Below are 56,638 nucleotides of genomic sequence, written 5' to 3'. Positions count from 1 at the left end.
CTTCTGGCGGCGGCCAGCGACGGCCCGGGCTAGATTCAAGCCATGTTCCCCTGCGAGCGCGTCGACCTGAGCTTCGTCGACGATGCGGCCCTTGCCGCCCGGCAACGTTAGGAGCGTGTGATGACCTTCAACGAGGGTATGCAAATCGACACCAGCACCGCGTCCTCGTCCGGTGGCGGCGGGATGGGGATGGCCATCGGGGGCGGCGGCATCGGGCTGCTCATCCTCATCGGCGCGTTGTTGCTGGGCGTCGACCCGGGCCGCGTGATGAACCAGCAGATGGACACCGGTGGCTATTCGGCGCCCGGCTTCGATCTGAGCCAATGCAAGACCGGGGCCGACGCCAACAAGTACGTGCAGTGCCGCGTGATCGCCACCGGCAATTCCGTGGATGCCGTGTGGCATCAGCTCATGCCGAGCTACACCCGCCCGAACGTGCGCCTGTTCACCGGTTCGGTCGACACCGGCTGTGGGCCCGCCACCACCGCGGTGGGGCCGTTCTACTGCCCGGTGGACCAGACGGCGTACTTCGACACCGACTTCTTCAAGGAGCTGGTGGATCGATTCGGTTCCAGCGGTGGGCCTTTCGCGCAGGAGTACGTGGTCGCGCACGAATACGGCCATCACGTGCAGCAGCTGCAGGGCATCCTGGGCCGCTCCCAGCAGGGCGCGCAGGGCGCCGGCGGCAACGGCGTGCGCACGGAGCTACAGGCCGACTGTTACGCCGGCATCTGGGCGCACTACGCGTCGACGGTCAAGCAGGAGAGCACCGGCGTGCCCTACCTGCAGCCGCTGAGCGACCAGGACATCGCCGACGCGCTGTCGGCCGCGGCGTCGGTGGGCGATGACCGGATTCAGAAGGAGTCGACGGGGCGCGTCAACCCCGAGTCATGGACGCACGGTTCGTCGGCGGAACGGCAGAAGTGGTTCACCATCGGGTACCAGACCGGTGACCCGAACAAGTGCGACACCTTCTCGGCCACCAACCTGGGCTGAGTCACCAGGGCCGCGTCGAGCAGGTGACCCCCGTGGTGGCGCTCTGGGTGACCACCACCTCGCCGTCGATGGCGATCTGGCACTGAATCTGCGGGACGTTCGACGAGTCGCAGTCGGGCCAGTGACACCCGCCGCTGGCGTTGACGAACGCCCACTGGTTCGGGTTCGCCAGCGTCGCGTTGTAAACCAGCGGCTGCCCGGCGGCGAACGCCGTCGGAACGGTGGTCATGAACTGCGCCGAGTTGGCGTCGAAGGCCGACTGGCTGGGCGGATCGCTGCTCATGTACCGGACGTTGCCGGTGAGATTGCCCGTTGCGGTGATCGTGTAGGTCACCTGATGGCCGGCGGGATCCGCGTGTGAGGTCGCGGGCGTGACGGCCACCGCTGCGGCCGCCGCGAACATTGCCAGCGCGACCCCGCTGAGCACTTTTCGCACGATCGTCATGTCGAAAACGCTACCGGATTTGTTACATGCGGTTCGGCCGAAACCTTGCTCAGGTATGAAGCAAGGGTGAGCGACAATTCCGGGATCAGCCGCCGCCGGCTGCTGAGCACGAGCGCGGTCTCGGCCGCCCTGGGGGCCGGCATCGGCGGCGGGGCGACGCTGGTGTGGTCCGAACGCGCGCACCCCCCGGGCCCCTCGGTGTGGTATCGGCCGGACCACAACGGCGCACCGCCGGTGACGGGTCTGCATCTCCAGTTCGGCAAGAACGCCGCCGCCGAGGTGGTGGTCTCCTGGCACACCACCGAGGCCGTCCGCAATCCGCGCGTCATGCTGGGCACCCCGACGTCCGGGTTCGGGCGCATCGTCGCCGCCGAGACCCGCACCTTCCGAGACGCCAAGTCAGGAGTCGAGGTTCGCGTCAACCACGCGCGCCTGACGGGGCTGATGCCCGACACCGACTACGTGTACGCCGCGGTGCACGACGGCGCCGAGCCGGAAAGCGGGACGGTACGGACCGCCCCGTCCGGACGAAAGCCGCTGCGCTTCACCAGCTTCGGCGACCAGTCCACCCCGACGCTGGCCCGGCTGCCCGACGGCAGGTACGCCACCGACAACATCGGGTCGCCCGCGGCCGCCGACACCACGCTGGCGGTCGAGCGCCTCGGTCCGCTGTTCAACCTCGTCAACGGCGACCTGTGCTACGCCAACCTCGCGCAGGACCGCATCCGCACCTGGTCGAACTGGTTCGAGAACAACACGCGCTCGGCGCGGTACCGGCCCTGGATGCCTGCCGCGGGCAACCACGAGAACGAATTGGGTAACGGGCCAATCGGTTACGGCGCCTATCAGACCTATTTCGCGTTGCCGGATTCGGGGTCGAGCCCGGAGACCCGCGGGCTGTGGTACTCGTTCACCGCCGGTTCGGTGCGGGTGATCAGCCTCAACAACGACGACATCGCCTTCCAGGACGGCGGCAACTTCTACGTGCACGGGTACTCGGGCGGAGAGCAAAAACGCTGGCTTGCAAGCGAACTTGCCGCCGCCCGGCAGGACCCGGAGATCGATTGGATCGTCGTCTGCATGCATCAGACGGCGATCTCCACCGCCGACAAGACCAACGGCGCCGACCTGGGCATCCGTGAGGAATGGCTGCCGTTGTTCGACCGGTACCAGGTCGATCTGGTGGTGTGCGGCCACGAGCACCACTACGAACGGTCGCACCCGCTGCGCGGAACGCTGGGCACCGACACCCTAACGCCGGTCCCCGTCGACACCCGCAACGACGTCATCGATTCGACCCGCGGCACGGTGCACCTCGTGATCGGCGGCGGTGGCACGTCGGCGCCGAGCAACGGGTTCTTCTTTCCCGAGCCACGGTGCCGCGTGCTGACCGGCGTCGGGGCGTTCGACCCCGGGCTTGGCCGCAAGGCGCCGATCTACGTGCTGGAGGACGCGCCGTGGTCGGCGTTTCGCGACCGCGACAACCCTTACGGCTTCGCGGCTTTCGACGTCGACCCGGGCCGGCCCGGCGGCGACACGTCGATCAAGGCCACGCATTACGCGCTGAGCGGCCCGTTCGGCGAGGTCACCGCCGTGGACCAGTTCACGCTCACCAAGCCGCGCGGCGACCGGCCGACCTAGTCAAAAGAGCGTCGCCTGCTGCGGTTCCGGTCTGGCCGTGGTCTGTGGGACCGGGCGGGGATCGCCGCCCAGCCGATGCTTGGCGACGAGCGGCGCGGCCCGTTCGCGCAGCATGTCGCGGTAGCTCGGCGGCAGGTAGGCCCCGCGCCGGTACAGCTCGCGATACCGGCCGACCAGTTCGGGGTGTGAGCGGGCCAGCCAGGCCATGAACCAGCCGCGGGTCGAACCGCGCAGGTGCAGGCCGAAAACCGTCACCCCCGTGGCGCCGGCCGCGGCGATCTGGCCGAGCAGCCGATCGAGGTGGTCGGTGGAGTCGGTGAGGTGCGGCAGCACCGGGGCGACCATCACGTGACAGTCCAGGCCGGCGTCGCGGATCGCGGTGATGAGGCCCAGGCGCGCCTGCGGTGTCGGCGTGCCCGGCTCGACGTCGCGGTGCAGTTCGGGATCGCCCACCGCCAACGACACGGCGACCGACACCGGAACCTGTTGGGCCGCTTGGGTTATCAGCGGGAGGTCGCGACGCAGCAGCGTGCCCTTGGTGAGGATCGACAGCGGCGTGCCGGATCCGGCGAGGGCGCCGATGATGCCCGGCATCAGCGCGTAGCGGCCCTCGGCGCGCTGGTAGGGATCGGTGTTGGTCCCGAGCGCGACGGTCTCCCGCTGCCACGACGGCCGGCGCAGCTCGCGGCGCAGCACCTCGGCGACGTTGGTCTTGACCACCACTTGGGTGTCGAAGTCGGTGCCGCAGTCGAAGTCGAGGTATTCGTGGGTGGGACGCGCGAAGCAGTAGCGGCAGGCGTGCGAGCAGCCGCGGTAGCCGTTAACGGTGTACCGGAACGGCAGGGCCGCCGCGTCGGGCACCTTGTTCAGCGCCGACCTGCACAGCACCTCGTGAAATGTGATCCCCTCGAATTGCGGCGCGCGCACGCTGCGCACGAGGCCGATCCGCTGCAGCCCCGGCAGCGCCCCGTCATCGACGGGGTTCCCGTTGACCGCGACGGCCTGGGTCGCCCAGCGCATATCCTCTATTCGAACAATCGTTCGACAGGAAGTCAAGCCACGCTAAAACGGCGGCGGAGCCGGGAACAGCGGCACCCTGCCCGGGGCGGTGACGTAGGTGTGCCCGACCACGCTGCCGTCAGGGTAGGTGGCGCCACCTCGATTCCTCGACCTCTCGGCGCCATAGAGTAGGAACCGCGCCACTGGGTTAGGCCTTCAACTACCATCAAAATTTGCGCCAATCGCTTGCATATAACGATTGGTGGGCGACGCACACGGAAGGAATCACTGTGACGACATCTGAGCACCGCCAGGCGCAACAGCACCATCACACCCACGGCCCCGGTTGCGGGCATGCATCTGTGTTACATGCGGACCATGTGGACTATGTGCACGACGGTCGCTTGCACCGGGAGCATCGCACATCCGACGGGGTGCATTACGACGAATGCACTACCTGCCAATGCCCCCATTGTTCCGACTCGTGTGCAATCTGTGATTGCGCCGACTGCACGTGTCCGACCTGTAACCACAAGGCGTGTCAGTGCGCCCACTGCGCCGATGCCTGTAACAACTGCGCATGCGCCGATTGCACCTGTCCGACCTGTAGGCACGCCGCCTGAGCCAGTGCGACGACGCATCACTTGGCCATGTGTTCGCCATTGACATGACCACGTTGATGTCCTCGCCCGCCAGGTCGCGGCCAATCACCGCCACCCCTACAGGTGCGGCTTTTCACCCGTCACAATCTCATAAGGGTTTCCGTGCCCTGCGATGGCTTGCAGGACGCTAAGCCGGTGACCGTTCCGCGCTGGTCGAGAAGTCCTGCGCTGAAAGGACTAAATGTGTGCGACGATCGCCGCGATAGCCGTCCAGATAATCAGAACCCAAATCGCAACAGCGATGGCCGCGGAGATCACCGACATCGAGTCCAATCGCACCTTCATGAATCCTCCTCAGTACCGTCGTGGCTATCGTCGCAGCAGGACAACAACCCAACAGCCGCAGCTTAGACCGGCAATGTAGGGGTGTCTTCCAAGAATGCCAGTGCCGTCAGGCAGCCGTTCATCGCGCCGCCCCCAGAGCGTTGGGCCAATGATGGCACCGACTGGCTAAGAACCGCTTGGTCGCCTTGATGGATGCGCGGCTGCGGGTAGGCGTTCTCGGCGGGCTCAGCCGTGCGTGCTGCAGAATATAGTCATCCAAAACGACATCACCACCACCGTTCTCATAGGGATCGCGCTATTACTGGTCGCCGGCGCAATATTCGGTGACCGTAAGCGGGCAGTGGCGCTGGTCGCCGCCGGGCTCCTGATGGCCTTCACGGCACTCGCGATCGGGGTGCATACCCATGGATGGGTAACCACGTTCGACGCACCCACCGCGTCCTTCATCGGAAACGCCACCCACCGATCCCGCCGGCTCGACGAAGCTTCGTTGATGACCGCGCGTCTCGGTAGCCCCGCAATGATCGCGGCGGCCGGCCTGATCGGCGGAGCGCTACTGTCTTGGCGTGCTCGCTCAGTGAGGCTGGGAATCATAGTGATTGGCACGGTCGGCGCGGCTGTGCTCGCCGAGTCCGTGATCAAGGCGGTCGTTGACCGCCCACTGACTCGAGCGGAGGTCCTGGCAGCACCGCTACTGAGTACCGCCCACCATCCTTTTCCGTCCGGGCACGTGGCGGGCACCGGCGCGCTGCTCGGAATCATCGCCGTGCGCATCGGGGTCGGACGGAGCCATCCTGTGCGGGCCCTGATCACAGCGTTGGCGGTTGCCGGTGTGTTGATCGTTGCGTTCAGCCGGTTGTATCTAGGCCTCCACTGGCTCACTGACGTCGTTGGGGGCGCGATCCTGGCGGTGCTGTTCGTAATTCTGGGGGACGTCGCCGTGAGAACGTTAGCGAACGGTTTCCCTGACGGAGTACCTCAAGGAAAGGGATCCGGTCATGACCACGCCGACACGGCGGAAGTTATTGGCCCATCCTGAAGCGGGCACAGGCATTTCAGGTTGCTGACAAGTCCTTAAGCTACCCCCTCAACCGCCCGACCCTGGGGTCAATGGCGAGCGGTGGGTTTGCTACCGGCTTCATGGTCGAGGTGTCGCCGGCCAATACCCGGCGGTAACGCACCCGTCAACACGCCCTACGTGGGCGCAACGCTGCTTAAGAAGCCGGCGATTTGGCGGTTCGGATTCGCGGTTTAAGAACAACACTGATGCGCACTTCGCGGCAAGAGGCGACTGAGGTAGCGCACTGCTGGGGCATCGGCGCGTCAAAGATGATCGGGAACGGAAACGAGGACAGCGCCTGGACATCGTGGGGATTCGCGTATATGCCGAAGGTGTAGACGCCGGCCCCCAATCGGCATGCTCAGCGGGCCCGGAGTCGGACAGGACGCTCCAGCATGAAAGTCGTCGCGCCGGGTGGCCGGCCGAGAGCGGCGGTGGCCAGCCGCCTCGATACCCTCGGCGGGACGGATCACCGAGTTGCGTTGCTCGACAGCGAATCCGCGGCGCTGGCCGGGGCTGGGGCCGGTCAGACTGCGGCGCAATCGGGTCAGCCGATGACGCTGTTCGAGCTGCAGGCCTGGCTGGGGCACCGCAGTCCGAACACCACCCAGCACTACGCCAAAAACACCCCGAAAACGCTGTCCAAGGCCGACTCCGAAGCCCGATACTTCGCGCGCAACATCCGCGCCATCGAGGTCCTCATCGACCGCTACACCGTCAGCTCCGGCGCAGCCGCCGCGGAGAACCCTGGCAGCACCACGACCTCGGCCACGGCTGGTGCACCTACAGCTTCTTCGAACAATGCCCGCACCGAATGACCCTCAGTGGACAGTCCTCGGCAGCCGTTCGAGGGCCGCATTGCGGCGCAAGGCCATGCGTCCCCAACGCGACCACGTGATCTGTGCGATCCCTACGAGGACTAGGCAAATGCCGGCGACAACTGCCAGCACGGTGATGGAACGGAAGGGCCAGACAACGACGACGACGCCGGCGATCGCGGTCGTGAGGCCAAGAATGATGTACCGGCCGCGGCCGGGCAGCTCGGGATGGCTGATCGCCAAGACGGTGTGCGCATACCCTTGGAACAACAGGCCAACCCCGATGCAGAACGCCAACACCAGCACCGCGGAGCCCTGGCCTAAGCGACGAAAGGCCAACATTGCCAGGATCAACGACAACACGCCGCTGAAAATCATCAGGGTGCGGTTGGCGTCGTGCAGCCCAACGGTGAAGGCGAACACCAGCTGCTCTGTGCCGCTGAAAACTAAGATGACGCCGAACAAGATGGAGGCGACGACGATTGAGGGCTTTGGCCAGGCCAGCACCGCAGCGCCCACGGACAGGGACAATAAGCCTGACGCAAGCAACGACTTCCACGGGTGGCCCACCAGAGTTGGCGCGCTTGTCATCTTGCCCACACAGCTGACCGGCGCCTGTCTTTGGCTCGCTTTGCCCGGACGGCCAGATGTCCCATATTTGGCGGCAATGACCTGATGTGAGGTTCCTTTCGCTGACCGCGTCGTCGCGACGTTAGAAGAAGCGTGCGCGTGCTGGCCAAGACGTAGTAGGGACGAAGGTCACCTGATTCTCATCCGAGGGCAGGGCGACATAAGGCGGGTGCTGCCGGTCGGCGCCACAAATGTGACTATTCGGGGGTCTTGAATGGCCCTTTGTCCCTATTGCGTTTGGGCGGGTGGGGTGAGCATTAAGGCTTACCTATAGAGGAAGGGGTAACTGCTATGACGTCTCCTGAGGTTCCTGAAGTTCCGGTGCTCATTCGTGATCCGTGGGCGCCGGTGTTGTTGGTTGGGGCGTTGACGGTCACGTTGGGTGCCGTTGTGCTCGGGTGGCCGAGTCGCTCGATTGTGTTCGCTGCGGTGATGCTCGGTGTGTATCTGGTGGCATCGGGCATTGCGGCGGTGCTGTTTGCGTTCAGCTTGCACGTGGCCGCTGGTGACCGGGCGCTATTGTTCATCGTCGGGGCGTTGTCGTTGGTGCTGGGGATTTTTTCGTTCCGTCACTTCGGCGGAGGCTATGCGGTGTGGTTGTTAGCCGTGTGGATCGGCGTGGGTTTCGTCTTTCAGGGGGTGGCGGCCACGACGATTGGGGTCAGCCATAAGGAGTTACCGGGACGGGGCTGGACCATTGTGTGCGGTGTGCTGAGCCTGATCGCCGGGGTGGTCGTGTTGGGGTGGCCGTTCGACTCGATCGCGGTGTTGGCGATTGTCGCCGGGGTGTGGCTGGTCATCATCGGCCTGACCGAGATCGTGATGGCCTTCGCGGCGCGCAGCGATCTCAACAGGGCGGGAAAGGTGGTGACGGGGATGGCCCACGGGGCGCGTCAGCGAGCGGCCTGACCAGGTGGTAGCCGCGGCAGACCGGCTCTCTGGTGGTGGCTGGATGGCCGGTTGCCATGCGCATGTGAGGTGCGGCGCCAACCAGGACTCGATGCGCAGTGAGACAATCGGTCTCGCAAGCCGTCATAGGTGTCGAACCGTTGTCACTCGCCACGCCGGGTCGGCGCGACACGCCTCGCGGCAGATCACCGGGCTGTGTTAAGGGCCTTTCAGCCCTATGGCACGGTACCCAGCTAAACCACGATGCATCTGTGACCGCAATCTGTCGTGGTCATAGTGGCTGATTGGTCCCCCTCGGGACGGCACAGCGGCGTGGCATGAGTGCTCGCAGAAAGCTAGGCAATGTCGGTAGCACCGGAGCCGACCAATACGTCGGTTGTCGATAGGCTGACCGCCCCGCAGGTAGCCGCGGCTTCGGTGGACGACGTCATGGTGTGGTTGGACAGTTCGGCTGCCGGGCTGTCGTCCGTGGAGGCATCGGCTCGACTGGAGCGCTTTGGCCCCAATGCCGTCCGCACTCATCGCGTCAGTGCGCTGGAGGTGTTGGGTCGTCAATTCCGCAATAACGCGGTGCTGATCTTGTTGGCAGGCACCGCGGCTGTTTCGTACTTTCTCGGCGACAGGTTGCAGGCGGTGATCATCGCCGTCATTCTCGCGATGAGCGTCGGGCTGGGCTTTCTCAACGAGTACCGCGCCGAAAAGGCCGCCGCGGCACTGCATTCGCAGCTGCGCCACAGCGCGGTGGTGCGCCGCGATGGCGAGTTTGTCACGGTCGATGTCGTCAACCTCGTCCCCGGCGATGTGATTCGGTTGTCGCTGGGGGAGGCGGTGCCCGCGGATGCAAGGCTGATCGACGTTAATGGCCTGGAATGCAACGAAAGCATACTGACGGGGGAAACGACCGACTCCGAGAAGTCACCGCAACCGGTTAGCGTCGGCACTGGGCTGGCAGACCTGTCCGATGTGGCGTTCATGGGCACGATCGTCAGCGCCGGCGAGGGCACCGGCGTGGTGTATGCGACCGGCGGGCATGCCGAATTCGGACGTATCGCGGCCGGGCTTGGGGAGCGCCAGCCGGAAACGGATTTTCAGGTCGGGTTGCGTAAGTTCTCGTATCTGCTGCTGAAAGTGGCGATCGCGCTGACGACCCTGATCTTGATCATCAATCTGCTGCTGCGAAAGCCGTTGATCGATTCGGTGCTGTTTTCATTGGCGATCGCGGTGGGAATCACGCCCCAGCTGCTGCCGGCGGTGGTCAGTACCAGCTTGGCGACCGGCTCGCGGCGGCTGGCCAGGGTCAAGGTCCTGGTCAAGCGTTTGGTGTGCATCGAGGATCTCGGCGACATCGACATTCTCATCACGGACAAGACCGGCACCCTCACCGAAGGCCGGATCCGCTTGATCGACACGGTGAACCCTGCGGGTGCGCACAGCGAATCGGTGCTGCGTCTTGGCCTGCTGGCCACCGATGTCCCCCTGGAGTCGGGAGGAGCCAGCGCCAACCCGCTTGATGCCGAGCTCTGGGAGGCGCACGGGGCACGTGAACTGGTCGGCCATGACGTAAACCGCGTTGCCAGCGTGCCATTCGACCATGTCCGCCGGGCCACGTCGGCGTTGGTCGACGACAACGGGAAACGTTTGCTTGTGGTCAAGGGCGCGCCCGAACAGGTGCTGGCCAAATGCGCCACCGTGCCCGGTGCGGCGCAGGGCACCTTGGCGTCGCTGTTCGGCGCCGGCCGTCGTGTGGTGGCGGTAGCCGTCAAGCCGGCGGCCGAGCTCACCACGATCACCGCGGACGATGAGTGCGATCTGATGCTCGCCGGCTTCCTGGTCTTTGCGGACGAACCAAAAGCTGCCGCACGACAGTCGCTGGCACAGTTGGCCGCCCTGGGCATCGAGCTGAAGATCGCCACCGGCGATAATGCGGTTGTCGCCGAGAAAGTATGTGCCGATTTGGGTTTGGCATCCCGGGGTACCATCACGGGCGCACAGCTCGAAACGCTGGCCGGCGAGCAGCTGGCTGACGCCGCCCAAAACCACACCATTTTCGCCCGCATATCACCCGAGCAGAAGGCCCGGCTGGTCACCTCCGCGCGGCGCACCGGGCGATCGGTCGGCTTTCTCGGTGACGGTATCAACGACGCGCTGGCATTGCATGCCGCCGATGTCGGGATCTCGGTGGACAGCGCCACCGATGTGGCCAAGGACGCCGCCGATGTGGTGCTGCTCGAGAAGGACCTCGGTGTGCTGGCGACCGGCGTCGCCGAGGGTCGGCGGATTTTCGCTAACACCATCAAATACGTACTGATGGGCACGTCGAGCAACTTCGGCAACATGTTCAGCGCGGCCGCTGCCTCGGCGCTATTGCCGTTTCTGCCCATGCTGCCCAGTCAGATCCTGCTCAACAACCTGCTGTACGACAGCTCGCAGTTGGCGATCCCCACCGACCGCGTCGACGAGGAGCAGCTGCACGCGCCTTCACACTGGAACATTTCGTTCATCCGGCGGTTCATGCTCACGTTTGGACCCATCAGTTCCCTGTTCGACTTCCTGACGTTCGGGTTCATGCTTGGCGTGCTACACGCGGGCGCGGTGGAGTTCCGTACCGGGTGGTTCGTGGAATCGCTTGCCACCCAAACATTGATCATCTTCGCGATCCGCACCCGCAGGATTCCATTTTTCCGCAGCCGACCGGGCCGACTCCTGACGTGCACCAGTCTCACGGTGGTGGTTGTCGGTGTCCTGCTAACCATTTCCCCGCTCGCTCAGCCACTGGGCTTCACCACACTGCCGTGGCAGTTCTTCGCCGCGCTGGGCGCGTTCGTCATCGCCTACCTGATACTGGTGGAGGTGACCAAGACGATCTTCTACGCCGACCCGATACATCTGGCTGATCCCGCCCATCGCACCCGCGGCCGTGCACACCTCATCCATCGGCGTGCTTCGCGGTTCAGTCACGCCGGCCGTATCACCGACCGCGCGGTGCGACCACCGGCCACCGGCCCTCGGGCGCCGGCAAGGTGAGACGCGACGTCGGTTCCGCATTCAACAGGAACGTTTGGCGACGCAGATCACCCTCAAAAGGACAGCAAGAGAACTACGTTCGGGATCCAACAAACGGTCCAGCGCCCCAAGGCTGGATCCGCAAGCGCCTCAGCGGCTTCTTCCGCCCGCCGCCCTCATCGTTCCCGCAGCTCCTGTAACCGCGACCGCGACCAGCGACAAGACGACGCCCGACCGTGGGCGGGCACCTGGGCACGGGTGCCGTTCCCGTCCCGGACAAAGGGAGTTCGACCATTTCGTCGGTGACCAATGCCTCCTGGCGGCAGTGGCTTGGGCGGCTACCGTCATCGACATAAAGCTGGGCATATGGATCGAGAGGAACACGAAATGTCGAATGCCAACAAGCATCCAGGCGTGGTCGTGGGCATCGAACGGTCGGACAGTGCCGGCGCCACTGTGCGTTGGGCGGCGCGTGAGGCGATACTGCGCGATGTTGCGCTCACCATCGTGCCCATCGAGCCCTTGCCGGCATTCGGCTCCGCTGCACGGGTTCTCGCCACCGCTCCTAACGTGGACGAACTGCTCCAGTGGCGCGAGGATGAAGCGCGGAGAATATTTTCCGATGCGATGAAGTCGATCGAAGACGACGCCGACGGCGGAAACGTACCCGAGACCGAGATCAACACCGACCTGTTGTATTCGGCGCACGTGCCGACACTTGTTGACATGTCGGTGGAGGCCCAGATTATGGTGGTCGGTTGTCGCGGTCAGGCCGCGCAGGACGACCGCGGCCCGCATAGGTCGGTAAGCACAAATTTGGTGCACCTCGCCCACTGTCCAGTCGCGGTGATCCACGAGAACGATTCGGGATCATTGCCGTCCGTGCAATTACCGGTGCTCGTCGGCATCGACGGCTCAGCGGGGTCTCAATTGGCGACGCAGATCGCTTTCCAAGAGGCCTCCTGGCGACGTGTGGAATTGGTGGCACTGCACGCCTGTAGTGATGGCGACGCATCAACGATGCCCACTGTGGAATGGTCCGCGCTTCAATCCACGGCGCGCGAAACCCTCGAAGCGGGGCTGGCCGGCTGGCACGAGTGCTATCCCGACGTCAAGGTTCGGCGCATTGTCGTGGACAACGAACCGGCCCATCACCTTCTCAACCAGTCGCAGTCGGCCCAGCTCGTTGTCGTTGGCAGCCGCGGCCGGGGCGGACACCCGGGCATGCTGCTCGGTTCGGTCGCCGCGGGCGTGGTAAAGGAGGTCGGCATACCGGTGATTGTGGCCCGCTATGACTAAAGCCGTCGAGGGAACGACACCAGGTCAACCGCGCGACCGTAGCTCTTGAGCGCCAACATATTAACTGAGCGATCGACGACTTCTGGAATCCAGGAGGCAGGTATGGCCCAGAACTCGGCCAATGGACATTCACGTCGGCAGGTAGCGGCAGGCATCGGGAACTTCGCCGCCGCCACCGTGTTGTGGGTCGCTGCTGTGATGACCGTTTTTCAGGGCATCTCCGCGCTGACCCATGACGAGGTCGTGTTGGTCTGGCCGGATTATCTGTACGAGTTCAACACCACCGCGTGGGGGTGGATCCATATTGTTGTGGGAGTGCTGCTCGCCGCCGTGGCGTTGGGGCTATTCTGGACCGCTACCTGGGCACGAATTGCTGCGATTGTGATCGCTGCGCTATCGATCCTGAGCATGTTCATGTGGCTGCCGCATTCGCCCATCTGGTCCGTCGTGGTAATCGCATTCGACCTCCTCGCCATCTGGGCAGTGGCAAACTGGACGCTTCCGCCGGACCGCCCGTCCCGGAACCAGGCTGACGGCGCGGCGGGCAGCGCTGCGGAGCAGCCCCCGCCATAGCGGAACCGCCCTAGCGGTGGCGATCCGGCCAACCACTGCGCCACCTTAGGCTCTGGCCGACGTTTCGCTCAGTAGTCAGTGCCCAGCCCTAGCCTTCGGCACCGCGGCGTGCCGCTGGACAGACGGATCGCGCACAATCCTTCGTAGTCGGCTCGCGTTGGTCGCGAACCAGATGGATTCCCTCACCATGCAATCTCTTTGCACTGACAGCAGCACAGCATTTCGCTAATGGGTCGACGCGCCGAGAGCGCTGATGGCTGCGCGAATGTCATGTCATCGGATTCTTCCTGGTATGGCCGTACCGAGCTTCATCTGGTACGTCAGTTGCGGGTTGACACAGTTGGCGACCAACTGCGTTACATCACGGGACCTTCGGCCCTAGGGCCGGTTGCGGCGGAAGCGGACCCTTTTCAACGTCGGCGACGAACCTATGAGGAGGCTTGCATGATCCCTCTCTCCGATGACGTTCCGGCCCGCCGTTTCCCGGTGGTCAATGTCATGCTGATCGTGGCCAATTTCGCGGTCTTCTTGTTCTATGAGTTGCCGAACGGGGATGCGGCGGTCAACCAGGCGTCGTTTCATCCCTGCGATGTCAACAACACCTGCCACCTGGGCCTGCCGTGGGGTGTCAGCTGGATCACCGCCATGTTCATGCATGCCGGCTGGGAGCACATTTTGGGCAACATGCTGTTCTTGGCGATCTTCGGCAAGAACGTCGAGGACGCATTCGGGCGGATCGGTTATCTGCTCTTCTACTTCGCCGGCGGATTCGCCGCGACGATGATGCAGACGGCGATGACTCTGTCCTTCGGCAGCGCGTCGGATGCCCAGATACCCAACCTTGGCGCCAGCGGCGCGATCGCCGCCGTGCTGGGCGCCTATTTCGTGCTCTATCCGACCTCTAATATCCGGACGCTGGTGCTGTGGTTCCCGGTCAACATCCCGGCGTGGATCTACCTCGGCGGCTGGTTCCTCTACCAGTTCTTCGAAGGCAACAACGCGTTAGTCCATCCGACGAGCACCGGTGGCAGTGGCGTCGCGTTCTTCGCGCATGTCGGCGGATTCGTCTTCGGTGTGATCGTCGCGGGGGTTCTCACCAGCACTGGACGGGTCACCTCCAAGCGCGCGCGATGGGCGGCAACGTAGGCGTAGCCTTCGTGATGGCGGGGATCGTCGTGTTCGGCATCCGGGTGCGATGGCGCGTTGGGAGGCATGGCAGGTACATCACGACGCCGCGTCGGCGAGGCGGTCGACCTGCTCGAGGCCGGCGACGCACGGGTGAAAGATGAGCCCGTCGAAACCGAGGTCACGGTAGGCGCGCGCGGTGGCCGCCGCGTCCTGCGGCGAGGTCAACATGTCGGCGACGTTGAGAGCCGCGTACTCCGGTTTGAATCCGTAGTAGTCCTGCAGGTGCGCACGGCCGAGCCGGACGGTCTCCTCGCCGCCGAAGGCAAAGTTCACGCTGGCGTGGAGCCGAGGTTGACCTGGGCGGCCCGCCTCCCGCCATGCGTCGCGTACCCGGTCGGCGAACGACGACTGGTTGGCGTAGTCCCGCAGCGCGCCGGCCGACCAGCCATCGCCCGTGGTCGCGACGCGACGGATAGTCGACGGCGACCTCCCGCCGAACAGGACGGGGATGCGCACCGGGGCCGGGCACAGCCCCGTGTCGCCTGCGACCGCCTCGGGGCGCCACGCGGCGCGCAGCAATCCCACCGTCTGATCCAGGACCCGCCCCCGCCGCCCGAAGTCCACCCCGACGGCCGCGTAGTCATCGGGCCGGCTGCCCACCCCCAGGCCCAGGGTCAGCCGGTCACCGGCGAAGTCCGCCACCGTGGCGAGCTGCTTGGCGAGTAGGGCGGCCGGGCAAAGTGGGGCCAGCAAAACGTTTGTGAACAAACCGGGCTTCCGCGAACAACCTCGGTCACCGACATCAACATCGACCTGGTGCTGCACACGTTCGGGCAACCCCCGAGCGCGCCATGGACGGGCTACGGCCACAAGCTCGACGCCGAACAGGCCGAACAAATCCTGGCCGGCGTCGAGCGTCCGCCGACCGGCCACTCGTCCCGGCCGACCGCGGAGGACCGTCCCATGCTCGATGCGCTGGCCGACGACGGCCGCGCACCGCACTCGCGACTGGCCGGATGCACCGGCTGGTCAGTCGCACGGGTGCGCAGGCGGCTGGCGACGCTGGAAGCGTCCGGGGCGTTGCTCTATGACGTCGATCTGCTTCCCGAGCGACTCGGTCACCACCTCAGCGCCATGCTGTGGCTCACGGTGGCACCCCAGCACCTGCACCGCGTCGGTGAACTGATCGCCGCGCATGACCAAATCGCGTTCGCGGCCGCCGTCAGCGGAAGCAAGAACCTCATGGCGGTGGCCATCTGCCGTGACGTCCACGACCTGTATGAGTACCTCACCGACGGCCTCGGTGCGATCGAAGGGGTCCTCACCCACGAGGTCAGCATCCGCACCCAGCGCCTCAAGCAACACGGATCCGTGATCGCGCACGGGCGGCTGATGAACCCGAAGCCGACGCGCGCTTCGCGCGGGTCGGTGGCGGGTTACCGCCCGAGCCGCGAAAGCACCTCGGCGACAACCGAGTCCGCCGGCACGGACACCTGATCGCCCGTCCCCAGGTCCTTCACGCCGACGGTCCCGGACTCGAGGTCCCGCTCGCCCGCCACCAATGCGATCCGGGCGCCGGAGCGGTCGGCGGCCCGCATCGCGCCCTTGAGCCCGCGGTCCCCATAGGCCATGTCGACGCGGACGCCGGCGGCGCGCAGCCGCGCCGCCAGCACCGCCAGCTCGAGCTTGGCCGGCTCGCTCAGCGGCACCGCGAACACGTCGCAGCGCGCGGTCTCCCCCACGGCCTTGCCTTCCGCGCGCAGCGCCAGCAGGGTCCGGTCCACTCCGAGCCCAAATCCGATGCCCGACAAGTCTTGTCCGCCGAGCTGGCGCATCAGGCCGTCGTAGCGGCCGCCGCCGCCGATCCCGGACTGCGCGCCCAGGCCGTCGTGCACGAATTCGAACGTGGTCTTCGTGTAGTAATCCAGCCCGCGCACCATCCGCGGGTTGATGACGTAGGGGACCCCGAGCGCGTCCAGGTGCGCCAGCACCGTGTCGAAGTGCTGCTTGGCGGCATCCGACAGGTGATCGAGCAGGACCGGCGCGTCGGCCGTCATCGCCCGCACCGCGGGCCGCTTGTCGTCGAGGACCCGAAGCGGATTGATCTCGGCGCGCCGTCGCGTCTCGTCATCCAGGTCGAGCCCAAAAAGGAAGTCTTGCAACAGTTCCCGATACTGCGGGCGGCAGCTCTCGTCCCCCAGCGAGGTGATCTCCAGCCGGAAGCCGTCCAGGCCCAGCGAGCGGAAGCCGGCGTCGGCGACGGCGATCACCTCGGCGTCCAGCGCGGGATCGTCGACGCCGATCGCCTCCACCCCGACCTGCTGCAGCTGGCGATAGCGGCCGGCCTGCGGGCGCTCATAGCGGAAAAACGGTCCCGCATAACAGAGTTTCACCGGGAGCGCGCCGCGGTCGAGGCCGTGTTCGATCACCGCGCGCACCACCCCGGCCGTCCCCTCCGGCCGCAGCGTCACCGAGCGGTCACCGCGGTCGGCGAACGTGTACATCTCCTTGGCGACGACGTCGGTGGATTCGCCTACGCCGCGCGCGAATAGGGCGGTGTCCTCGAAGATCGGCAGCTCGACGTCGCCGTAGCCGGCCCGGCGGGCCGCGGCGATCAGGCGAGAGCGCACCGCGACGAACTGCGCCGAATCGGGCGGGAGGTAGTCGGGAACCCCCTTGGGTGCCGAAAACGAGGAAAACTCCGTCACCGGCTCAGGCCCTCGAGGAACGGGTTGAAACGCCGCTCCGCGCCGATGGTGGTGGCCGGGCCGTGCCCCGGCAGCACGACGGTGTCGTCGTCGAGCACCAGCAGCTTGTCGAGGATCGACGTGAGCAGGTCGCGGCCGCTGCCGCCGAACAGGTCGGTGCGGCCCACCGAGCGCTCGAACAGCGTGTCACCGGTGAACACCGCGTCACTTCCGTCTTTGCTCGCCCCCGAGACGCGGAAGACCACCGACCCGCGGGTGTGCCCCGGCGTGTGATCGACGTTGACGGTCACGCTGCCCAGGTCGAGCTTGTCGCCGTCGCGGTCCAGCTCCACCACCTGCTTGGGCTCGCGAAAGAAGGCGCCCGCCGCCACCTGCGCCAGCCGTGGTCCGAGGCCGAAGATCGGGTCGGTCAGCATGAATCGGTCCTCGGGGTGGATGTAGGTGGGGCAGCCGAAGGTGTCGGACACCTTCTGGGCCGACCACATGTGGTCGATGTGCCCGTGGGTGAGCAGCACCGCGGCCGGGGTCAGCCGGTTCTCGTCGAGGATTCGCCGCAGCGCGCCCATCGCACGCTGACCGGGATCGACGATGACGGCGTCGGTTCCGGGGCGTTCGGCCAGCACATAGCAGTTGCACGCCAGCATGCCGGCGGGGAATCCGGTGATCAACACGGTTCCCAGTTTCCCACGGGGGCCGGTTGGCGCCCGTCACGGCGCCCACATTAGCCTGGGCTGGCTACCCGGGCCCTATTGACCGACATGGAGGCATACCGGCCGTGCCGACCAACGAACAGCGACGCGCCAACGCCAAGCGCAAACTCGAACGGCAGCTGGAACGCCGGGCGAAGCAGGCCAAGCGCCGCCGCGCCATGGTGATCGCCGGCGGCTCGATCGTGGCGGTGGCCGTGATCGCGGCAGTGGTGATCGCCATCGTCAACACCAAACACGAGCACAAGAGCAACACCGCGGCGACGAGCACCCCCGCCGCCAGCAGCGCCCCGGCGACGACGGCCGCCGGGCCGACGCCGCCCGTTCCGCCGCTGCCCGCGTTCACGCCGTCGGCCAACCCGGGCGCAAACTGCCAATACCCGGCGTCGTCGGACCCGGCCGCCAAAAAGGTCAAGCCGCCGCGCACCGGCAAGGTCCCGACGGACCCGGCCCAGGTGAGCGCGAGCATGACGACCAGCCAGGGCAACGTCGGCCTGATGCTGGCCAACAACGAATCACCTTGCACCGTCAACAGTTTCGCGAGCCTGATCGGCCAGAAGTACTTTGACAACACCAAATGCCACCGGCTGACCACCTCGGAGACGCTGGGCGTCTTGCAATGTGGCGACCCCAAGGGCGACGGCACCGGCGGCCCCGGCTATCAATTCGCCAACGAGTACCCGACCGATCAATACCCGCCCAACGACCCCAAGCTGCAGCAGCCGGTGCTCTACCCGCGCGGCACCCTGGCGATGGCCAATGCCGGGCCCGGCACCAACGGCAGCCAGTTCTTCATGGTCTACAAGGACTCTCAGCTGCCGCCGCAATACACCGTCTTCGGCACCATCCAGGCCGACGGGCTGGCCACCCTGGACAAGATCGCCAAAGCCGGGGTCGCCGGCGGCGGCGAAGACGGGCCGCCGGCCAGCGAGGTCACCATCAAGTCGCTGCTGCTCGACTAAACCCGGAGCAGCGCTGTACCCGCGCGGGACCATCGCCGCGGCCACCTCCGGACCCAACACCAACGAGAGCCAGTTCTTCATGGCGTACCGGGACGCCGAGATGCTTTCGCCGCGCTTGCGATCGCCGCTCAAGCTGATGGCGGCGACCCGCCGCGCCCGACTTTCGCCGCGCTTGCGATCGCCGCTAAGCAGCGGAGGTCACCCGGTAGACGTCGTAGACGCCTTCGACGTTGCGCACGACGTTGAGCAGATGCCCGAGGTGCTTGGGGTCGCCCATCTCGAAGGTGAACCGGCTGATCGCGACCCGGTCACCCGAGGTGGTGACCGACGCGGACAGGATGTTGACCTTCTCGTCGGCCAGCGCGCGCGTCACGTCGGACAGCAGCCGGTGCCGGTCGAGCGCCTCGACCTGGATGGCGACCAGGAACACCGACGACGCCGACGGCGCCCACAGGACCTCGATGATGCGCTCGGACTGCTGTTGCAGCGACGCGGCGTTGGTGCAGTCGGTGCGGTGCACGCTGACCCCGCCACCGCGGGTGACGAAGCCCATGATCTGGTCGCCGGGCACCGGCGTGCAGCACTTGGCCAGCTTGGTCAGCACGCCCGGGGCGCCCGGGACCGAGACCCCGACCTCGTCGCTGCTGCGCGGGCGCCGCAGCATGGTGGTCGGCGTGGAGCGCTCGGCGAGTTCCTCCTCGGCCTGGTCGATGCCGCCGAGCTCGGCGAGCAGCCGCTGCACGGCGTGCTTCGCCGACACGTGCCCCTCACCGATCGCGGTGTAGAGCGCCGACACATCGGCGTAATGCAGCTCGCGGGCGACGGCGGCCATGGACTCGCCATTCACCAAGCGCTGCAACGGAAGTCCGCCGCGGCGCACCTCGCGGGCCATCGCGTCCTTGCCGGCCTCCAGCGCCTCTTCCCGCCGCTCCTTGGCGAACCACTGCCGGATCTTGGCCTTGGCGCGCGGCGACACCACGAACTGCTGCCAGTCCCGCGACGGCCCGGCGTTGGGTGCCTTGGACGTGAAAACCTCGACGACTTCGCCGTTTTCGAGCTTGCGTTCCAGCGCCACCAGCCGGCCGTTCACCCTGGCGCCGATGCAGCGGTGGCCGACCTCGGTGTGCACCGCGTAGGCGAAGTCGATCGGCGTCGAGCCCGTCGGCAGGGTGATGACGTCGCCCTTGGGCGTGAAGACGAAGATCTCCTGGACGGCGAGGTCATAACGCAGCGACTCCAGGAACTCGCCCGGGTCGGCCGCCTCCCGTTGCCAGTCGAGCAGCTGACGCATCCAGGCCATGTCGTCGATTTCGGCGGCGGCGTGCGGATGCGGAAGTCCGTTGCGGCCCTTGGCTTCCTTGTAGCGCCAGTGCGCGGCGATGCCGTATTCGGCGGTGCGGTGCATGTCGCGGGTGCGGATCTGCACCTCCAGGGGCTTGCCCTCCGGCCCGACGACGGTGGTGTGCAACGACTGGTAGACGCCGTATCTGGGCTGGGCGATGTAATCCTTGAACCGCCCCGCCATCGGCTGCCACAGCGAGTGCACCACGCCGACAGCGGCGTAACAGTCCCGGATCTCGTCGCACAGTATGCGGATGCCGACCAGGTCGTGGATGTCGTCGAAGTCGCGGCCCTTGACGATCATCTTCTGATAGATCGACCAGTAGTGCTTGGGGCGGCCCTCCACCGTCGCCTTGATCTTCGACCCGTTCAGCGTGTTGATGATCTCGGTGCGGACCTTGGCCAGGTAGGTGTCCCGCGACGGCGCGCGGCCGGCGACCAGCCGCACGATCTCCTCGTACTTCTTGGGGTGCAGGATCGCGAACGACAGGTCCTCCAGCTCCCACTTGACGCTGGCCATGCCCAGCCGATGCGCAAGCGGCGCAATCACTTCCAGCGTCTCGCGGGCCTTGCGCGCCTGCTTCTCCGGCGGCAGGAAGCGCATGGTGCGCATGTTGTGCAGCCGGTCAGCGACCTTGATCACCAGCACCCGGGGATCGCGGGCCATGGCGGTGATCATCTTGCGGATGGTCTCGCCCTCGGCGGCGCTGCCCAGCACCACCCGGTCCAGCTTGGTCACGCCGTCGACGAGGTGGCCGACCTCCTCGCCGAATTCCTCGCTCAAAGCCTCGAGGGTGTAACCGGTGTCCTCGACGGTGTCGTGCAGCAGCGCGGCCACCAAAGTGGTGGTGTCCATGCCCAATTCGGCCAGGATGTTGGCGACCGCCAGGGGGTGGGTGATGTAGGGGTCACCGGAGTGGCGCAACTGGGTGGCGTGCCGCTCGTCGGCGACCTCGAAGGCGCGCTGCAGCATCGACAGGTTGGCCTTGGGGTAGATCTCGCGGTGCACCGCCACCAACGGCTCGAGCACCGGGTTCAGCGTGCTGCGCTGGGCGGTCATCCGGCGGGCCAGCCGCGCCCGGACCCGGCGCGAGGCGCTGGTCTTCTCGACCGGCGGCTCCGGGAGCTCCAGCAGGGGTTCCGTGACTTCGGCCGGCGCGTCGAGGGCTTGCGCCGCGCTCTTCTCGTCAGCCACGTTGGTCACCTCCGACCTCGAGGATATCGCTTATGTCCGATTGCCCCGCTTCTCTTCGGCCCGTTCCGGGCCGCATCGTCGCGTCGCTTGGAACCCGGCACTAGGTTCTGCTCAGGCTGTATACCGGCAACGGCGCGACCGCCTCGCGACCGCCCAGCGCGGTGAGTTCCATCACCACCGCGGCCGCGGTCACGTGGGCCCCGGCGCGTTCCAGCAACCGCGCGGCGGCGCGGAGGGTGCCGCCGGTGGCGAGCACATCGTCGATGATCACAACGTTTCGGCCGCGCAGATCGATCCCGTCGGCGGGGATCTCCAGGGTGGCGGTGCCGTATTCCAGGGCGTACTGCTCGGCGTGCACCGGCGGTGGCAGCTTGCCGGACTTGCGAATGGCCAGCACACCGGTGCCCAGCCGGCCGGCGACGGCCGCGGCGACCAGAAAACCGCGGGAGTCGATGCCGGCCACCAGGTCCGTGCCGGACGCGACGCCGACCAACGCGTCGACGACCGCCGTCATGCCGTTGCGATCGGCGAACAACGGGGTCAGGTCCTTGAATTGGACGCCGGGCTGCGGAAAGTCGGCCACGTGCCGCGTCAGCGACGTGATCAGCTCGGCCACCGGCGCAGTCCCGCCGTCGCCGGTCACTCGACCAGGGCCCATCGGTCCATGTTCCAGCCCGCGCCCCAGCGGGTGGGGTTCCGGCTCACGGCGTACATCTTTTTCGACGTGAGCAGCGTGCGCTGCTGGCGGTACAGGGGCAGGGTCGGCATGTCGGCCCACAGTATCGGAGCCGCCTGCGCCAGCAGCCTGGCCCGCTCGGCGGGGTCGGCCGACACCGCGAGCGCGCTGATCGCGCCGTCGACCTGGGGATTCGAGTAGCCGGACAGGTTGTTGCCGTTGCCGCTGTGCAGGTCGTAGGCGTCCATCGCCGACGAACCGGTCGACCCGCTGCCGGTGGCCCCGCCGGTGCTGGCCACCAGCACGTCGATCTTGCCGTCCCGCAGCGCCTGGGGCCCCGACGTGTCCAGGTTGACGGTGACGACGGTGATGCCGGCCGCCGCGCACGATTTGGTGATCACCCCCACGGTCACCGCCAGCCGCGCGTTGGGTCCCTGGTAACCGATGCGCGCCGTCAGGGGCGCGCCCCCCAGCGCATCGCGGGCGGCGGCCGGGTCCGCCTTGCCGAACGGGCCGGCCTCGGCGGCACCCTCCCCGGCGGCGACGGCGTCCTCGGTGGCCGGCTGCAGGCGCGAATTGGCGATCGGCGCCCCGGCGTCATGCGCGATCGAGTCGCGCGGCGTGCACAGCGCGAACGCGCGCCGGGCCTTCGGCTGCGACAACGGTCCCTGCGGCGCGAAGATCAGCTGCTCGATGCCGTCCGACGGCGATTCGGCGCGCTCGTAATTGTCGGGGGTGGCCAGCGTCCCGGACGAGCCGGTCGCGACGTCGACCACGTCGACGCTCCGGTTGTTGACCCGGTCCTGGATGTCGGGCCCCTGCGGCCACACGGTGATCCGCTTGGTGATCGGCTTGGCGCCCCACCAGCGATCGTTGGCGACGAGCACCACGGCGCCGCCGCTGAGCATCGATTCGATCTTGTACGGCCCCGACGAGGGGAAGCGCTTCAGATCCAGGCCGGGCTTGAGATCCCAGGTGGTGTTCCACAGCTTCGCGATCTGCTGCACCACCTGCGTGTTGTTGCTCAGCAGCGCGGCGGTCACGTCCACGTTCAGCTGATCGGCGATGACGTGCGACGGCATCAGCGAGGTCGCGGCGAACAGCTGGTTGTAGTCGACGAGCCCGCGATCCGGGACGAAGGACACCCGGGCCTTTTTCTGGCCCGGAATGCACTCGATGTTGGCGATGTCGACGTAGCCGGCTTGGCTGGCGGCGTCGAAACCGGGAAACCGGCCGGATTGCGCCGCCCAGGCCAGGACCAGGTCGTCGCAGGTCACCGGCTTGCCGTCGCTGTAGACGGCGTTGTCGGCGATCTGGTAGTCGAGGACCAGCGGCGAACCGCCGACAACCGAGACGGTCCCGAAGTCGTGGTCGGCGACGACCTGCCCGTCCGGCCCGTGATAGCCGAAGCCGGCGAGCGTGCGGGCGAACGCCTGCGCCCCCGCCGATGCCGCGCCGACGACGGTGTTCGTGTTGTAGGTGTCCAGCGGGCCGTCGACCACGTAGTCGATCTTCGAAGCGGCGCTACCCGAGCACGCCGTCAGCGTGCAGGCCGCCACGAGCGTCGCGACCAACCCGACGGATGCGGACCCCCGTAGCCCACGCCAGCCGGCCCGCACCATCTGGCCTACCGCCGGCCGGCGTTTCGCTTGCCGGTCGGACGCCGGGTGCCGGTGGGACGTACCGGGCGTGCGCCCGGCGCCGGCTTGTTGGCCGCGGGCTTGCTGGGCGCCGGCACCGCTTCGGCGCCCTGCTCGGGGGGCTCTTCGGTGGTGTCCTCGGAGATCTCGGCGGCCGACACGTCCGACTCCCCGTGGGAGGGCTTGCGCCGCTTGTGCACCCGGCGGGTGTGGGTTCGCACCAGATCGGTGCGTTCGCGCAGGGTGACCAGCAGGGGGGTGGCGAAGAAGATCGAGGAGTAGGTGCCGACCATGATGCCCACCAGCTGCACCAGCGCCAGGTCCTTCAGCGTGCCGACGCCCAGCAGCCAGACCGCCACGACCATCAGCGCCAGCACCGGCAGCACGCCGATCAGGCTGGTGTTGATCGAGCGCATGAACGTCTGGTTGATCGCCAGGTTGGCGTGCTCGGCGAAGGTGCGCCGGTTGGTGTGCTGGAAGTCGCGCGTGTTCTCCTCGACCTTGTCGAACACGATGACGGTGTCGTAGAGCGAGAAACCCAGGATCGTCAGCAGCCCGATGACCGTGGCCGGGCTGACCTCGAAGCCCACCAGCGAGTAGACGCCGGCGGTGACGGTCAGGTCGAAACACATCGTGGTCAGCGCGGAGATCGCCATGTAGCGCTCGTAGCGCAGGGTGATGTACAGGCTGACCAGCGCCAGGAACACCACCAGCGCGATCAGCGCCTTCTTGGTGATCTGATCGCCCCAGGTCTCCGACACCGCCGAGTCGCTGATGGCCTGCTTGCTCGGCTTGCCGTCGGTGCCCTTGGGCTGGAACGCGTCGAACAGGGCGTTGCGCAGCTTGGTTGTCTGGTCGTTGGTCAGCGTTTCCGAGCGGATCTGCACCGTCGCCGAGGCGCCGTTGCCGACGATGACCACCGACTCCGGGTCCTTGCCGATGGTCTTCCGGAAGACGTCGGACACTTGCGCCGTCTGGGCGGTTCCACGGGGCATCGACACGGTGGTGCCGCCCTTGAAGTCGATCCCGAAGGTGAAGCCCCGCAAGACGATGCTGAGGATGGCGATCGCGACCATCGCGCCGCTGATGCCGTACCACAGCCGCCGTCGCCCGACCACCTCGAACGCGCCGGTGCCGGTGTAGAGCCGGGAGATGAAGCTGTGGTGCGGCAGCTGGGCGCCGCCGGTCAGCTCGACCGCGTCACTCATGCGCTATCCCCGCCCCGTCTTCGTGGCCGCCGCGGCGTGGCGTTCGCGCGCGACCTGCTGCACGGCCCCCAGGCCGTTGTACGCCGGCTTGGCCAGCGTCGGCGACTTGGAGGCCAGGTAGAGCAGCGGCCACGTCACCAGGAACACCACCACCAGGTCGAGGATCGTGGTGAGGCCCAACGTGAACGCGAAGCCCTTCACCTGGCCGATGGCCAGGAAGTACAGCACCGCGGCGGCCAGGAACGTCACCGCATTGCCCGACACGATCGTCTTGCGGGCCCGCACCCAGCCCCGTGGCACCGCCGAGCGGAACGAACGGCCCTCACGGATCTCGTCCTTGATGCGTTCGAAGAACACCACGAACGAGTCGGCGGTGGTGCCGATACCGATGATCAGACCCGCGATGCCCGCGAGGTCCAGGGTGTAGTTGATATAGCGGCCCAGCAGCACCAGGATCGCGAAAACCATTGCGCCGGAAGCGGTGAGCGACAACGCGGTGAGCAATCCGAGCACCCGGTAGTACAGCAACGAATACAGCAACACCAGGACCAGGCCGATCGCGCCCGCCATCAGGCCGGCCCGCAGCGACGTCAATCCCAGTGTGGCCGAGACGGTTTGGGCCTCCGAGGATTCGAACGACAGCGGCAGCGAGCCGTACTTGAGGACATTGGCCAGCTGACGGGCGGTCGACGCGGTGAACGGCGGGTCGCCGCCGGTGATCTGGGTCCGCCCGCCGGGAATGGCCTCCTGGATCATCGGGGCGCTGACCACTTGGGAGTCCAGGGTGAAGGCGGTCTGGGTGCCGACGTGGGCGGCGGTGAAGTCGGCCCAGGTGTTCGCGGCGCCGGGCTTGAACTGCAGGTCGACGACGTAGCCGATGCCGCGCTGGTTCATGCTCGACGTCGCGTTCTCGATCTGGTCGCCGCTGATGATCGACGGCCCCAGCAGGTAGGCGACCTTGTGGTCGGTCGAGCAGGTCACCAGGGGCAGCGCCGGGTCGTCGTTGCCGGCCAGGATGTCGTCCTTCTTATCGCATTGGGTCGCCTGGAACTGCAGGGCGAGGTACTGGATGCCCTGGCGCGTGCTCTGCCGCCACTCCTTCTCCTCGGCGATGCGGTCGGCGAGATCCTTGCGCGGGTCGGGCGGCGCGGGCGCTGGGCCCGGCGCGGGTGCGGCAGACGGCGCGGGCGCGGGGGCCGGCGTGGGCGCGGGGCTGGGCGCCGGGCTCGGCGGCGGGTCCTGCGGGTAGGGCCTCGGTTGCGCGCCCGGCTGGCCGGGCGCGGGCTGCGCCGGGGGCGGCGGCTGGCCGGGAGCCGGCCCGCCCGGAGGCAGCGGCTGTCCGGGAGCCGGGGCGTCCGGCGGGGGCGCCTGGACCGGGGGCTTGGACTGAGCGGCCTGCGCCGGCATCGAGTTGAGCACCGGCCGGATGTACAGCCGCGCGGTCTGTCCGAGGTTGCGCGCCTCGCTGCCGTCGCTGCCGGGCACCGTGATAACCAGGTTGTCGCCGTCGACCACGACCTCCGAACCGGACACGCCCAGCCCGTTGACCCGCGCGCTGATGATCTGTTGCGCCTGCGCCAAGGCATCCCGGCTCGGGCGCGAGCCGTCCGGCGTGCGGGCGGTCAGCGTGACGCGGGTGCCGCCCTGCAGGTCGATGCCGAGCTTCGGCACGGCCCGCTTGTCGCCCGTGAGAAACACCAGCAGATAGACGCCGATCAGCAACAATAAGAAAACCGACAGGTAGCGGGCAGGGTGCACCGGCGCGGAAGACGATGCCACGTTCCTCGTATCTCCTTGAGATTCGGTTTCTTACCCCCGACAGAGCCTAATGGCGATCGCGGGCCCGGCGTAGCCGGGCGCGGCGGGTCGCCACCATCGGCCTGGTGTCGGGCGCCTTCTTGTCGTGCACGCGGCCTATCGGCCCGGGTCGGTCAGCCCCTCGGACTCTTCCAGGTGGTCGGCGCCCTCGTCCGGGAGGTCGGCGACGTCGTCGAGGTCGGCGGGCTCGTCGGGCAGGATCTTGTCCCGCACGGCCAGCTTCATCCAGGTGGTCACCACGCCGGGCGCGATCTCCAATTCGACGGTGTCGTCGGTGACCGCGACGACGGTGGCCTCCAGCCCGGACGTGGTGTGGACCCGGTCGCCGGGCCGCAACGACTCCTGCAGGTCGATGGTGGCCTGCATCGCCCGCCGCTGGCGACGCGACCCGAAGTACATCAAGGCGCCCATGATGAGCACGAACGGCAACAACAAGACCAAACTCTCCATACGGCCAGTCTGCCAGTACCGCAGGTCGCAACCCACTGACCCCGCTGACTCGCGCCTGAGCGGATAGGCTTTAACGGCGACGTGACAGCCGCGCCGCGGTGAGGAGGACGTCGTGGCCAGCCTCGAGCAGACTCGCCAGCTGGTCACCGAAATCCCCGGTCCCGCATCGCTGGAGCTGAACAAGCGCCGGGCCGCGGCGGTGTCGCGCGGGGTGAACGTCTCGGTGCCGGTCTTCGTGGCGCGCGCCGGCGGCGGCATCGTCGAGGACGTCGACGGCAACCGGCTCATCGACCTGGGATCCGGCATCGCGGTGACCACCATCGGCAACTCGTCGCCCCGCGTGGTGGACGCGGTGCGCGCGCAGGTCGACGACTTCACCCACACGTGCTTCATGGTGACGCCGTACGAGGAGTACGTCGCGGTCGCCGAGGAACTCAACCGGATCACGCCGGGCTCGGGCGAGAAGCGCTCGGTGCTGTTCAACTCCGGCGCCGAGGCCGTCGAGAACGCCGTCAAGGCTGCGCGGTCGTACACCCGCAAGCCCGCGGTGGTGGCGTTCAACCACGCCTATCACGGGCGCACCAACCTGGCGATGGCGCTCACCGCCAAATCCATGCCCTACAAGAGTGGCTTCGGCCCGTTCGCGCCGGAGGTCTACCGCGCGCCGCTGTCCTATCCCTACCGGGACGGACTGCACGACAAGGAACTGGCCACCGACGGCGAAAAGGCCGCCGCGCGGACCATCGGGATCATCGAGAACCAGGTCGGCGCCGACAGCCTGGCCGCCGTCATCATCGAGCCGATCGCCGGCGAGGGCGGATTCATCGTTCCCGCCGAGGGATTCCTGCCCGCCCTGCTCGACTGGTGCCGAAAGAACGACGTGGTGTTCATCGCCGACGAGGTGCAGACCGGGTTCGCGCGCACCGGCGCGATGTTCGCCTGCGAGCACGAGGGCCCGGCGGGCCTGGTGCCCGACCTGATCTGCACCGCCAAGGGCATCGCCGACGGACTGCCGCTCTCGGCGGTCACCGGCCGCGCCGAGATCATGGACGCGTCCCATGTCGGCGGTTTGGGCGGCACCTTCGGCGGAAACCCCATCGCATGTGCGGCGGCACTGGCCACCATCGCCACGATCGAGAGTGACGGACTGATCGAGCGGGCGCGCCAGCTGGAACGGCTGATCACCGAACCGTTGTTGCGCCTGCAGGCCGGTGACGACCGGATCGGCGACGTCCGCGGCCGGGGCGCCATGATCGCCATGGAGCTGGTGAAGTCGGGAACCACCGAGCCCGACGCGGAACTGACCCAGAAGCTGTCCACCGCCGCCCACGCCGCCGGGGTCATCGTGTTGACGTGCGGCATGTTCGGCAACATCATCCGGCTGCTGCCGCCGCTCACGATCAGCGACGAGCTGTTGATCGAGGGAATCGACATCCTGGGCGGGATCCTGGGCGACCTCTAGACCCGGGGAGCCCGTGGGTGCGCAATCTCACACCGCACGCAGATGACCCGATCATTGAGGAATACCCGTTAGTTTAACTAACGTTCTATCTATCAGCGCAGCGTCGCGCGACCGAATTACTTCTGAAACCAATCGAGGGAAGCTGTATGTCGACTACCACTACTGCCGAAGAACGCCTCGCACGCCGAGTAGACGACCTCACCGCTAACGACGCACAGTTCGCCGCCGCCCGGCCCGACCCGGCCGTGGCCGCGGCCCTCGAACAGCCCGGCCTGCGACTGCCCGAGATCATCCGCACCGTGCTGGACGGCTACGCCGACCGACCCGCGCTGGGCCAGCGCGTCGTCGAGTTCGTGAAGGACCCCAAGACGGGCCGCACCACGCTCGAGCTGCTCCCCCGCTACGAGACCATCACCTACCGTGAGGTCGGCGACCGCGTCGCCGCGCTGGCGCGCGCCTTCAGCCATGACTCGCTGCGCGCCGGCGACCGGGTCTGCGTGCTCGGCTTCAACAGCGTTGACTACGCCACCATCGACATGGCGTTGGGCGTCGCCGGCGCGGTGTGCGTTCCGCTGCAGACCAGCGCCGCCGTCACCCAGCTGCAGCCGATCGTCGCCGAGACCCGGCCGAGCCTGATCGCCTCCAGCGTCAACCAGCTGCCCGAAGCCGTCGAGCTGATCCTGAGCGGTGACGCGCCGGCCAAACTCGTGGTGTTCGACTACCACCCCGAGGTCGACGACCAGCGCGAGGCCCTCGAGGCGGCCCGCGAGCGGCTGGCGGACACCGCCGTGGTCGTCGAGACCGCGGCCGACGTCCTCGAGCGCGGGAAATCGCTGCCCGACACGCCTCTCCCGGCGCCGCAGGACGAGGACCCGCTGGCGCTGCTCATCTACACCTCCGGCAGCACCGGCGCGCCCAAGGGCGCGATGTACCCGCAGAGCAACGTCGGCAAGATGTGGCGCCGCGGCAGCAAGAACTGGTTCGGGGAAAGCGCCGCCTCGATCACCCTCAACTTCATGCCGATGAGCCACGTCATGGGCCGCGGGATCCTCTACGGCACCCTCGGCAACGGCGGCACGGCCTACTTCGCCGCCCGCAGTGACCTCTCGACGCTGCTCGAGGATCTCGAGCTGGTCCGCCCGACCGAGATGAACTTCGTGCCGCGGATCTGGGAGACCCTGTTCGGGGAATTCCAGCGCCAGGTCGACCGGCGGTTGCCCGAAGGCGCCGACACGGCGGGCCCCGAGGCCCGCGAGATTGTGGCGGCCCAGGTCCTCGAGGAACAGCGGCAGTACCTGCTCGGTGGCCGGTTCATCTTCGCGATGACCGGCTCCGCGCCGACCTCCCCCGAGCTGCGGAACTGGGTGGAGTCGCTGCTCGAAATGCACCTGCTGGACGGCTACGGCTCCACCGAGGCCGGCATGGTGCTGTTCGACGGCGAGATCCAGCGCCCGCCGGTGGTCGACTACAAGCTGGTCGACGTCCCGGACCTGGGCTACTTCGCCACCGACCGGCCGTACCCGCGCGGCGAACTGCTGCTCAAGACCGAGAACATGTTCCCCGGCTACTACAAGCGGGCCGAGACCACCGCCAACGTGTTCGACGAGGACGGCTACTACCGCACCGGCGACGTCTTCGCCGAGGTCGCCACCGACAAGCTGGTGTACGTCGACCGCCGCAACAACGTGCTCAAGCTCGCGCAGGGCGAGTTTGTCACCCTGGCCAAGCTGGAGGCGGAGTTCGGCAACAGCCCGCTGGTGCGCCAGATCTACATCTACGGCAACAGCGCGCAGGCCTACCTGCTGGCCGTCGTGGTGCCCACCGAGGAGGCCCTGGCGCGCTACCAGCCCGATGAGCTGAAGCCGCTGATCGCCGACTCGCTGCAGAACGTCGCACGAGACGCCGGCCTGCAGTCCTACGAGGTGCCGCGCGACTTCCTCATCGAGACCACGCCGTTCAGCCTGGAGAACGGCCTGCTGACCGGCATCCGCAAGCTGGCGTGGCCGAAGCTCAAGCAGCACTACGGCGAGCGGCTCGAAGCGCTGTATGCGGAGCTGGCACAGGGCCAGGCCAACGAGCTGAGCGAGCTGCGCCGCAGCGGCGCCGACGCGCCGGTCCTGCATACCGTGAGCCGCGCCGCGGCCGCCATGCTGGGCACCGCGGCCAGCGACCTTTCACCCGAGGCGCACTTCACCGACCTGGGCGGGGATTCCCTGTCCGCCTTGACGTTCGGGAACCTGCTGCGCGAGATCTTCGACGTCGACGTGCCGGTGGGCGTCATCGTCAGCCCGGCCAACGACCTGCGGGCCCTCGCCGAGTACATCGAGGCCGAGCGCAAGGGCACCAAGCGGCCTACGTTCGCTGCGGTGCACGGGCGTGACGCGACCGAGGTGCGCGCCGGCGACCTTACGCTCGACAAATTCCTCGAGGCGTCGACGCTGGCCGCCGCGCCCGAGCTGCCGAAGCCCGCCTCCGAGGTGCGAACGGTGCTGCTGACCGGCTCCACCGGCTTTCTCGGCCGCTACCTGGCGCTCGAGTGGCTCGAGCGGATGGATCTGGTCGACGGCAAAGTGATCGCGCTGGTGCGGGCCCGCTCCGATGAGGAGGCCCGCGCCCGGCTGGACAACACCTTCGGCGGTGCTGAGTTTGAAGGCGATCCCGCGCTGCTGGCGCATTACCAGGAGCTGGCCGCCGCACACCTCGAGGTCCTCGCCGGCGACAAGGGTGAGGCCAACCTGGGCCTGGACCAGGCGACCTGGCAGCGGCTGGCCGACACCGTCGACCTGATCGTCGACCCGGCGGCCCTGGTCAACCACGTGCTGCCGTACAGCGAGCTGTTCGGCCCCAACGCGCTGGGCACCGCCGAGCTGATCCGGATCGCGCTGACCACCAAGCAGAAGCCCTACGTCTACGTGTCGACGATCGGGGTCGGCGACCAGATCGAGCCGGGCAAGTTCGTCGAGGACGCCGACATCCGCCAGATCAGCGCGACGCGGGCGATCAACGACAACTACGCCAACGGCTACGGCAACAGCAAGTGGGCCGGCGAGGTGTTGCTGCGCGAGGCCCACGACCTGTGCGGGCTGCCCGTGGCGGTGTTCCGGTGCGACATGATCCTGGCCGACACCACCTACGCGGGCCAGCTCAACCTGCCGGACATGTTCACCCGGCTGATGCTGAGCCTGGTCGCCACCGGCGTGGCGCCCGGTTCGTTCTACGAGCTGGACGCCGACGGCAACCGGCAGCGCGCGCACTACGACGGCCTTCCGGTCGAGTTCATCGCCGCGGCGATCTCCACGCTGACGGCCCAAGAGGGCTACGAGACGTACCACGTGATGAATCCGTACGACGACGGCATCGGCCTCGACGAGTACGTCGACTGGCTCGTCGACGCCGGTTACCCGATCCTGCGCATCGCCGACTACGGCGAGTGGTTGCGCCGGTTCGAGCGCACGATGCGGGCCCTGCCGGAACGGCAGCGCCAGTACTCACTGCTGCCGCTGCTGCACAACTACCAGCAGCCGGAGGAGCCGCTCCGCGGATCGTTGGCGCCGACCGACCGGTTCCGCGCCGCGGTGCAGGAGGCGAAAATCGGGCCGGACAAGGACATCCCGCACATCTCGGCGCCGATCATCGTCAAGTACGTCACCGACCTGCAGTTGCTCGGACTGCTCTGACGCCCTAGCCCTGAGGGTGGGGCCAGCGCAGATACGGGGCGCCCCGCGAGCCGGCCGCCGCCGCCGCATCCTGGCGGCGGCGCCAGCCGCGCTTCGGCTCCCCCTCCGACCCGTAGCGATCCACCCGCGGCTTGGTCAGCGCGCCCGACGATACCTCGGACGAGTCCTGCGGCCCGGACACGTAGGCCGGTTCGCCGCCGGGCACCGGCGCTTCGGGCCTCTCGGCGTATCCCGGGGGTTCGACGTCGCGCGCGAGCCGGACCGCCGTGCGCGCCAACACAACGCCGCCCACGAAGACGATCAGCGCGCCGAGGCCGGAGAAGTAGGAAACCTCCAGCGCGGCCCGTTTGCGCTCGGTCGCGGCGATCGGATCGCCCGCGGACCCGATGCCCAGCAGCGGTGCGACCTGGCCGCCGACCACGAACCACGCGCCGGAAAGGACGGCCAGCCAGCCGCCCAGCATCGCGGGGATGCGATTCCCCGCGACGATCAGCAGCAGGCCGCCGACCACCGTCGCCGCCCCCGGAAGCACCTCGAGCCAGCCGCGCGCCGGCGACCACGCCCAGTCCTGGTCGGGCGTGTAGGCGAAATTGAAATGGGGGCCGACGAATGGGATCAACGCACCCCAAGCACCCAGGATCACCAGGATCAATCCGCTGATCGCGCCGCGGGAACGCGGCATGGTCAGCGCGCCGGGGTACTCCCTCTCTGCGTATGTCATTCCATCTCCTCTATCGAGCCGGGCCGATTTCCGGCCTCGCGTGGGTACCCGACCGCGCCGGGATATAACCCGCGCGGCGTAAACCGCGGAGATTTAGTGACCGGTGAGGCTGCAGCGACTGGTGTTACCAGGACAGGCCGAGCACCACCAAGACGATGGCGATCACCGGGAAGACGCCCTGGATGAGCGCGGCCCGCGCCTTCTCCGGTGCCGACAGCAGCAGCACGAGCGCGGCGGCGGCCATCGATCCGACGCCAGCCAGCACGAGCGCGACTCCGACGGCCTTATCGCCCATGACCACCGGGGGAATGCCGAGGCCGGTGACGATCGCCAGGAACAGGTTGTAGAAGCCCTGATTGAAGGCGAGCAGCTTGGTGGCCTCGGCCTCTTCGACCGACGTCCCGAACCTGGCCCGGGTTCGGGCCGACGTCCAGGTCAGCGATTCCATCGTGAAGATGTAGACGTGCAAGAGGGCTGCCAGCGCGGCGAAGACCAACCCTGCGGTGAGCATCGCTCCTCCTCGCTCGTCGAACAGGCCCGGTTGCAGCGTCAAGAACAATACCGACCGGCGGTTGCCCGGACTGCCCTGACCCGCAAAGGCACCGGTAGCCAGCTCTCGCAGCTGAGCTACCGGCGCCTCCGCGCGTCGTCAGTCGGGTGGCGTCAGACGCCGGCGTGGTGGCGTCGGCCGAAGAGGCCGCCCCCGGTCCGCCGGTGGAACAGGCCCCCCCGGGGACGCACGTCGGCGCGCGCGTCGCGGGGCGACTCGTCGTACATGGCCGGTCCCGGTGCCGGCGTGGGCGCCAAGGGCGCCGGCTCGGTCGCCACGACGTCGCGCGCGTGCCGAACCGCCACGCGCGCCACGGCGGCCCCGCCCAGGAAGACGATGAGCGCGCCCAGACCGGTGAAGTACGTGACCTCGAGCAGGGCGCGTTTCAGGTCAGTCGACGACGCCGGTTGACCGACGTCGCCGATTTGCAGGCTCGACGCGAAGGCCCGGCCGACCACGAACCAGGCGCCGGCCAAGACCGCCAGCCAGCCGCCGAGCATGGCGCTGGCGCGGTTTCCGGAGACGAGCAGCACCAGGCCGCCCAGCGCGGCGACGACGCCGGGGAACACCTCCAGCCAGCCCTTCGCCGCGGTCCACGTCCACGCCGGGTCGGTCGTGTACGCCCAGTGGATGTTGGGCCCGATGAATGGGATCAGTGCACCCCAAACACCCAGAAGGATCAGGAGCAGCCCGATCACCGCGCCGCGGGTGCGTGGCATGTACGGCGCGCGGGGGCGTTCATAGTCGGGGGTTGTGTGCCTCATCTTCAATCTCCTCGGACAGCTAATTATTGTTGCTGGCCTGGGTACCCCCGTCCGAGGTGACGTAACCGCCAGGCGCGCCTGACCTGGCGCTAGTCGAACAGGCCCGGTTGGCCCAGCCCGGCGGCCCCGGCCGGCGGACTCATGCCCAGGTGCGTCCAGGCCTGCGCGGTGGCCACCCGGCCGCGCGGGGTGCGGGCGACCATGCCGGCCCGCACCAGGAACGGCTCACAGACCTCCTCGACCGTGGCGGCCTCCTCGCCCACCGCCACCGCCAGCGTCGAGACCCCGACCGGGCCGCCGCCGAAGCCGCGGGTCAGCGCCGACAGCACCGCCCGGTCCAGCCGGTCCAGGCCCAGCTCGTCGACGTCGTAGACCGCCAGCGCGGACTTGGCGACGTCGCGGGTGATCACGCCGTCGGCGCGCACCTCGGCGAAGTCCCGGACCCGGCGCAGCAGCCGGTTGGCGATCCGCGGGGTCCCCCGCGAGCGTCGCGCGATCTCGGCGCCGGCCTCGGCGCCCAGCTCGATGCCGAGAATCCCCGCCGAACGCGCCAGCACCCGCTCCAGCTCGGCGGGCTCGTAGAAATCCATGTGCGCGGTGAAGCCGAACCGGTCGCGCAGCGGGCCGGTCAGCGCGCCGGACCGGGTGGTGGCGCCGACCAGGGTGAAGGGCGCCACCTCCAACGGAATCGACGTGGCCCCCGGCCCCTTGCCGACCACCACGTCGACCCGGAAGTCCTCCATCGCCAGGTAGAGCATCTCCTCGGCGGGCCGCGCGATGCGGTGGATCTCGTCGATGAACAGCACGTCGTGCTCGACCAGGTTGGACAGCATCGCGGCCAGGTCGCCCGCGCGCTCCAGCGCCGGACCCGACGTCACCCGCAACGACGAGCCGAGCTCGGCCGCGATGATCATCGCCAGCGAGGTCTTGCCCAGCCCCGGCGGCCCGGACAACAGGATGTGATCCGGCGTGCCGCCGCGGTTTTTGGCCCCCTCGATGACCAGCTGCAGCTGTTCGCGCACCCGCGGCTGACCGATGAACTCCCCCAACGAGCGCGGCCGCAGGCTGACGTCGATGTCGCCCTCGCCCACGGTCAGGGCCGGGGAGACATCGCGGTCGGGATAGTCGTCCGCACCATCAGGGTTCATCGGGACTTACCCAGCAGCGACAGGGCGGCCCGCAGCGCACCGGACGTCGTGGCTTCGCCATTGTGGCGCTCGGCGGCCAGCACCTTGTCGGTCGCCTCCTCGGCCTGCTTGGCGGCGAAACCGAGACCGATCAAAGCCTCCACCACGGGGCCGCGGACCCCGTTGCCGTTGAGGACCGCGGCGCCGGGGGCGGAACCGCCGGCCGGCACCACTTTGTCGCGCAACTCCAGCACCATCCGCTCGGCGCCGCGTTTGCCGATTCCGGGCACCCGGGTCAGCGCGGCGACGTCGCCGTCGTGCAGCGCCTGCCGCAGCGCCGCGGCGTCGTGCACCGCCAACGTCGCCATCGCCAGCCGGGGCCCGACCCCCGACACCGACAGCAGCGTCAAAAACAGGTCGCGGGTGTCGGAGTCGGCGAACCCGTACAGCGTCATCGAGTCCTCGCGGACGACCATCGCGGTGATCAGCCGGGCCTGGCTCCCCCGCCGCAGCGTCGCCAGCGTCGACGGCGTCGCGTTGACCCGGTAGCCGACGCCGGCGGCCTCGATCACCACGTGGTCGAGTGCCACCTCGAGCACCTCCCCGCGCACCGAGGCGATCATCGGGCGGCCTTCAGCTTGGCCTGCAACTTGGCCCGATAGGCGTGCCGTTGCTGCGCGGCCAGGGCTTCGGCGGCCGCCATCCGGGCGATCATCGGCGCCCGCCAGCAGTGGCAGATCGCCAAAGCCAGCGCGTCGGCGGCGTCGGCCGGCGTCGGTTTGGCTTGCAGCGCAAGGATTCTGGTGACCATGGCGGTGACCTGCGCCTTGTCGGCGGATCCGTTGCCGGTGACCGCGGCCTTGACCTCGGTGGGGGTATGGAAGTGCACGTCGGTGCCGCGCCTGGCCGCCGCCAGCGCGACCACGCCGCCGGCCTGCGCGGTGCCCATCACCGTCGTCACATTCACCTGGGAGAACACCCGCTCGATGGCCACGACGTCCGGTTGATGGGTGGCCAGCCAGTGCTCGACGGCCTCGCTGATCGCCAGCAACCGCTTGGCCAGCGGCGCGTGCGACGGGGTGCGCACCACGTCGACGTCGAGCGCGACGACATTGCGCCCGCGCCCGCTCTCGACGACCGACAGGCCGCATCGGGTCAGTCCGGGATCGACGCCCATCACGCGCATTGCCCGCTCCTTCGTACGAACAGCTGTTCGAGAGCCTAGCCGGTGGGACCGACACCGGCCGGCAGGACACGCGGCCCCGCTCCTGGCAAAAGCTGTTAACTTATAGCCCACGTTCGCTCGGCCATTGTGGCAACGGAAGGCTTGGTGTGGGAACACTCCTGCTCGTCCTCGCGGCGGTGCTGTTCATTGCGTCCATCGTGGTGCTGGTCATCGCGTTGCGGCGCCCGAAGCAGCCGGCCCGGCCCGGCGGGCGCCAGGATCCCCTCGCCTTCGACGCGATGCCGCAGTTCGGGCCCCGCCAACTCGGGCCCGGCGCCATCGTCAGCTACGGCGGCGTCGACTACGTGGTCCGCGGGTCGGTGACGTTTCGCGAGGGCCCGTTCGTGTGGTGGGAGCATCTGCTCGAAGGCGGCGACCAGCCGCTCTGGTTCAGCGTCGAAGAGGACGACGGGCGCCTGAAGCTGGCCATGTGGGTCACCCGCAAGGACGTCACGTTGCAGCCCGGCGGCTCCTACGTCGTCGACGGCGTGACGTTTCACGAGTCGGAGCGCGGCCGCGCCTCCTACACCACCGAAGGCGCCACCGGCCTGCCGGCCGGCGGCGAGATGGAATTCCTCGACTGCACCAACACCGACGAGACCGCCCTGCTGTCCTTCGAGCGCTGGGCCCCGGACATGCCCTGGGAGATCTCGACGGGCAAGCCGGTGCTGACCGGCGAGCTCACCGTCTATCCCGCACCGTCGCCCCCCGCCGGCTAGGACCGCGCCGGTGCCGCTTCATCAGCTCGCCGTGACCCCGGCGGACGTATCCGGCGAGCGGCTGGGACTCGCGCTCAACGCGCCGGCGCCGGCGCCGTTGGCCACCTGCTCGTTGCGGCACCCCGGCGGGGGCGCGCTGCAGCTCGGCGTCCTCGGCGCATCGCACGTCGTCGCGATCGAGCACGCGAAAGGCCGCTTCTCCGAGCAGGTTTCGTGCACCGCGCGCAGCGTCGGGGGCGACCTGCCGCAGCGGTCCGAGGCCCCCGGCTACCGCCTGCAATCCCGCACCGAAACGCACGACGAGGCGAGCTTCCGCCGTCTCGCGCGCGAACTGCGCGAACACTGCGCGCGGCGACCGGGCTGGCTCGGGGGCACCTTTCCCGGCGACGACGCGGCCCTGACCGCCCTGGCCGCCGAACCCGACGGGGCCGGCTGGCGGTGGCAGACCTGGCACCTGTACCCGCGGCGACCGTCGGGCTCCGGCGGCGTGGTGGTTCACACGGCGAGCCGGTGGCACCCGTGAGCCGCAAGCGCCTGTTCCTGATCTCCGGTGCGCTGGCCGTCGCCGCCGTCGTTTCCCTGGTTTTCGGAATCATGTTGCAGCAGAAGAACATTGCGTCCTACATCGCGGGCCATTATCACGAGTACTCGCGCGATGCGAACGGAACGCGCTACGTCTGCACCGGATCGCCGGAGCAGGTGGCCGACGCGCTCGCCGACTACCAGGAACCCGAGGCGCGCGCCGCCAACGGCGGCAGCCAATACCTGCGCTACAGCAACAACATCGTGATCGTCGGCCCCGACGGCAACCACCCGTGCAGCATCCGCGTCGAACCCCTGAGCGCCGGATACAGCCACGGCTCGTACCTCTTCCTCGGCCCCGGCTTCTCCCCCGGATCCCCGTCGGGCGGCGCCGGCGGCACCCCCGGCGGCCCCGGCGGGGACAAGTGATGGCTTAGCGATTCGAGCAAAGGAGACAACCATGTACCTCGCCGTCGAGATCGGAACCGTCGACGTCAATCCCGTGCTGAAGGGCGCGGTCGCGACGATCCTGTACTTCGCGGTCGGCATGGCCGTGCTGCTCATCGGCTTCTACATGGTCGACTGGCTGACCCCGGGGAAGCTGCGCCAGTTGGTTTTCATCGATCGCCGCCCCAACGCCGTCGTCGTCGCGGGCGCCATGTACATCTCGCTCACCACCGTCATCATCAGCGCCATCACCAACAGCTACAGCCAGCTGGGTCAGGGACTCCTCGGCGTGGCGGTGTACGGGTTGATGGGCGTGATCCTGCTGGGCATCGCGATGCTGGCGATGCACCTGCTGATACCGGGCAGTTTCCACGAGCACGTCGACGAGCCGGAGCTGCATCCGGGATCGTTCGCGGTGGCGCTGATACTGCTCGCCGTGGGCGGGGTAACCGCCGCGGCGGTGTCATGACGTCGGTCGATCTCCCGGTTACCCCGCGGGAAAACCGGGCCGCCGGGCCCCACGGGGCGTCTCGGCGCTGGCGCGCCGTGCTGCTGGCCGCCGTGGCGGCGTGCGCGGCCTGCGGCATCATCTACGAGCTCGCCCTGCTGACACTGTCGGCCAGCCTCAACGGCGGGGGCATCGTCGCCACGTCGCTGATCGTCGCGGGCTACATCGCCGCCCTGGGCGCCGGCGCCCTGCTGGTCAAGCCGCTGCTGGCGCACGCGGCGATCGCCTTCATCGCCGTGGAGGCGCTGCTGGGCATCATCGGCGGCCTGTCGGCGGCCGCGCTGTACGTGGTGTTCGCGTTCCTGGACGGCTCGGTCGGCTCGACGTGGGTGCTGGCGGTGGGCACGGCGCTGATCGGCGGCCTGGTCGGCGCCGAGGTGCCGCTCCTCATGACGCTGCTGCAGCGCGGACGGACGGTGGGTGCTTCCGATTCCGGCCGCGCGCTGGCCAACCTCAACGCCGCCGATTACCTGGGCGCGCTGCTCGGCGGCCTGGTCTGGCCGTTCCTACTGCTGCCGCAGCTGGGCATGATCCGCGGCGCGGCGGCCACGGGCATCGTCAACCTGGCGGCGGCGGCCGTGGTGTCCGTCTTCTTGCTGCGGCGCGTCGTTTCGCCGCGGCAACTGGTGACGGCGCTGTGCGCTCTCGCCGCCGCGCTCGGCCTGCTCGCCACGCTGCTGGCGCGCTCGGCCGACATCGAAACCACAAGCAGGCAAAGGCTTTACGCCGATCCGATCGTCGCCTACCGGCACACGCCCTATCAGGAGATCGTGGTGACCCGCCGCGGCAACGACATGCGCCTGTACCTGGACGGGGGCCTGCAGTTCTCCACCCGCGACGAGTATCGCTACACCGAGAGCCTGGTCTATCCGGCGCTGGGTAACGGCGCGCGCTCGGTGCTGGTGCTCGGCGGCGGTGACGGCCTGGCGGCCCGCGAGCTGCTGCGCCAGCCCGGCGTCGGCAAGATCGTCCAGGTCGAGCTCGACCCCGCGGTGATCGAACTGGCGCGCACCACCATGCGCGACGCCAACGGCGGAGCGCTGGACAACCCGCGCGTCAAGATCGTGATCGGCGACGCGATGACGTGGCTGCGGCGCGGCCCGGACCGGTTCGACGCGGTCATCGTCGACCTGCCCGACCCCGACACGCCCACGCTGGGCCGGCTGTACTCGGCCGAGTTCTACGCGCTCGCCGCCCGCGCGCTGGCCCCCGGCGGGCTGATGGTCGTGCAGGCGGGCAGCCCGTTCTCCACGCCGATGGCGTTCTGGCGCACGGTCTCGACGGTCCGGGCCGCGGGCTATGCGGTCACGCCGTATCACGTGCACGTGCCGACGTTCGGCGACTGGGGCTTCGTCTTGGCGGCGCAGGGCGCCGCTTCCGCTGCCGCCGCGCCCGTGCCGGCGATGCCGGCCGGCGCGCCCCCGCTGCGCTTCCTCAACCAGCAGGTGCTGACGGCGGCCACCGTGTTCTCCGGTGACATCGGGCCGCGCGCCCTCGAGCCGTCGACGCTGGACAACCCGCGCGTCGTCGACGACATGCGGCGCGGGTACTACTGACCCCGATGGTGTCGACCCCCCGCGCCCGGGGGTAGCGCCGCGCTTGCGATCGACACCGACCGCTCACTCCTCGTCGAGGGCGGCCAACACCTCGTCCGAAAGGTCGACGTTGGTGTAGACGTTCTGCACGTCGTCGCTGTCCTCCAGCGCGTCGACGAGCTTGAACACCTTGCGGGCGCCGTCGACGTCGACGGGAACGCTCACCGACGGCTGAAAACTGGCCTCGGCCGACTCGTAGTCGATGCCGGCGTCCTGCAGCGCGGTGCGCACCGCGACCAGATCGGTCGGCTCGGAGATGATCTCGAAGCTGTCGCCCAGGTCGTTGACGTCTTCGGCGCCGGCCTCGAGCACCGCGGTCAGCACGTCGTCCTCCGTCAGGCCGTTTTTCTCCAGGGTGACCACGCCCTTGCGGGAGAACAGGTAGGCCACCGAACCGGGGTCGGCCATAGTGCCGCCGTTGCGCGTCATCGCGACCCGGACCTCGCTGGCGGCGCGGTTGCGGTTGTCGGTCAGGCACTCGATCAGCACCGCCACACCGTTGGGCGCGTAGCCCTCGTAGGTGATGGTTTGCCAGTCCGCGCCGCCGGCCTCCTCGCCCGCCCCCCGCTTGCGGGCGCGCTCGATGTTGTCATTGGGCACCGAGGTCTTCTTCGCCTTCTGGATCGCGTCGTAGAGCGTCGGGTTGCCGGCCGGGTCACCGCCGCCGGTACGGGCCGCGACCTCGATGTTCTTGATCAGCCGGGCGAACTCCTTGCCACGGCGCGCGTCTTTGACGGCCTTCTGGTGCTTGGTGGTGGCCCACTTGGAATGGCCGCTCATCGGTGTTCTTACCTCTTCTGTTGCCTGACTAACTCGCCAAACGAGTCTACGTGGGCGTCCGACATCGCCGAGCGTCACGCCGGCGTGGCAGCCGCTGCCCAGCGTTACGCCAGCGTGGCGGTCGCCCGTTACGCCTCGCCGTTGACGATGTCGACGAACATGTGGTGGATGCGACGGTCGCCGGTCATCTCGGGGTGAAACGCCGTCGCCAGCATCGGGCCCTGCCGCACCGCGACGACGTGGCCCGCCGCGGTGGCCAGCACCTGCACGCCGTCACCGGTGCGCTCCACCCAGGGCGCGCGGATGAACACCGCGCGCACCGGCTCGTCGAGGCCCGCGAATCCGATGTCGCCCTCGAAGGAGTCGACCTGTCGCCCAAAAGCATTGCGCCGCACCGTCATATCGATCGCGCGCAGCGGCAGCGCCTGCCGCCCCCTGGCTCCGGCGTCGAGGATCTCGCTGGCCAGCAGGATCATGCCGGCGCACGCGCCGTAGGCCGGCAGCCCCCCGGCCAGCCGCCGGCGCAGCGGCTCGAGCAGGTCCAGGTCGAGCAAGAGGTGGCTCATGGTGGTGGATTCGCCGCCGGGGATGACCAGCCCGTCCACCGCGTCCAGCTCGGCGCGGCGGCGAACCGGCATCGCCTCGGCCCCGGCCTCGCGCAGCGCCGCCAGGTGCTCGCGGGTGTCGCCCTGCAGCGCCAGCACCCCGATTCGGGGGGCGCTCACGGCCGGTACCCGCGCTTGTAGCGGGTCAGCCCCTCCTGCATGACCGCCGCGACCATCTCCCCGGTCTGGGTGAAGATCTTGCCCTGGCACAGCGAGCGACCGCCGCTGGCCGACGGCGACGACTGGTCGTAGAGCAGCCACTCGTCGGCGCGGAACGCCCGCATGAACCACATCGCGTGGTCCAGCGACGCCACCTGCAGGTGCTCGCGCACGTCGAGGTGGTTGACCTGCGCCGATCCCAGCAGCGTGAGGTCGCTCATGTAGGCCAGCGCGCAGATGTGCAGCACCGTGTCGTCCGGCAACGGGTCGCGGTGGCGAAACCACACCTGCTGCTGGGAGGCCTTGCCGGGCGTGGGCTCCAGGAGTTCGCGCGGCACGACCCGCACGTCCCACTCCTCGAACTGACGGAACCCGGCCTCGTCGAACGCCTTGATGGAGTTCAGCCCCGGCAGGCCGTCGGGGGGCGGAGCGGCCGGCATGGGGTCCTGGTGGTGGATGCCTTCCTGGTCGGTCTGGAACGACGCCGCCATGCTGAAGATGGTCTCGCCGTGCTGGATGGCGTTGACGCGCCGCGTGGCAAACGAGCCGCCGTCGCGGATGCGTTCGACGATGAAGACCGTGGGCTCGGTGGCGTCCCCGGGCCGCAGGAAGTAACCGTGCAGCGAGTGCACCTGGTAGTGCGGGTCGACGGTGCGCACCGCCGACACGAGCGACTGCCCCGCCACGTGGCCGCCGAACGTGCGCTGGAAGTATCCCGACTCCGGGCTGAACACCCGACCGCGGTAGATGTTGACCTCGAGTTGCTCGAGATCAAGGATCTCTTCGATGGCCACCAATAGCCTTCGGCTTACCAGCCGCGTTCGGCCAGGCGATGCGGCTGCGCGAGCTGCTCGACGTTGATGCCCACCATCGCCTCGCCCAGCCCGCGCGACACCTTGGCCAGCACGTCGGGGTCGTCGTAGAAGGTGGTGGCCTTGACGATCGCGGCGGCGCGGTGCTCGGGCGCGCCGGACTTGAAGATGCCCGAGCCGACGAACACGCCCTCGGCGCCGAGCTGCATCATCATCGCGGCGTCGGCCGGCGTCGCGATGCCGCCGGCGGTGAACAGCGTGACCGGCAGCTTGCCCGCCCGGGCCACCTCGACGACCAGTTCGTAGGGGGCCTGCAATTCCTTTGCCGCGACGTACAATTCGTCCTCGGACAGCGAAGTCAGCCGGCGGATCTCGCCGCTGATGGCGCGCATGTGGGTGGTGGCGTTGGAGACGTCGCCGGTGCCGGCCTCGCCCTTGGAGCGGATCATGGCCGCGCCCTCGCTGATGCGCCGCAGCGCCTCGCCGAGGTTCGTCGCGCCGCACACGAACGGCACGGTGAACTTCCACTTGTCGATGTGGTGGGTGTAGTCGGCGGGGGTCAGCACCTCCGACTCGTCGACGTAGTCCACGCCGAGGCTCTGCAGGATCTGCGCCTCGACGAAATGCCCGATGCGCGCCTTGGCCATCACGGGGATGGTCACCGCGGCGATGATGCCCTCGATCATGTCGGGGTCGCTCATCCGCGACACCCCGCCCTGCGCGCGGATGTCGGCCGGCACCCGTTCCAGCGCCATCACCGCGACGGCGCCGGCCCCCTCGGCGATCCGGGCCTGCTCGGGGGTGACGACGTCCATGATCACGCCGCCCTTGAGCATCTCGGCCATGCCGCGCTTGACCCGCGCCGTTCCCGTTTGGTTGCCCCGGCCCGGCTCCACTGGCTTCTTCTCTTCCTCGACCATTGCGCCTCCACTCTAATGGTCGGCGACGAACGCGCTTTCCGGTGATCAGCGGATCGACTCGAGCAGCCCCGGGTTGCTGGCGCCGTCGGCCAGCCGGTTGGCCGCCGGCAACAGCTCGCCGAGTTGCACCGGGTATACCTGCTCGCCCGCAGCGGTCAGGACGGCGATGTCATTCGCGTCACACCAGCGGGCCCCGTGGATGTAGCTGCGTTCCAGTTCGGTCCGCCCGGCCAGGGACGGCTCGAACCGGCTGGTGCGGTGGACCAGGTAGAACTCCTCGCTGTCGATCAGCGCGCCGTTGAACTCGAAGACCTCGTCGCGCCGCCAGATCGGCCCGATCATGTCGGCCGGCGAGACGCGCAGGCCGGTCTCTTCGGCCAGTTCCCGCGCGGCGGCCTCGGCCAGCCGCTCGCCCTTGCCCACCTCGCCGCCCACGGTGAACCACCACCGTGGCGCGGCCCCGTCGTGAAAGGCCGGGTTCGCCGGGTCGGACCCGCACAGCAACAGCACCGCGCCGGTCTCGTCGAGCAGCACCACCCGCGCCGAGGTGCGGTAGTCCGGGGTGCCCGAGCCGCCGTGCGCCAGCGCTTGCGGGCGCTCGACGATCTCGAAATAGCTTGGCAGCGCCGCGGTTCCGCCGAGCCGGAGGGTTCGCACCAGGAATCGCTCACGCAGTGCGAGGGTGTCCCGCACGGCGTCGTTGTGAAAGCGGCGGGCCAGCACCACGCGGGCCTCGGCGTCGGCCAACTCGGCGATCAAGCCCGCCGGCACCGACGCCGGATCCACCATCGCCAGCGCGGCCGAGAGCTCGTTCTCCGCGTTCTCGCGCGCGGGCCGGGGCGCGCGTTCCGCGGCGTCGGCCAGCGCCGCGAGCCGGCCGCCCGCGGACGAACTCCCGTACGCATCGATCGCGACGGCGCGCGCCACCACCGCGCGCCGCGCCAGCGCACCGTCGAGCGCCTGCCACGACAGGTCGTAGCGGACGTGCAACCGGTCGAGCCGGTTGGCCGTTTGGTACGCCCAGGCGCTTGCCGAAATGACCAGTGCCACCACCACCGACACGGCGATGATCAGCCACGTCATCAGCTGGCCACCTGCACCTTCGCGCCCGAGCCGGCGACCGTCTCGTACACCCGCATGATCTGGCTGGCCACCACCGACCAGTCGTAGCGGCGCACCACCGCCGAGGCGGCCGCCACATAGCGCTCGCGCAGCGCGTCGTCGTCGAGCACCTCGATCAGCGCGCCGGCCAGCGCGGCGCTGTCGTCAACCGGCACCAGCCGCCCGCATTCGCCGTCGCACAGCACGCGCCGGAAGGCGTCCAGGTCGCTGGCCACCACCGGGGTGCCCGCGGCCATCGCCTCGACCAGGACGATGCCGAAACTCTCCCCTCCGGTATTGGGCGCGCAGTAGGCGTCGGCGCTGCGCATCGCCGACGCCTTCCCGGCGTCGTCGACCTGGCCGAGAAAGCGGATGTGGTCCACCAATTCGCCTGCCTGAGCGCGTAATTCGTCCTCGTCGCCGCGACCGACGATCAGCAGCTGCGCATCGGGGTAGCGCTCGACCACGCGTGGCAGCGCGCCGAGCAGCACCGCCATGCCCTTGCGGGGCTCGCCGTAGCGCCCCAGGAATAGCACCGTCTTGCCCGAACGCGGATATCCGTCCAGCCGCGGCGCCTCGGCGAAGGACCTGACGTCGACCCCGTTGGGGATCTCGACCGCGTCGGTTCCCAGCGCCTCCATCTGCCAGCGCCGCGCCAGGTCGGACACCGCGATGCGGCCGACGATCTTCTCGTGCATCGGCCGCAGGATGCCCTGGAAGACCGTCAGGGTCAGCGATTTGGTGGTCGAGGTGTGAAACGTCGCCACGATCGGTCCCTCGGCGATGTTCAGGGCCAGCATGGACAGGCTCGGCGCGTTGGGCTCGTGCAGGTGCAGGACGTCGAAATCGCCTTCCGCAAGCCACTTTTTGACCTTGCGATGGGTGGCCGGGCCGAACCGCAGCCGGGCCACCGACCCGTTGTAGGGGATCGGGACGGCCTTGCCCGCGGAGACGACGTAGTCGGGCAGCGAGGTCTGTGGCGAGACCGGCGCGAGCACGCTCACCTGGTTCCCGCGGGCGCGCATCACCTCGGCCAGTTGCAGGACGTGGGACTGCACCCCGCCCGGCACGTCGAACGAGTAGGGACAGACCATCCCGATCCGCATCAGGCTTCCCTCAGCCTCGCCCGCCTGGTGTCGGACAGGTCGGCCAGCCACTGCGGCTGCAGCATGTGCCAATCCTCGGGACGGGCGGCGATGTTGGTGGCGAACTCGTCGGCCAGCGCCTGGGTGATGGCGGTGACGTCGCCGCTGCTGCAGTCCAGCGGCGGTTGCAGGTTGCAGCCCCACCCGTCGCCCTCGAACCAGCAGTGCGATGGCAGCAGGGCGGCCCCGGTCGCGATCGCGAGCCTCGCCGGACCGGCCGGCATCCGGGTGGGTTCGCCAAAGAAGTCGACCTGGACGCCGGAGCGGGTCAGGTCGCGCTCGGCCATCAGACAGACCAGCCCGTTGTCCCGCAGCCGGTCGCACATCACCTCGAAGGGCGGTCGTTCGCCGCCGGAGTGCGGCAGCACCTCGAAGCCGAGGCGTTCGCGGTAGGCAATGAATCGCCGGTACAGCGACTCGGGTTTGAGCCGCTCCGCGACGGTGGTGAAGGTGCCGTGGGACTGCGCCAGCCACACCCCGTTCACATCCCAGTTGCCGCTGTGCGGCAATGCCATTACAGCGCCGCGGCCCGCGGCGAGCGCCGCGTCCAGATTGCCTTGCCCGAAGACCGAGTGGTCGATCCGGCGGGCCAGCTCGCGGTGGTCCATCGTCGGCAGGCGGAACGCCTCCCGCCAGTAGCGCCCGTAGGAGGCCAGCGAGGCGCGCATCAGCGCGTCGGGCACGTCGGCCGGCGGCGCACCGATGACGCGGGCCAGGTTCTTGCGCAGCTGCTCGGGCCCGCCGTGGCGGGCCGCGTAGCGCGCCCCGGTGTCGAATGCCTTTCGCGCGGCGGATTCCGGCATGGCCCGCACGGCCATCCAGCCGGCCGCGTACGCCCAGTCGGTCGCAGTGTGGGTCACGAGGCGGCCCGGGTTCAGGATCACGGCATGGGCTCCGTCGCGCCCGGTGACGTCCGCACCCTGTGCAGCCGCTGCACGCAGGTGACCACGCTGGCCACCGCCAGCAGCCACATCGCCACCGGCAGCGCGGGGGGCCATGGGACGACCGGAAAGTCGGACACGCCGGCTCCGACCAGCACGATGATCAGCCGTTCCGGCCGCTCGATGATGCCGCCGTCACCGCGCAGCCCGCTGGCCTCGGCCCGGGCCTTGATGTAGGAGATCACCTGCGAGGTGACCAGGCAGATCAGCGTCGCCACCACCAGCGGTTTGTCGTGCAGGCCGAACGCGGCCCACCACAGCAGGCCGCAGAACACCGCGCCGTCGCTGATGCGGTCGCACGTGGCGTCCAGCACCGCGCCGAAGCGGGTGCCGCCGCCCCGCTCCCGGGCCATCGCCCCGTCGAGCATGTCGAAGAGCACGAAGAACCAGACCACCAGCGTCCCGGCGAACAGCTTGCCCGTCGGGAAGAGCGTCAGCGCCCCGGCCACCGCCACGACGGTGCCCAAGATGGTGACGGCGTCCGGCGTCAACCCCACCCGCAGGCATGCCCGGGCCGTCGGAGTGGTGAGCCGGGCGAACGCCGCCCGCGACAGGAACGGCACCTTACTCATGCGCGCCGCTCTCCCCCGCAAGCGGGAGGTGCCCCCACCGCATCGCTCCGCGCTGCATCGTCGCCGGCGCGACTCATGGCTGTCTTGCCCACTCCGTGGCCAGCAGCTGGCGGGTCTCACGCAGCAACTGCGGGATCACTTTCGACCCGCCGACGATGGTGATGAAGTTGGCGTCGCCGCCCCAGCGCGGCACGACGTGCACGTGCAGATGCTCGGCCAGCGAACCCCCCGCCGAGGTGCCCAGGTTGAGGCCGACGTTGAACCCGTGCGGCCGCGACACGTTCTTGATGACGCGAATCGCCTTCTGCATGAAGGCCATCAGCTCCACACTTTCCGCCTCGGTCAGGTCCTCCAGCTCCGACACCCGCCGATAGGGCACCACCATCAGGTGCCCGGGGTTGTAGGGGTAGAGGTTGAGCACGGCGTAGACGAGTTCGCCGCGAGCAACCACCAGGCCATCTTCGTCGGTCAGCTGCGGAATGTCGGTGAACGGCTCGTCGGATTTGCCTGAGGAGTTGGCGTCGCGCTTGAGCGGCGCCTCGGCCAGGTAGTTCATCCGGTAGGGCGTCCACAACCGCTGCAGGTGGTCCGGGTCGCCGACGCCCCGGTCGAGGATCGTGTCGTCGCGCTGCTCGTCACCCACGCTCAGTCACCGCCGACCACTTTCAGCGATTCGGCTGTCGGGGCGGTGTTTTCGCGGTCGGCGATCCACTTGACGATGGCGTCGACCGCGCTGTCCCGGGCGACGCCGTTGATCTGCGTGCGATCACCGAAGCGGAAGCTCACCGCTTGGGCGGCCACGTCGCGGTCACCTGCCAGCAACATGAACGGCACCCGCTGGCCGGTGTGGTGGACGATCTTCTTGGCCATCCGGTCGTCGCTGGCGTCCACCTCGACCCGCACACCGTGCGACTTCAGCTGCGCCGCAACGCCTTCCAGGTAGGCCACGTGCTCGTCGGCGACCGGGATGCCGACCACCTGAACCGGCGCCAGCCACGCCGGGAACGCCCCCGCGTAGTGCTCGGTGAGGATGCCGAAGAACCGCTCGATCGACCCGAACAGCGCGCGGTGGATCATCACCGGCCGCTGGCGGCTCCCGTCGGGCGCGGTGTACTCCAGCTCGAAGCGCTCCGGGAAGTTGAAGTCCACCTGGATCGTCGACATCTGCCAGCTGCGGCCCAGCGCGTCGCGGGCCTGCACCGAGATCTTGGGGCCGTAGAACGCCGCCCCGCCGGGATCGGGAACCAGCTCCAGGCCGGACTCCGCCGCCACCTCGGCCAGCGAGTTGGTGGCCTGCTCCCACATCTGGTCGGAGCCGACGAACTTCTCGGGGTCCTTGGTGGACAGCTCCAGGTGGAAGTCCTCCAGCCCGTAATCGCTGAGCAACTCAAGCACGAACCGCAGCAGCGACGCGAGTTCGTCGTGGAGCTGTTCGCGGGTGCAGAAGATGTGCGAGTCGTCCATGGTGAACCCGCGGGCGCGGGTCAGCCCGTGCACCACGCCGGACTTCTCGTAGCGGTACACGGTGCCAAACTCGAAGAGCCGCAACGGAAGCTCACGATACGAACGCCCGCGCGAGGCGAAGATCAGGGTGTGCATCGGGCAGTTCATCGGCTTTAGGTAGTAGTCCTGGCCCGGCTTGCGCACGGTTCCGTCGTCGTTGTACTCGGCGTCGAGGTGCATCGGCGGAAACATGCCGTCGGCGTACCAGTCCAGGTGTCCCGAGGTGTGGAACAGCTGCGCCTTGGTGATGTGCGGGGTGTTGACGAATTCGTACCCTGCCTCGATGTGCTTGCGGCGCGAGTACTCCTCCAGCTCCCTGCGCACGGTGCCACCCCTGGGGTGGAAAACCGCCAGGCCCGAACCGATTTCGTCGGGGAAGCTGAACAGGTCAAGTTCGGCGCCCAGCTTGCGGTGGTCGCGGCGCTGGGCCTCCTCGATCAGCTCGAGGTGGCGGTCGAGGGCCTCCTGCGACTCCCACGCGGTGCCGTAGATGCGCTGCAGGCTGGCGTTGTTCTGGTCGCCCCGCCAGTACGCGGCGGAGCTCCTGGTCAGCTTGAACGCCGGGATGTGCCTGGTGGTCGGGATGTGCGGCCCCCGGCACAGGTCTCCCCAAACCCGTTGCCGCGTGCGCGGATTCAGATTGTCGTAGGCCGTGAGCTCGTCGCCGCCGACCTCCATGACGTCGGGGTCCCCCGACTTGTCGTCGACGAGTTCGAGCTTGTAGGGCTCGTTGGCCAGCTCGGCGCGCGCGGCGTCCTTGGACTCGTAGACGCGCCGGTCGAACAGCTGACCGTCCTTGACGATCTGGCGCATCCGCTTCTCCAGCGCCGCCAGGTCCTCGGGTGTGAACGGCTCCGCCACGTCGAAGTCGTAGTAGAAGCCGTCGGTGATGGGCGGCCCGATGCCCAATTTGGCTTGCGGGAACAGGTCTTGGACGGCCTGGGCCAGCACGTGCGCGGTCGAGTGCCGGATGACGCTGCGGCCCTCGTCGGTGTTGGCCGCCACCGGGACGACCTCGGCGTCGGCGTCGGGGACCCAACTCAGGTCGCGCAGCTTGCCCTCGGCGTCGCGCACCACCACGATCGCGTCCGGCGCGCCCCGCCGCGGCAGCCCGGCCTCACCGACCGCGGCGGCCGCGGTGGTCCCGGCCGGCACCCGGATCGGGCATCCTGGGCTGGGCTGGGCGGCGGCGCTCATCGGGATGGTCTCCAAAGGTTGGGTTGGGGCGATCGGTCGTGATTAATCGTTGCAATGCTATCGGGGCCGGGTGCCCTCAGGGCTGGCCAGGCTTGAGCCGCACAAACAGCGCGTCGGCCTCGGTCAGCAGGGTTTCGCCGTCGGTCAGCCGCCCCGACACGAAGATCTTGCGCCCGTCGACCCGGTCGACGCCGGCTTCGAATTGCAATTCCTTCCCGACCGGCACGATGTGGCGGTAATCGATCTTGAGGTAGGCGGTGCGCTGGTACGGGCCGCCGGTGAGCACCGAGGACGTCAACCCGAGCACCGTGTCGAACAGCATCCCGAGCGCCCCGCCGTGCACCGCGCCGTTGCGGCCCAGGTGGAACCGGGCGAAGCGCGCCCAGCCGTGGACGCGGCCGTCGTCACCCTTGCGGGCCGACATCGGGATGGTCAGGATGTTGCCGCGCATGGGCAGGTCCATCCGGCGCCCCGACGGCGACTCCCACTCGTCGGCGTCGTAGGGGCTCAGTAACGCCGAGAGCTTCTCCAACTGATCCGCGGCCTCGGTGATCACCTCGTCGGGCGCGTCGACGGCGCGGGCGTGGTCCTGCAGCCTGCGCACGGCGTCGATGAACCTGCCGTAGTCGGGGCCGCCCTTGGTCGTCGGTTCGGGCGGATTGAATCCACCGCCCGGGTGTTGTGTCCGGTCGCTTGCCACCAAGACACCGTATTGGCTCCGGGGCGGGCGGGTATCGGCGCAGTGCTGTCCGGCTAACCGTGCTGACCGGCTGTGCCGGTGCCGCCATGGGTGCCGCCCACGCTCGCAGCGCCGTTGTGCGATCCCGCGCCGCCGGATAATGCGATGCCGCCGGCGGCTCCGGTGCCGAATTCGCCGCCTACGCCTCCCGCGCCGCCGGCCCCGCCCTGACTGGCGGTGCCATTCGCGCCCTGCTGGCCGCTCAGCCGCCCGCCCGCCCCGCCGAGGCCGCCGATCCCGCTGCCGCCACCGTCGCCACCCGTCCCGCCGGTGCCGCCATTCCCCCCCACGCCGCCATCACCCCCGGCCGCGACAAAGCTGCCGCTGGCAGTGGCGTTGCCGCCGCCGCCGCCGTTGCCGCCCGTCCCGCCCGTTCCGCCGACGCCGCCTGCCCCGCCGATGCCCGCGTTCCCCCCGCTACCGCCATTACCGAACAACCCCGCGGCACCGCCGTCACCACCCTGACCGCCGACCCCGCCCGTGCCGCCGGTCCCGCCGAGGCCTCCGAAACCGGCGTTGCCGCCGGCGCCGCCTGTGGCGGTGCCACCGGCACTGCTTACGGCGGCCCCGCCGCCGCCGCCCACGCCACCGGTGCCGCCGATGGCTCCGGCGCCGCCCGCACCGCCCACGCCGCCTGCGCCGCCGGCACCACCGTTGCCGACCAGGAACCCGCCATGACCCCCGTTGCCGCCGGCCCCTCCGGCGCCGCCGTTGGCGCCAGACGCCCCGGTGCCGCCGTCGCCGCCGACACCTCCGCCGCCGAGACTCCCGGAGGTGCCGAAGGCACTACCGTTGACCGACTTCGCAAAACCGCCGGCGCCGCCGGCGCCTCCCGCACCGCCGAGCGCAGCGCCAATAGTCCCATTGCCACCTGCACCCGACACCGCCTCACCCGCGTTGGTGATGGCGTCCCCGCCGGGACCGCCGGCGCCGCCGTTGCCGCCAGCACCGCCGTTTCCGCCATTGCCGCCAACGGCGGTCCCGCTACCGGTGTCGACAAACCCGCCGCCGCCGAGCCCGCCGGTCCCGCCAGTGCCGGTAAGTCCACCGGCACCGCCGTCGCCGGCGTTGGTTCCCGAAGCATTGGCATTATTCGTGGAGGCGGGGTCGCCGTTAATCCCGGCGGCCGCTGTGCCGCTGATGGTGGGGTTGACCCCCTTGGTCCCCATGACCCCGGTGCCCCCTTGCCCGCCGGGGCCGCCGTTGCCGAACAGGAAGGCGTTGCCGCCGGTGCCGCCGTGCCCGGGGAGGCCACCGTTGATGCCGGCCAGCGCGGCGCCACCCTGCCCTCCGCCCCCGCCGTTGCCGTACAGCCGTCCGCCGTTGCCGCCGGTGCCGCCCGCGGCGCCGGCGCCACCCATTCCGCCCGTCCCGCCCGTGCCGATCAGCCCCGCGTTTCCGCCGTTCCCGCCGACCTGGCCGGGCAACCCGTCCCCACCCTTGCCGCCATTGCCGTACAACAACCCACCGGCCCCGCCCTTCTGCCCCGGCCCCCCGGCGGCGCCGTCGCCGATCAGCGGGCGGCCCAACACCGCCTGGGTCGGCGCATTGATCACGCCTAAAACGTCGTTCTCCAGAGCCTGTAGCGGCGAGGCGCTGGCCGCCTCCGTGCTGGCATACGACCCCGCACCGGCGGTCAAGGCCTGCACGAACTTCGCATGAAACGCCGCCGCCTGTGCGCTGACCGCCTGATAGGCCCGGGCGTGCCCGCCAAAGAGCGCTGCAACGGCCGCCGAGACGTCATCCGCCCCCGCCGCCAGCAAACTCGTCGTCGGGCGGGCCGCCGCCGCATTGGCGTCGCTCAGCGCGGAGCCAAGGCTTTGTAAGTCCCCCGCCGCCGCAGTCAAAAACTCGGGCACCGCAACAACAAACGACATCAGTGACCTCCCGCAGATTCCAAGTCTGAAAACAAGGGTTTTCAGTGTATTGGCGGTTGGTCGCTCTGCCGTTCTTTTGGAAACGTGTCGTCCCGCAGCTCATTTGCCAACAGATAGGGACCGAAGTCAACCGCGTGAGCGGCGAGAAAGCCTTTTGGTCAGACCGTCCGCTGGGCTCCCGCGGCCGCCAGCGTCTCGAACTCCTCGTCGCTGAGCGTGATCTCGGCGGCGGCGACGTTCTCCTCCAGGTGCGCCACGCTGGACGTGCCGGGGATCGGCAGCATCACCGGCGAACGCTTCAGCAGCCAGGCCAGCGCCAGCTGCGACGGCGTCGCGTCGTGTTCGCCGGCGATGCGCTGCAGCGGGCCGTCCGGCGCTGCCAACGGCCCGGCGGCCAGCGGGAACCACGGGATGAAGCCGATGCCCTGGCTCGTCGCGGCGTCCAGCAGCGGCTCGGCCCCCCGGGACGCCAGGTTGTACATGTTCTGCACCGACACGATCTCGGTGATCTGCTGGGCCGCCTTGAGCTGGTCGACGTCGATTTCGGACAGGCCGATGTGGCGGATCTTGCCCTCGTTCTTCAGCGTGAGCAGCTCGCCCACCTGGTCGGCCAGCGGGAAGTTGCGGTCGACGCGGTGCAGCTGGAACAGGTCGATCGTGTCGACGCCGAGGCGGCGCAGGCTCATCTCGCATTCCTGGCGCAGGTAACTGGGATTGCCCAGCGGGATCCAGACGTCCGGGCCGGTGCGCAGCAGCCCCGCCTTGGTGGCGATCACCAGGCCGTCATAGGGGTGCAGCGCCTCGTGAATGATCTCCTCGGAGACGTAGGGGCCATAGGAGTCCGCGGTGTCGATGAAGTTGACACCGAGTTCGACGGCGCGGCGCAGGACCCGCACGCATTCGGCGCGGTCGGCGGGCGGGCCCCAGACGCCCTTGCCGGTTATGCGCATGGCGCCGAAACCGAGTCGGTTGACGGTCAGGTCGCCGCCGAGGGTGAACGTTCCGGATGCTCCTGCAACAGTTTTTTGCGCGGTCACTTCTACGACCGTACGCGCCGAACGTGACCGCGCATCTCGGCGTGGCAAGCTGGGCGGGTGGACCTAGCAGCGCTCGAGGAGCTTCCGCTGACCTACCGGGAGGTGGGCGCGACCGCGAACGGCGAGCTGCCCGCCGGCTACGACCATCAACACGTCGAGCGCCAAATCGGCACCGGCCGAGAGCGTTTCGAGCAAGCCGCGGACGCGGTCATGCACTGGGGCATGCAGCGCGGATCCGGGTTGCGCGTGCAGGCCAGCTCCGAGGTCGCCGTCGTCGACGCGGTATTGGTGGTGCGGATGGGGTTTCTGCCCGCGCCCTGCCGCGTGGTGTACGTCATCGACGAACCCGACATGCGCGGCTTCGCCTACGGCACCCTGCCGGGGCATCCGGAGTCCGGCGAGGAACGCTTCGTCGTGCGCCGCGACCCGAACACCTCCGCGGTGTACGCGGAGGTGTCGGCGTTCTCGCGGCCCGCGACCTGGTGGAGCAAGGCCGGTGGGCCGCTGGTGAAGGCGGCCCAGCGCGTCATCGCCCGGCGCTACCTGCGCGCGGTCTGAGGCCCCGAGCGTCACGCCGGCGTGACCGCGACGGCCGAGCGTCGCGCCAGCGTGGCGCACGGTGCTACGAGCCCCAGCGGGCCAGCAGCTGCTCCGCGCCCGAGCACATCTGCGCGATGACCTCCCCGACGGACGCGTCGTCGCCGACCATCCCGACGCCCTCGCCGGCATCGACCGGGGCGACGCGGCGATCGTCGGCGGCGATCGCCGCGGCAAGTTCGTCGCACGCCGGCGCATCGAGCGCGTCCTCGTGACCCGTCCAGCGCGCGACGAAGTCGTTGGCCAACACGCGCGACGGGAACCGCGCCGGCCACGGCAGCCCCTTGGCGACGTCGAAGACCCGGGTGACGGCCGTGTCGGTGGCCCGGGCGGCGATCAGCGCCCGGCGGCTGCCGTCGCCGGTGAGGGCCTCCGGGCACGCCGCCAGCCGCGTGCCGACCCACGCCCCGCTCGCGCCGGCGGCCAGCACGGCGGCCAGGCTGCGCGGCGAGGCGATGCCGCCGCCCGCGAGAACCGGCGCCGACACGGCATCCAGCACGGTGTCGAGCAACGGCAGCGTGCCGAGTTTGACCTCCCCGTGCCCGCCGCCCTCGGCCCCCCGCGCAACCAGGACGTCGACGCCCGCGTCGACGGCCCGGCGGGCGCCCGGGCCGTCGTAAACCTGTGTGACGGTGGGGATCCCGGCATCGTGCGCCCTGGCGACCCACGACCAGTCGGCACCGAAGCTGACCGACAGCAGGGCGGGCCCGGCGGCCAGCGCGTCCTCGAGCAGGCCCTCCTCGGTGCGCATCACCCAGTCCACCAGGCCGATCCCGAACTTGCCGCGCACGTGCCGCAGCTGGGCCCGCAGCAACTCCCGACTCCCGTCGCTGCCCATCCCGACCATGCCCAGCCCACCCGCGGCGGTGACCGCCGCGGCCAGGCGGCCGCCGGCGACCCCGCCCATCGGCGCGTTGAGGATCGGCACCCGCAGCCCGAAGCTCCCCGACCAGGGGGTGGACAGCATCGTAGTTAGTGGGCCGCCCCGGGCTGGCTCTTCAGCACGGTCAGCATCACCACGGAATCCTCGACCGCGTGCAGGGCGTGCCGTTCGGCCGGGATCGCGACGTAGTCGCCGGCCTTGCCCTCCCAGGCGTCGCCGGCGGTCGTCAGGCGCACGTGGCCCTGCAACACCTGCAGCGTCGCCTCGCCGGGGCTGTCGTGCTCGGAGAGGTCATGGTCGGCGAGCAGGGCCAGCACGGTCTGCCGGAGCTCGTGGGTGTGGCCGCCGTGGATGGTGTGCGCGGCGCGTCCGCTGTGTGACTTCCCCGCCTCGGCCAGTTTTTCGGAGGCGAGAGCGGTCAACGAGATGGATTCCATAGTCGGCCCCTTCGGTCTTGAAAGCCCGCAATCAGGCGGTCAGTAGCAGTATCCCCGCCATGAGCAAGGCCACGGTCTTGACCGCCTCCAAGCCGACATAGACATAGTGGGCATGCGACCGCGGTCCCTCCGACCCGGCGAGCACTTGATCGGAGCGGCGGGTCAGGCGCGGGCGCACCGCGATCAACTGGATGGCCAGCGCGGCGATGGCGACGGCAAACGCCACGGCGACGCGCGCGGGCATTGGGCCCGCAGTGCCCGCGGCCACGATCGCCACGATGACGAGGGCGAAGGCCACCTCGACGGTGTTGAGGGCGCGAAAGACCAAGCGCCCGATGCCGAGTCCGATCTGCAGCGTCACGTTGGGCGCGCGAAACTTCAGCGGCGCTTCCAGGAACGAGATGGCCAGCACCATGCCGAGCCAGACGAAGGTGACGGCGACGGCGATCGCCGGGCCGGTGCTCACCGGCCGGCCCCGACCGGCTTGAGGTGTGCCAGGCACAGGTCCGGTTCGACGAACGCGTCGAGCCGGTCGACGGTGACCGGCGCCGCCATCGTCTCCAGGGCACCCTGCATCAGCCCGAGGTGGATGGGGCACACGACCCCGCCGCGGGTTTCGGCCAGTTCCAAAAAAGGGCAGTGGCGCAGGCCGACCAGTTGCCGCCCGTCCGAAGTCCGGCGCTCCGGCGCGAATCCCAGCTCGTCGAGCACCCCGACGAGGCGGTCGATGGCGTCCTCGGCGCTGGTGGGCGGCGCCGACGGCTCCGGGGCCAGTTCCACGTTGCGTCCCCACGCCCGGCCCGCGGCCATCGCCTTGCTGCGCGGATCGCGGTCGGCGGCCAGCGCCTCGGTCAGGATTTCGG

General features: G+C 68.9%; 54 protein-coding genes. 19 read left to right on the top strand and 35 right to left on the bottom strand.

What is annotated here, in order from left to right; genetic code table 11:
- Nucleotides 1-120: 120 nt before the first annotated feature.
- A complete protein-coding gene (ypfJ, locus tag VMD50_RS25300; protein ID WP_325431909.1) occupies nt 121-996 on the top strand; it encodes a KPN_02809 family neutral zinc metallopeptidase in 876 nt (291 codons plus the stop codon).
- A 1-nt stretch (nt 997) separates the two neighbouring features.
- Here ypfJ and VMD50_RS25295 read toward each other — a convergent pair whose 3' ends face one another.
- A complete protein-coding gene (locus VMD50_RS25295) occupies nt 998-1,441 on the bottom strand; it encodes a hypothetical protein (protein ID WP_325431908.1) in 444 nt (147 codons plus the stop codon).
- A 66-nt stretch (nt 1,442-1,507) separates the two neighbouring features.
- On the opposite strand from VMD50_RS25295, the gene VMD50_RS25290 reads away from it, so the two are divergent.
- A complete protein-coding gene (locus tag VMD50_RS25290) occupies nt 1,508-3,082 on the top strand; it encodes a purple acid phosphatase family protein (RefSeq protein WP_325431907.1) in 1,575 nt (524 codons plus the stop codon).
- Here VMD50_RS25290 and VMD50_RS25285 read toward each other — a convergent pair whose 3' ends face one another.
- Nucleotides 3,083-4,102, bottom strand: coding sequence for an Rv2578c family radical SAM protein (locus VMD50_RS25285; protein ID WP_325431906.1), 1,020 nt, complete (start codon nt 4,100-4,102; stop codon nt 3,083-3,085).
- 1,161 nt (nt 4,103-5,263) lie between these two features.
- Here VMD50_RS25285 and VMD50_RS25280 point away from each other — a divergent pair.
- Both VMD50_RS25280 and VMD50_RS25275 read left to right on the top strand, forming a co-directional pair.
- Complete coding sequence (locus VMD50_RS25280; RefSeq protein ID WP_325431904.1) at nt 5,264-6,067, top strand: phosphatase PAP2 family protein; 804 nt, start codon at nt 5,264-5,266, stop codon at nt 6,065-6,067.
- A gap of 416 nt (nt 6,068-6,483) precedes the next feature.
- Nucleotides 6,484-6,906 carry a hypothetical protein gene (locus VMD50_RS25275; protein WP_325431902.1) on the top strand — a complete coding sequence of 141 codons (423 nt, stop codon included), beginning with the start codon at nt 6,484-6,486 and terminating at the stop codon, nt 6,904-6,906.
- 3 nt (nt 6,907-6,909) lie between these two features.
- Here the strand turns inward: VMD50_RS25275 and VMD50_RS25270 are convergent, their stop codons facing one another.
- Nucleotides 6,910-7,497 carry an HdeD family acid-resistance protein gene (locus VMD50_RS25270; RefSeq protein WP_325431900.1) on the bottom strand — a complete coding sequence of 196 codons (588 nt, stop codon included), beginning with the start codon at nt 7,495-7,497 and terminating at the stop codon, nt 6,910-6,912.
- Nucleotides 7,498-7,827: 330 nt separating this feature from the next.
- Between VMD50_RS25270 and VMD50_RS25265 the strand changes: the two genes are divergently transcribed.
- The 5 genes from VMD50_RS25265 (at nt 7,828) to VMD50_RS25245 (ending at nt 14,466) form a co-directional block, all read left to right on the top strand.
- Complete coding sequence (locus VMD50_RS25265; RefSeq protein WP_325431898.1) at nt 7,828-8,445, top strand: HdeD family acid-resistance protein; 618 nt, start codon at nt 7,828-7,830, stop codon at nt 8,443-8,445.
- A gap of 342 nt (nt 8,446-8,787) precedes the next feature.
- A complete protein-coding gene (gene mgtA, locus VMD50_RS25260; protein ID WP_325431896.1) occupies nt 8,788-11,469 on the top strand; it encodes a magnesium-translocating P-type ATPase in 2,682 nt (893 codons plus the stop codon).
- A gap of 366 nt (nt 11,470-11,835) precedes the next feature.
- Entirely contained in the window at nt 11,836-12,747 is a 912-nt protein-coding gene (locus VMD50_RS25255; protein WP_325431894.1) for a universal stress protein, read from the top strand.
- A 102-nt stretch (nt 12,748-12,849) separates the two neighbouring features.
- Entirely contained in the window at nt 12,850-13,320 is a 471-nt protein-coding gene (locus tag VMD50_RS25250) for a DUF7144 family membrane protein (protein ID WP_325431892.1), read from the top strand.
- A gap of 444 nt (nt 13,321-13,764) precedes the next feature.
- The gene (locus tag VMD50_RS25245; protein ID WP_325431890.1) at nt 13,765-14,466 is read left to right on the top strand and encodes a rhomboid family intramembrane serine protease; all 702 of its coding nucleotides are present in this window, start codon (nt 13,765-13,767) and stop codon (nt 14,464-14,466) included.
- Between the two features lie 78 nt (nt 14,467-14,544).
- Here VMD50_RS25245 and VMD50_RS25240 read toward each other — a convergent pair whose 3' ends face one another.
- The gene (locus VMD50_RS25240) at nt 14,545-15,216 is read right to left on the bottom strand and encodes an LLM class flavin-dependent oxidoreductase (RefSeq protein WP_414686168.1); all 672 of its coding nucleotides are present in this window, start codon (nt 15,214-15,216) and stop codon (nt 14,545-14,547) included.
- Nucleotides 15,217-15,264: 48 nt separating this feature from the next.
- On the opposite strand from VMD50_RS25240, the gene VMD50_RS25235 reads away from it, so the two are divergent.
- On the top strand, nt 15,265-15,945 hold the full coding sequence (locus VMD50_RS25235; protein WP_325431888.1) for an Lrp/AsnC family transcriptional regulator: 681 nt from the start codon (nt 15,265-15,267) through the stop codon (nt 15,943-15,945).
- Here VMD50_RS25235 and hisS read toward each other — a convergent pair.
- Nucleotides 15,885-17,156, bottom strand: a complete 1,272-nt coding sequence (gene hisS, locus VMD50_RS25230; RefSeq protein WP_325431886.1) for a histidine--tRNA ligase — start codon at nt 17,154-17,156, stop codon at nt 15,885-15,887. The two genes, VMD50_RS25235 and hisS, sit on opposite strands and share 61 nt — an antisense overlap.
- Nucleotides 17,153-17,827 carry an MBL fold metallo-hydrolase gene (locus VMD50_RS25225; RefSeq protein WP_325431884.1) on the bottom strand — a complete coding sequence of 225 codons (675 nt, stop codon included), beginning with the start codon at nt 17,825-17,827 and terminating at the stop codon, nt 17,153-17,155. Before VMD50_RS25225 ends, hisS begins: the two co-directional genes overlap by 4 nt.
- Before the next feature lie 104 nt (nt 17,828-17,931).
- On the opposite strand from VMD50_RS25225, the gene VMD50_RS25220 reads away from it, so the two are divergent.
- Entirely contained in the window at nt 17,932-18,825 is an 894-nt protein-coding gene (locus tag VMD50_RS25220; protein ID WP_325431882.1) for a peptidylprolyl isomerase, read from the top strand.
- Nucleotides 18,826-19,009: 184 nt separating this feature from the next.
- Here VMD50_RS25220 and VMD50_RS25210 read toward each other — a convergent pair whose 3' ends face one another.
- The 6 genes from VMD50_RS25210 to yajC form a co-directional block, all read right to left on the bottom strand.
- Nucleotides 19,010-21,361 carry a RelA/SpoT family protein gene (locus tag VMD50_RS25210; RefSeq protein ID WP_325431880.1) on the bottom strand — a complete coding sequence of 784 codons (2,352 nt, stop codon included), beginning with the start codon at nt 21,359-21,361 and terminating at the stop codon, nt 19,010-19,012.
- Nucleotides 21,362-21,461: 100 nt separating this feature from the next.
- On the bottom strand, nt 21,462-22,019 hold the full coding sequence (locus VMD50_RS25205) for an adenine phosphoribosyltransferase (protein WP_325431878.1): 558 nt from the start codon (nt 22,017-22,019) through the stop codon (nt 21,462-21,464).
- Entirely contained in the window at nt 22,001-23,659 is a 1,659-nt protein-coding gene (locus tag VMD50_RS25200; RefSeq protein ID WP_325431876.1) for an ABC transporter substrate-binding protein, read from the bottom strand. The genes VMD50_RS25205 and VMD50_RS25200 overlap by 19 nt, the downstream gene beginning before the upstream one ends.
- Before the next feature lie 5 nt (nt 23,660-23,664).
- Entirely contained in the window at nt 23,665-24,885 is a 1,221-nt protein-coding gene (gene secF / locus VMD50_RS25195; protein WP_325431874.1) for a protein translocase subunit SecF, read from the bottom strand.
- A gap of 3 nt (nt 24,886-24,888) precedes the next feature.
- Nucleotides 24,889-26,664, bottom strand: a complete 1,776-nt coding sequence (gene secD / locus VMD50_RS25190) for a protein translocase subunit SecD (RefSeq protein WP_325431872.1) — start codon at nt 26,662-26,664, stop codon at nt 24,889-24,891.
- A gap of 135 nt (nt 26,665-26,799) precedes the next feature.
- Nucleotides 26,800-27,153, bottom strand: a complete 354-nt coding sequence (yajC, locus tag VMD50_RS25185; protein ID WP_325431870.1) for a preprotein translocase subunit YajC — start codon at nt 27,151-27,153, stop codon at nt 26,800-26,802.
- Nucleotides 27,154-27,265: 112 nt separating this feature from the next.
- Between yajC and gabT the strand changes: the two genes are divergently transcribed.
- Together gabT and car are read left to right on the top strand one after the other, a co-directional pair.
- On the top strand, nt 27,266-28,615 hold the full coding sequence (gene gabT, locus VMD50_RS25180; protein ID WP_325431868.1) for a 4-aminobutyrate--2-oxoglutarate transaminase: 1,350 nt from the start codon (nt 27,266-27,268) through the stop codon (nt 28,613-28,615).
- A 146-nt stretch (nt 28,616-28,761) separates the two neighbouring features.
- Complete coding sequence (gene car, locus VMD50_RS25175) at nt 28,762-32,292, top strand: carboxylic acid reductase (protein ID WP_325431866.1); 3,531 nt, start codon at nt 28,762-28,764, stop codon at nt 32,290-32,292.
- Nucleotides 32,293-32,296: 4 nt separating this feature from the next.
- On the opposite strand, the gene VMD50_RS25170 is transcribed toward car, so the two are convergent.
- The 6 genes from VMD50_RS25170 to ruvC form a co-directional block, all read right to left on the bottom strand.
- Complete coding sequence (locus VMD50_RS25170) at nt 32,297-33,013, bottom strand: hypothetical protein (RefSeq protein ID WP_325431864.1); 717 nt, start codon at nt 33,011-33,013, stop codon at nt 32,297-32,299.
- Between the two features lie 124 nt (nt 33,014-33,137).
- A complete protein-coding gene (locus VMD50_RS25165; protein ID WP_325431913.1) occupies nt 33,138-33,524 on the bottom strand; it encodes a DUF1304 domain-containing protein in 387 nt (128 codons plus the stop codon).
- A gap of 152 nt (nt 33,525-33,676) precedes the next feature.
- Nucleotides 33,677-34,327, bottom strand: coding sequence for a hypothetical protein (locus tag VMD50_RS25160; RefSeq protein ID WP_325431862.1), 651 nt, complete (start codon nt 34,325-34,327; stop codon nt 33,677-33,679).
- A gap of 89 nt (nt 34,328-34,416) precedes the next feature.
- The gene (gene ruvB, locus VMD50_RS25155; protein ID WP_325431860.1) at nt 34,417-35,475 is read right to left on the bottom strand and encodes a Holliday junction branch migration DNA helicase RuvB; all 1,059 of its coding nucleotides are present in this window, start codon (nt 35,473-35,475) and stop codon (nt 34,417-34,419) included.
- Nucleotides 35,472-36,077 carry a Holliday junction branch migration protein RuvA gene (gene ruvA, locus VMD50_RS25150; RefSeq protein ID WP_325431858.1) on the bottom strand — a complete coding sequence of 202 codons (606 nt, stop codon included), beginning with the start codon at nt 36,075-36,077 and terminating at the stop codon, nt 35,472-35,474. The genes ruvB and ruvA overlap by 4 nt, the downstream gene beginning before the upstream one ends.
- Nucleotides 36,074-36,640 carry a crossover junction endodeoxyribonuclease RuvC gene (gene ruvC / locus VMD50_RS25145; RefSeq protein ID WP_325431856.1) on the bottom strand — a complete coding sequence of 189 codons (567 nt, stop codon included), beginning with the start codon at nt 36,638-36,640 and terminating at the stop codon, nt 36,074-36,076. The genes ruvA and ruvC overlap by 4 nt, the downstream gene beginning before the upstream one ends.
- A gap of 146 nt (nt 36,641-36,786) precedes the next feature.
- On the opposite strand from ruvC, the gene VMD50_RS25140 reads away from it, so the two are divergent.
- Genes VMD50_RS25140 through VMD50_RS25120 form a run of 5 tightly spaced genes read left to right on the top strand, consistent with a single transcriptional unit; the run spans nt 36,787 to nt 40,431 of the window.
- Nucleotides 36,787-37,398, top strand: coding sequence for a DUF4178 domain-containing protein (locus tag VMD50_RS25140; protein WP_325431854.1), 612 nt, complete (start codon nt 36,787-36,789; stop codon nt 37,396-37,398).
- Between the two features lie 10 nt (nt 37,399-37,408).
- Nucleotides 37,409-37,921, top strand: coding sequence for a DUF2617 family protein (locus VMD50_RS25135; protein ID WP_325431852.1), 513 nt, complete (start codon nt 37,409-37,411; stop codon nt 37,919-37,921).
- Nucleotides 37,918-38,349 (top strand): DUF4247 domain-containing protein, encoded by a 432-nt coding sequence (locus VMD50_RS25130; protein WP_325431851.1) that lies wholly within the window; start codon nt 37,918-37,920, stop codon nt 38,347-38,349. The genes VMD50_RS25135 and VMD50_RS25130 overlap by 4 nt, the downstream gene beginning before the upstream one ends.
- Nucleotides 38,350-38,380: 31 nt before the next feature.
- A complete protein-coding gene (locus tag VMD50_RS25125) occupies nt 38,381-38,836 on the top strand; it encodes a DUF350 domain-containing protein (protein WP_325431849.1) in 456 nt (151 codons plus the stop codon).
- Nucleotides 38,833-40,431 (top strand): polyamine aminopropyltransferase, encoded by a 1,599-nt coding sequence (locus tag VMD50_RS25120; RefSeq protein WP_325431847.1) that lies wholly within the window; start codon nt 38,833-38,835, stop codon nt 40,429-40,431. Before VMD50_RS25125 ends, VMD50_RS25120 begins: the two co-directional genes overlap by 4 nt.
- Nucleotides 40,432-40,494: 63 nt before the next feature.
- On the opposite strand, the gene VMD50_RS25115 is transcribed toward VMD50_RS25120, so the two are convergent.
- The 13 genes from VMD50_RS25115 to VMD50_RS25055 all read right to left on the bottom strand — a co-directional run bounded on the left by VMD50_RS25115 (nt 40,495) and on the right by VMD50_RS25055 (nt 53,858).
- A complete protein-coding gene (locus tag VMD50_RS25115; protein ID WP_325431845.1) occupies nt 40,495-41,250 on the bottom strand; it encodes a YebC/PmpR family DNA-binding transcriptional regulator in 756 nt (251 codons plus the stop codon).
- Nucleotides 41,251-41,378: 128 nt separating this feature from the next.
- Entirely contained in the window at nt 41,379-41,975 is a 597-nt protein-coding gene (gene pdxT, locus VMD50_RS25110; RefSeq protein ID WP_325431843.1) for a pyridoxal 5'-phosphate synthase glutaminase subunit PdxT, read from the bottom strand.
- Nucleotides 41,972-42,808 carry an acyl-CoA thioesterase II gene (tesB, locus tag VMD50_RS25105; RefSeq protein ID WP_325431841.1) on the bottom strand — a complete coding sequence of 279 codons (837 nt, stop codon included), beginning with the start codon at nt 42,806-42,808 and terminating at the stop codon, nt 41,972-41,974. Before tesB ends, pdxT begins: the two co-directional genes overlap by 4 nt.
- Before the next feature lie 14 nt (nt 42,809-42,822).
- A complete protein-coding gene (gene pdxS / locus VMD50_RS25100; RefSeq protein ID WP_325431839.1) occupies nt 42,823-43,746 on the bottom strand; it encodes a pyridoxal 5'-phosphate synthase lyase subunit PdxS in 924 nt (307 codons plus the stop codon).
- A gap of 45 nt (nt 43,747-43,791) precedes the next feature.
- Entirely contained in the window at nt 43,792-44,829 is a 1,038-nt protein-coding gene (locus tag VMD50_RS25095; RefSeq protein ID WP_325431837.1) for an NUDIX hydrolase, read from the bottom strand.
- Complete coding sequence (locus VMD50_RS25090; protein WP_325431835.1) at nt 44,829-45,953, bottom strand: glycosyltransferase family 4 protein; 1,125 nt, start codon at nt 45,951-45,953, stop codon at nt 44,829-44,831. The genes VMD50_RS25095 and VMD50_RS25090 overlap by 1 nt, the downstream gene beginning before the upstream one ends.
- A complete protein-coding gene (locus tag VMD50_RS25085) occupies nt 45,953-46,876 on the bottom strand; it encodes a phosphatidylinositol mannoside acyltransferase (RefSeq protein ID WP_325431833.1) in 924 nt (307 codons plus the stop codon). The genes VMD50_RS25090 and VMD50_RS25085 overlap by 1 nt, the downstream gene beginning before the upstream one ends.
- Nucleotides 46,873-47,505 (bottom strand): phosphatidylinositol phosphate synthase, encoded by a 633-nt coding sequence (gene pgsA, locus VMD50_RS25080; RefSeq protein ID WP_325431831.1) that lies wholly within the window; start codon nt 47,503-47,505, stop codon nt 46,873-46,875. The genes VMD50_RS25085 and pgsA overlap by 4 nt, the downstream gene beginning before the upstream one ends.
- Before the next feature lie 73 nt (nt 47,506-47,578).
- Nucleotides 47,579-48,148: an ATP adenylyltransferase gene (locus VMD50_RS25075; RefSeq protein WP_414686167.1), complete on the bottom strand. Its 570-nt coding sequence runs from the start codon at nt 48,146-48,148 to the stop codon at nt 47,579-47,581.
- A gap of 2 nt (nt 48,149-48,150) precedes the next feature.
- The gene (gene thrS / locus VMD50_RS25070; RefSeq protein ID WP_325431829.1) at nt 48,151-50,205 is read right to left on the bottom strand and encodes a threonine--tRNA ligase; all 2,055 of its coding nucleotides are present in this window, start codon (nt 50,203-50,205) and stop codon (nt 48,151-48,153) included.
- Nucleotides 50,206-50,281: 76 nt separating this feature from the next.
- Nucleotides 50,282-50,905 (bottom strand): PaaI family thioesterase, encoded by a 624-nt coding sequence (locus VMD50_RS25065; protein ID WP_414686165.1) that lies wholly within the window; start codon nt 50,903-50,905, stop codon nt 50,282-50,284.
- Between the two features lie 53 nt (nt 50,906-50,958).
- Complete coding sequence (locus VMD50_RS25060) at nt 50,959-52,821, bottom strand: PE family protein (protein WP_325431825.1); 1,863 nt, start codon at nt 52,819-52,821, stop codon at nt 50,959-50,961.
- Nucleotides 52,822-52,979: 158 nt separating this feature from the next.
- Nucleotides 52,980-53,858 (bottom strand): aldo/keto reductase, encoded by an 879-nt coding sequence (locus VMD50_RS25055; protein ID WP_325431823.1) that lies wholly within the window; start codon nt 53,856-53,858, stop codon nt 52,980-52,982.
- A 57-nt stretch (nt 53,859-53,915) separates the two neighbouring features.
- Between VMD50_RS25055 and VMD50_RS25050 the strand changes: the two genes are divergently transcribed.
- Nucleotides 53,916-54,416, top strand: coding sequence for a DUF1990 family protein (locus VMD50_RS25050; RefSeq protein ID WP_325431821.1), 501 nt, complete (start codon nt 53,916-53,918; stop codon nt 54,414-54,416).
- A 64-nt stretch (nt 54,417-54,480) separates the two neighbouring features.
- Here VMD50_RS25050 and VMD50_RS25045 read toward each other — a convergent pair whose 3' ends face one another.
- The 4 genes from VMD50_RS25045 to VMD50_RS25030 form a co-directional block, all read right to left on the bottom strand.
- Complete coding sequence (locus tag VMD50_RS25045; protein ID WP_325431819.1) at nt 54,481-55,422, bottom strand: NAD(P)H-dependent flavin oxidoreductase; 942 nt, start codon at nt 55,420-55,422, stop codon at nt 54,481-54,483.
- Nucleotides 55,423-55,427: 5 nt separating this feature from the next.
- Nucleotides 55,428-55,775, bottom strand: coding sequence for a cupin domain-containing protein (locus VMD50_RS25040; protein WP_325431817.1), 348 nt, complete (start codon nt 55,773-55,775; stop codon nt 55,428-55,430).
- Between the two features lie 31 nt (nt 55,776-55,806).
- Nucleotides 55,807-56,241 (bottom strand): hypothetical protein, encoded by a 435-nt coding sequence (locus tag VMD50_RS25035; RefSeq protein ID WP_325431815.1) that lies wholly within the window; start codon nt 56,239-56,241, stop codon nt 55,807-55,809.
- The coding region (locus VMD50_RS25030; RefSeq protein WP_475448337.1) for a helix-turn-helix domain-containing protein at nt 56,238-56,638 on the bottom strand (401 nt) is incomplete at its 5' end. The genes VMD50_RS25030 and VMD50_RS25035, both read right to left, overlap by 4 nt.

The organism is Mycobacterium sp. (genome assembly GCF_035506235.1).
In the GTDB taxonomy this organism is placed as follows: Bacteria; Actinomycetota; Actinomycetes; order Mycobacteriales; family Mycobacteriaceae; genus Mycobacterium.
Note: the sequence above shows the minus strand (reverse complement) of the source record. Positions and strands in the feature narration are given on the sequence as shown.

Bases quoted from the DNA above. Each gene is read 5' to 3' on its own strand.
- ypfJ (WP_325431909.1), top strand. From the start codon at position 121: ATGACCTTCAACGAGGGTATGCAAATCGACACCAGCACCGCGTCCTCG.
- VMD50_RS25295 (WP_325431908.1), bottom strand. From the start codon at position 1,441: ATGACGATCGTGCGAAAAGTGCTCAGCGGGGTCGCGCTGGCAATGTTC.
- VMD50_RS25285 (WP_325431906.1), bottom strand. From the start codon at position 4,102: ATGCGCTGGGCGACCCAGGCCGTCGCGGTCAACGGGAACCCCGTCGAT.
- VMD50_RS25275 (WP_325431902.1), top strand. From the start codon at position 6,484: ATGAAAGTCGTCGCGCCGGGTGGCCGGCCGAGAGCGGCGGTGGCCAGC.
- VMD50_RS25270 (WP_325431900.1), bottom strand. From the start codon at position 7,497: ATGACAAGCGCGCCAACTCTGGTGGGCCACCCGTGGAAGTCGTTGCTT.
- VMD50_RS25265 (WP_325431898.1), top strand. From the start codon at position 7,828: ATGACGTCTCCTGAGGTTCCTGAAGTTCCGGTGCTCATTCGTGATCCG.
- mgtA (WP_325431896.1), top strand. From the start codon at position 8,788: ATGTCGGTAGCACCGGAGCCGACCAATACGTCGGTTGTCGATAGGCTG.
- VMD50_RS25255 (WP_325431894.1), top strand. From the start codon at position 11,836: ATGTCGAATGCCAACAAGCATCCAGGCGTGGTCGTGGGCATCGAACGG.
- VMD50_RS25250 (WP_325431892.1), top strand. From the start codon at position 12,850: ATGGCCCAGAACTCGGCCAATGGACATTCACGTCGGCAGGTAGCGGCA.
- VMD50_RS25245 (WP_325431890.1), top strand. From the start codon at position 13,765: ATGATCCCTCTCTCCGATGACGTTCCGGCCCGCCGTTTCCCGGTGGTC.
- VMD50_RS25205 (WP_325431878.1), bottom strand. From the start codon at position 22,019: ATGGGCCCTGGTCGAGTGACCGGCGACGGCGGGACTGCGCCGGTGGCC.
- VMD50_RS25200 (WP_325431876.1), bottom strand. From the start codon at position 23,659: ATGGTGCGGGCCGGCTGGCGTGGGCTACGGGGGTCCGCATCCGTCGGG.
- secF (WP_325431874.1), bottom strand. From the start codon at position 24,885: ATGAGTGACGCGGTCGAGCTGACCGGCGGCGCCCAGCTGCCGCACCAC.
- yajC (WP_325431870.1), bottom strand. From the start codon at position 27,153: ATGGAGAGTTTGGTCTTGTTGTTGCCGTTCGTGCTCATCATGGGCGCC.
- car (WP_325431866.1), top strand. From the start codon at position 28,762: ATGTCGACTACCACTACTGCCGAAGAACGCCTCGCACGCCGAGTAGAC.
- VMD50_RS25170 (WP_325431864.1), bottom strand. From the start codon at position 33,013: ATGACATACGCAGAGAGGGAGTACCCCGGCGCGCTGACCATGCCGCGT.
- VMD50_RS25165 (WP_325431913.1), bottom strand. From the start codon at position 33,524: ATGCTCACCGCAGGGTTGGTCTTCGCCGCGCTGGCAGCCCTCTTGCAC.
- VMD50_RS25160 (WP_325431862.1), bottom strand. From the start codon at position 34,327: ATGAGGCACACAACCCCCGACTATGAACGCCCCCGCGCGCCGTACATG.
- ruvB (WP_325431860.1), bottom strand. From the start codon at position 35,475: ATGAACCCTGATGGTGCGGACGACTATCCCGACCGCGATGTCTCCCCG.
- ruvA (WP_325431858.1), bottom strand. From the start codon at position 36,077: ATGATCGCCTCGGTGCGCGGGGAGGTGCTCGAGGTGGCACTCGACCAC.
- ruvC (WP_325431856.1), bottom strand. From the start codon at position 36,640: ATGCGCGTGATGGGCGTCGATCCCGGACTGACCCGATGCGGCCTGTCG.
- VMD50_RS25125 (WP_325431849.1), top strand. From the start codon at position 38,381: ATGTACCTCGCCGTCGAGATCGGAACCGTCGACGTCAATCCCGTGCTG.
- VMD50_RS25120 (WP_325431847.1), top strand. From the start codon at position 38,833: ATGACGTCGGTCGATCTCCCGGTTACCCCGCGGGAAAACCGGGCCGCC.
- VMD50_RS25115 (WP_325431845.1), bottom strand. From the start codon at position 41,250: ATGAGCGGCCATTCCAAGTGGGCCACCACCAAGCACCAGAAGGCCGTC.
- pdxS (WP_325431839.1), bottom strand. From the start codon at position 43,746: ATGGTCGAGGAAGAGAAGAAGCCAGTGGAGCCGGGCCGGGGCAACCAA.
- VMD50_RS25095 (WP_325431837.1), bottom strand. From the start codon at position 44,829: ATGACGTGGCTGATCATCGCCGTGTCGGTGGTGGTGGCACTGGTCATT.
- VMD50_RS25090 (WP_325431835.1), bottom strand. From the start codon at position 45,953: ATGCGGATCGGGATGGTCTGTCCCTACTCGTTCGACGTGCCGGGCGGG.
- pgsA (WP_325431831.1), bottom strand. From the start codon at position 47,505: ATGAGTAAGGTGCCGTTCCTGTCGCGGGCGGCGTTCGCCCGGCTCACC.
- thrS (WP_325431829.1), bottom strand. From the start codon at position 50,205: ATGAGCGCCGCCGCCCAGCCCAGCCCAGGATGCCCGATCCGGGTGCCG.
- VMD50_RS25060 (WP_325431825.1), bottom strand. From the start codon at position 52,821: ATGTCGTTTGTTGTTGCGGTGCCCGAGTTTTTGACTGCGGCGGCGGGG.
- VMD50_RS25045 (WP_325431819.1), bottom strand. From the start codon at position 55,422: ATGCTGTCCACCCCCTGGTCGGGGAGCTTCGGGCTGCGGGTGCCGATC.
- VMD50_RS25040 (WP_325431817.1), bottom strand. From the start codon at position 55,775: ATGGAATCCATCTCGTTGACCGCTCTCGCCTCCGAAAAACTGGCCGAG.